This is a genomic window from Parapedobacter sp., assembly GCF_035556095.1.
Taxonomy (GTDB): domain Bacteria; phylum Bacteroidota; class Bacteroidia; order Sphingobacteriales; family Sphingobacteriaceae; genus Parapedobacter.
The window spans coordinates 1-57,671 of the sequence record NZ_DATMFT010000023.1; the positions used below are offsets into that span (position 1 = coordinate 1).

At 49.1% G+C, this 57,671-nt stretch carries 38 protein-coding genes and 1 pseudogene (1 of these 39 running past the window's edge); 18 read left to right on the plus strand and 21 right to left on the minus strand.

What is annotated here, in order from left to right:
• The 8 genes and pseudogenes from VNQ80_RS14830 to VNQ80_RS14865 all read right to left on the minus strand — a co-directional run.
• Positions 1-350 (minus strand): annotated as a pseudogene (locus VNQ80_RS14830) (hypothetical protein); the annotation flags it as partial.
• Between the two features lie 11 nt (positions 351-361).
• A complete protein-coding gene (locus VNQ80_RS14835; protein WP_325640005.1) occupies positions 362-3,478 on the minus strand; it encodes a TonB-dependent receptor in 3,117 nt (1,038 codons plus the stop codon).
• Positions 3,468-4,934 carry an IPT/TIG domain-containing protein gene (locus tag VNQ80_RS14840; RefSeq protein WP_325640007.1) on the minus strand — a complete coding sequence of 489 codons (1,467 nt, stop codon included), beginning with the start codon at positions 4,932-4,934 and terminating at the stop codon, positions 3,468-3,470. Before VNQ80_RS14840 ends, VNQ80_RS14835 begins: the two co-directional genes overlap by 11 nt.
• A gap of 410 nt (positions 4,935-5,344) precedes the next feature.
• Positions 5,345-6,553, minus strand: a complete 1,209-nt coding sequence (locus VNQ80_RS14845; RefSeq protein WP_325640009.1) for an enolase C-terminal domain-like protein — start codon at positions 6,551-6,553, stop codon at positions 5,345-5,347.
• 48 nt (positions 6,554-6,601) lie between these two features.
• Positions 6,602-7,456 (minus strand): sugar phosphate isomerase/epimerase family protein, encoded by an 855-nt coding sequence (locus tag VNQ80_RS14850; protein ID WP_325640011.1) that lies wholly within the window; start codon positions 7,454-7,456, stop codon positions 6,602-6,604.
• Between the two features lie 36 nt (positions 7,457-7,492).
• Positions 7,493-8,602: a Gfo/Idh/MocA family oxidoreductase gene (locus tag VNQ80_RS14855; protein WP_325640013.1), complete on the minus strand. Its 1,110-nt coding sequence runs from the start codon at positions 8,600-8,602 to the stop codon at positions 7,493-7,495.
• 35 nt (positions 8,603-8,637) lie between these two features.
• Positions 8,638-9,339, minus strand: coding sequence for a ThuA domain-containing protein (locus VNQ80_RS14860; RefSeq protein WP_325640015.1), 702 nt, complete (start codon positions 9,337-9,339; stop codon positions 8,638-8,640).
• A gap of 37 nt (positions 9,340-9,376) precedes the next feature.
• Entirely contained in the window at positions 9,377-12,727 is a 3,351-nt protein-coding gene (locus VNQ80_RS14865) for a PVC-type heme-binding CxxCH protein (protein WP_325640017.1), read from the minus strand.
• Positions 12,728-12,848: 121 nt separating this feature from the next.
• Here VNQ80_RS14865 and VNQ80_RS14870 point away from each other — a divergent pair, with 121 nt between their 5' ends.
• Positions 12,849-12,977 (plus strand): hypothetical protein, encoded by a 129-nt coding sequence (locus VNQ80_RS14870; RefSeq protein WP_325640019.1) that lies wholly within the window; start codon positions 12,849-12,851, stop codon positions 12,975-12,977.
• 14 nt (positions 12,978-12,991) lie between these two features.
• Entirely contained in the window at positions 12,992-13,894 is a 903-nt protein-coding gene (locus VNQ80_RS14875) for an AraC family transcriptional regulator (RefSeq protein WP_325640021.1), read from the plus strand.
• Here VNQ80_RS14875 and VNQ80_RS14880 read toward each other — a convergent pair.
• The 7 genes from VNQ80_RS14880 to VNQ80_RS14910 form a co-directional block, all read right to left on the minus strand.
• Positions 13,888-14,955 carry a family 43 glycosylhydrolase gene (locus VNQ80_RS14880; protein ID WP_325640023.1) on the minus strand — a complete coding sequence of 356 codons (1,068 nt, stop codon included), beginning with the start codon at positions 14,953-14,955 and terminating at the stop codon, positions 13,888-13,890. The two genes, VNQ80_RS14875 and VNQ80_RS14880, sit on opposite strands and share 7 nt — an antisense overlap.
• A 29-nt stretch (positions 14,956-14,984) precedes the next feature.
• On the minus strand, positions 14,985-15,944 hold the full coding sequence (locus VNQ80_RS14885; protein ID WP_325640025.1) for a glycoside hydrolase family 43 protein: 960 nt from the start codon (positions 15,942-15,944) through the stop codon (positions 14,985-14,987).
• A gap of 92 nt (positions 15,945-16,036) precedes the next feature.
• Entirely contained in the window at positions 16,037-17,224 is a 1,188-nt protein-coding gene (locus VNQ80_RS14890) for a sialidase family protein (RefSeq protein WP_325640027.1), read from the minus strand.
• A gap of 16 nt (positions 17,225-17,240) precedes the next feature.
• A complete protein-coding gene (locus tag VNQ80_RS14895; RefSeq protein ID WP_325640029.1) occupies positions 17,241-18,209 on the minus strand; it encodes a glycoside hydrolase family 43 protein in 969 nt (322 codons plus the stop codon).
• Positions 18,210-18,307: 98 nt separating this feature from the next.
• The gene (locus VNQ80_RS14900; RefSeq protein ID WP_325640031.1) at positions 18,308-20,110 is read right to left on the minus strand and encodes a RagB/SusD family nutrient uptake outer membrane protein; all 1,803 of its coding nucleotides are present in this window, start codon (positions 20,108-20,110) and stop codon (positions 18,308-18,310) included.
• A 7-nt stretch (positions 20,111-20,117) separates the two neighbouring features.
• On the minus strand, positions 20,118-23,249 hold the full coding sequence (locus VNQ80_RS14905) for a TonB-dependent receptor (protein WP_325640033.1): 3,132 nt from the start codon (positions 23,247-23,249) through the stop codon (positions 20,118-20,120).
• A gap of 41 nt (positions 23,250-23,290) precedes the next feature.
• Positions 23,291-24,451 (minus strand): cellulase family glycosylhydrolase, encoded by a 1,161-nt coding sequence (locus VNQ80_RS14910; RefSeq protein WP_325640035.1) that lies wholly within the window; start codon positions 24,449-24,451, stop codon positions 23,291-23,293.
• 419 nt (positions 24,452-24,870) lie between these two features.
• Between VNQ80_RS14910 and VNQ80_RS14915 the strand changes: the two genes are divergently transcribed.
• Together VNQ80_RS14915 and VNQ80_RS14920 are read left to right on the plus strand one after the other, a co-directional pair.
• Positions 24,871-28,053: a sensor histidine kinase gene (locus VNQ80_RS14915; protein WP_325640036.1), complete on the plus strand. Its 3,183-nt coding sequence runs from the start codon at positions 24,871-24,873 to the stop codon at positions 28,051-28,053.
• On the plus strand, positions 28,028-28,813 hold the full coding sequence (locus VNQ80_RS14920) for a response regulator transcription factor (RefSeq protein ID WP_325640038.1): 786 nt from the start codon (positions 28,028-28,030) through the stop codon (positions 28,811-28,813). The genes VNQ80_RS14915 and VNQ80_RS14920 overlap by 26 nt, the downstream gene beginning before the upstream one ends.
• 56 nt (positions 28,814-28,869) lie before the next feature.
• Here the strand turns inward: VNQ80_RS14920 and VNQ80_RS14925 are convergent, their stop codons facing one another.
• Entirely contained in the window at positions 28,870-30,723 is a 1,854-nt protein-coding gene (locus VNQ80_RS14925) for a glycoside hydrolase family 2 protein (RefSeq protein WP_325640040.1), read from the minus strand.
• 263 nt (positions 30,724-30,986) lie between these two features.
• Here VNQ80_RS14925 and VNQ80_RS14930 point away from each other — a divergent pair, with 263 nt between their 5' ends.
• From VNQ80_RS14930 to VNQ80_RS14940, 3 genes are all read left to right on the plus strand, one after another.
• A complete protein-coding gene (locus VNQ80_RS14930) occupies positions 30,987-31,331 on the plus strand; it encodes a hypothetical protein (RefSeq protein ID WP_325640042.1) in 345 nt (114 codons plus the stop codon).
• A gap of 158 nt (positions 31,332-31,489) precedes the next feature.
• Positions 31,490-33,130, plus strand: a complete 1,641-nt coding sequence (locus VNQ80_RS14935; protein WP_325640048.1) for a SulP family inorganic anion transporter — start codon at positions 31,490-31,492, stop codon at positions 33,128-33,130.
• A gap of 13 nt (positions 33,131-33,143) precedes the next feature.
• Positions 33,144-33,806 carry a carbonic anhydrase gene (locus VNQ80_RS14940; protein WP_325640049.1) on the plus strand — a complete coding sequence of 221 codons (663 nt, stop codon included), beginning with the start codon at positions 33,144-33,146 and terminating at the stop codon, positions 33,804-33,806.
• A 50-nt stretch (positions 33,807-33,856) separates the two neighbouring features.
• Here VNQ80_RS14940 and pruA read toward each other — a convergent pair whose 3' ends face one another.
• Positions 33,857-35,491 carry an L-glutamate gamma-semialdehyde dehydrogenase gene (pruA, locus tag VNQ80_RS14945; RefSeq protein WP_325640051.1) on the minus strand — a complete coding sequence of 545 codons (1,635 nt, stop codon included), beginning with the start codon at positions 35,489-35,491 and terminating at the stop codon, positions 33,857-33,859.
• 137 nt (positions 35,492-35,628) lie between these two features.
• On the opposite strand from pruA, the gene VNQ80_RS14950 reads away from it, so the two are divergent.
• Positions 35,629-37,047 carry a glycoside hydrolase family 140 protein gene (locus VNQ80_RS14950; RefSeq protein WP_325640053.1) on the plus strand — a complete coding sequence of 473 codons (1,419 nt, stop codon included), beginning with the start codon at positions 35,629-35,631 and terminating at the stop codon, positions 37,045-37,047.
• A gap of 22 nt (positions 37,048-37,069) precedes the next feature.
• On the opposite strand, the gene VNQ80_RS14955 is transcribed toward VNQ80_RS14950, so the two are convergent.
• From VNQ80_RS14955 to VNQ80_RS14965, 3 genes are all read right to left on the minus strand, one after another.
• Positions 37,070-38,536, minus strand: coding sequence for a sialate O-acetylesterase (locus tag VNQ80_RS14955; RefSeq protein WP_325640055.1), 1,467 nt, complete (start codon positions 38,534-38,536; stop codon positions 37,070-37,072).
• 24 nt (positions 38,537-38,560) lie between these two features.
• Entirely contained in the window at positions 38,561-39,454 is an 894-nt protein-coding gene (locus tag VNQ80_RS14960; RefSeq protein ID WP_325640057.1) for a carbohydrate kinase, read from the minus strand.
• Positions 39,455-39,539: 85 nt separating this feature from the next.
• A complete protein-coding gene (locus VNQ80_RS14965; RefSeq protein WP_325640059.1) occupies positions 39,540-40,394 on the minus strand; it encodes a glycerophosphodiester phosphodiesterase in 855 nt (284 codons plus the stop codon).
• Between the two features lie 161 nt (positions 40,395-40,555).
• On the opposite strand from VNQ80_RS14965, the gene VNQ80_RS14970 reads away from it, so the two are divergent.
• The 9 genes from VNQ80_RS14970 to VNQ80_RS15010 all read left to right on the plus strand — a co-directional run bounded on the left by VNQ80_RS14970 (position 40,556) and on the right by VNQ80_RS15010 (position 52,653).
• Positions 40,556-41,341 carry an SDR family oxidoreductase gene (locus tag VNQ80_RS14970; RefSeq protein WP_325640061.1) on the plus strand — a complete coding sequence of 262 codons (786 nt, stop codon included), beginning with the start codon at positions 40,556-40,558 and terminating at the stop codon, positions 41,339-41,341.
• A 66-nt stretch (positions 41,342-41,407) separates the two neighbouring features.
• The gene (locus tag VNQ80_RS14975; protein WP_325640063.1) at positions 41,408-42,301 is read left to right on the plus strand and encodes a ComEC/Rec2 family competence protein; all 894 of its coding nucleotides are present in this window, start codon (positions 41,408-41,410) and stop codon (positions 42,299-42,301) included.
• A gap of 34 nt (positions 42,302-42,335) precedes the next feature.
• Positions 42,336-42,926, plus strand: a complete 591-nt coding sequence (locus VNQ80_RS14980) for an RNA polymerase sigma factor (protein ID WP_325640065.1) — start codon at positions 42,336-42,338, stop codon at positions 42,924-42,926.
• 51 nt (positions 42,927-42,977) lie between these two features.
• The gene (locus VNQ80_RS14985; RefSeq protein WP_325640067.1) at positions 42,978-44,105 is read left to right on the plus strand and encodes a FecR family protein; all 1,128 of its coding nucleotides are present in this window, start codon (positions 42,978-42,980) and stop codon (positions 44,103-44,105) included.
• Positions 44,106-44,343: 238 nt separating this feature from the next.
• The gene (locus tag VNQ80_RS14990) at positions 44,344-47,703 is read left to right on the plus strand and encodes a TonB-dependent receptor (RefSeq protein ID WP_325640069.1); all 3,360 of its coding nucleotides are present in this window, start codon (positions 44,344-44,346) and stop codon (positions 47,701-47,703) included.
• Positions 47,704-47,724: 21 nt separating this feature from the next.
• Complete coding sequence (locus VNQ80_RS14995; RefSeq protein ID WP_325640071.1) at positions 47,725-49,482, plus strand: RagB/SusD family nutrient uptake outer membrane protein; 1,758 nt, start codon at positions 47,725-47,727, stop codon at positions 49,480-49,482.
• Between the two features lie 45 nt (positions 49,483-49,527).
• Positions 49,528-50,484 carry an IPT/TIG domain-containing protein gene (locus VNQ80_RS15000; protein ID WP_325640073.1) on the plus strand — a complete coding sequence of 319 codons (957 nt, stop codon included), beginning with the start codon at positions 49,528-49,530 and terminating at the stop codon, positions 50,482-50,484.
• 9 nt (positions 50,485-50,493) lie between these two features.
• Positions 50,494-51,483 (plus strand): hypothetical protein, encoded by a 990-nt coding sequence (locus VNQ80_RS15005; RefSeq protein WP_325640075.1) that lies wholly within the window; start codon positions 50,494-50,496, stop codon positions 51,481-51,483.
• A gap of 6 nt (positions 51,484-51,489) precedes the next feature.
• On the plus strand, positions 51,490-52,653 hold the full coding sequence (locus tag VNQ80_RS15010) for an SGNH/GDSL hydrolase family protein (RefSeq protein ID WP_325640077.1): 1,164 nt from the start codon (positions 51,490-51,492) through the stop codon (positions 52,651-52,653).
• 67 nt (positions 52,654-52,720) lie between these two features.
• On the opposite strand, the gene VNQ80_RS15015 is transcribed toward VNQ80_RS15010, so the two are convergent.
• Entirely contained in the window at positions 52,721-54,988 is a 2,268-nt protein-coding gene (locus VNQ80_RS15015) for a family 20 glycosylhydrolase (RefSeq protein WP_325640079.1), read from the minus strand.
• Positions 54,989-55,082: 94 nt separating this feature from the next.
• Here VNQ80_RS15015 and VNQ80_RS15020 point away from each other — a divergent pair, with 94 nt between their 5' ends.
• Positions 55,083-57,671, plus strand: partial view of a helix-turn-helix and ligand-binding sensor domain-containing protein gene (locus VNQ80_RS15020; protein WP_325640081.1) — the 5' portion only. It continues 303 nt past the right edge of the window; only the first 2,589 of its 2,892 coding nucleotides appear in the window; the start codon lies at positions 55,083-55,085; its stop codon lies beyond the right edge, outside the window.

Below are 57,671 nucleotides of genomic sequence, written 5' to 3' on the forward strand. Positions count from 1 at the left end.
TGTGTCCATGTACCTTGTTTATCGTTCTCGGTGTAAAGGCCCATCTTGAACATGTTGTATGACAATTCATTCTTCGATGGGTCGTAATCTTTGTCACGATCGCCGTAATACATGTCGTCGGCAAAACTGTGGGGTGTAACGCCCTTACTCGCCACATCCGCATTAATGCCCGTGAACTCAGCAAACACATGGGCTAGCCACTGTTCGGTATATACCTTGCTTGAAAACACTTTTTCGACCGTAAGGCGGTCTTTGAAATACTGGTCCGATTCGAGGTAATCCTTGTTACAGGAAGAAATGATGCTTGTGCCAAGCACCATCAATAACATACAATATATCTTCTTTTGCATCGCTTTTGAACTTAAAGGTTAACACTGATCCCGAGTGTAACGGATTTGGACGGCGGATAATCTTCTCCCCGCGGCGTAGCCAATTCAGGATCCCAAAGCTTGAATTTTGACCATGTCAATAGGTTGGTGCCTACTACAAAAACCCGGATGTTGTTGGTTTTTATCCGGTTTACCAGCTGCTTGGGAAGCGTGTAGCCAATATCAACCGTTTTGAGGCGGAGATACTGGCCGTTTCGTAGCCAGTATGTTGATTCCCTGAAGTTATTGGGATTGGCACCAAAACTCAAGCGCGGATAGGAAGCGTTCGGATCTTCGGTAGCGGGATCGCCGGAAATATCAGCGGATATCCACCGGTTGTCGCCCATCATCCCTTTCATCACTTGCCCCCACTCGCCTTCGCTGAATGCGTAAACGGTTTTGCCAAAAGTAGAGAAGGTTGATTTACCGGCACCTTGGAGATGCACGTTCACATCCAAGCCTTTCCAACTGGCAGATACGCCAAGTCCATAGATCAGGTTGGGCCGTCTCGTAGCGCCGATAGCCACGCGGTCGCCATCGTCAATCACCCCGTCGCCATTGATGTCCTTATACTTGATATCGCCAGGTTGATAGGGGCCAAACACTTGCGTAGGGCTATTGCGGATATCATCGTAGTCTTTAAACAAACCCAGGGCCACCAATCCCCTGGCTTGGTCTACACGGTAGCCTTCTGCATTCTGGTAGGCATACACGTTGTTCTCCTCATCCATTTCCAGAATCTCGTTTTTGCTATAGGTGATGTTACTCCGTGCCGTCAGGTTTACCTCGCCCACTTTCTGTTTGAATTCGAGACGCCCGTCAAAACCACGGGATTTTACGGCACCTACGTTGGCCCGCGGGTTACTTTCCAAACCTACCATTTCCGGCAAAAAGTTCCGTTGCATATAAATGCCTGTCCGCTCCTCGTCGAAGAAGTCGAGGTTGGCAATCACCTTGTCTCTGAAGAGGGCAATATCGAAGCCCAGGTTCTGTTTGACGGCCATTTCCCATGTCACGTAGGGGGAAGCGACCTGTGCGTACTTCATACCGATAAAAGATCGATCAAAACCATAATCGGCCCATTGGTAACCAGCCTCATTCACCCAGTCGCCATCATCATTGAAATGTCCGTCTGCGATGGTGTACAAATAAGGGAAGCGTTCACCGCCGCCCAACTGATCATTGCCCACCCTGCCCCATGAATAGCGGATCTTGAACATATCCAACCATGTTGCATTGTCTTTAATAAACGATTCTTCAGACACATTCCACGCCATAGAGAATGCTGGGAAGAAACCGTATTGTTCGCCTACAGCGAAGTTTTCCGAACCGTTATAACCGAAATTGAAATCGACGAAATACCGGTAGTTGTAGTTATAAGTAAGACGGCCTGCCAGTCCCTGGTTCCTTCGGGATATCCCATTCTTGATATCGCCACCGATACCTATCGTTTCTATATAAGCATCGCGGGTAAACCGGGCCACGGCCCCCACATTATGGTCGCTTGCAATATTCCGGTCGTAATTAATCATCACGTCAACGAACTCACGCCTGTTGCCGCTTGAATAGCTGTTCTGAAACATCTCGGCGGGATTAGAAACATGGCTGAACACCAGTTCGCCGTTTTCATTGCGGGCACGTTCGGCACGCCATTGCTCGGGCCACTTCCGGCGCTCAATGGTGCTTGAGTTGTTCGTATCAAACCCGATGATTCCCCGTGCACGAAGACCCTTCGTGATGAAGTCAAAATTCTGCTCGATGTCGATGTTGGTTTGTATGTTGTTTCCCCAATTCTCATTGAACCCAGTTTGCGTGGCAACCACCCAAGGATTCGTTTGATTACCGGTACCAACCGCCGGCACGTAGCCGTTAGAATACATCACCGGCGTGCGTATAGGCGAGTACCCGAAAAGAACACCCCAAAAATCCCCATCGCCCAGACCCGGGCTGTTACGCTTACTGAGCGCACCGGAAACACCGACTTTCAGCAGCGTCGACTTGGTGATATCAATATCCGCATTGAGCCGGTAATTCCACCGCCGGTAATTGGCATTGGTATTGTAATCGTTCCGCAACGTTTCGTCGATTTTGTACATACCACCTTCATCGACATAGCTACCCGAAGCAAAATAACGGGCCGTCGCCCCACCCCCGCTTACATTTACGTTGGCCCGGTAGGTCATGGCGCCATCTTTCAGCAGTAGGTCTTGCCAATTGACATTCGGATATAAATCGGGGTCCAGGCCCAACCGCAGGATTTCCAACTCTTCGGGCTGGTAAATCGGCTCGTGGTTGCGGGTAATGCGCGATTCATTAAGTAGGTTCGCGTACGTAAACCCGTCTTCGAACTCTGGGGTAATGGTACGCGTATTGTAAATGGTCTCGTCCTTAAAGCTGATGTTAATCTTGCCCTCTTTACCACGCTTCGTCGTAATCAGGATAACACCGTTTGCTCCCCGCGACCCATAAATCGCCGTAACCGCGGCATCTTTCAATACGGTAAAGGTCTCGATATCTTCAATATTGATTTCATTCAGGTCGCGTTCGATATTATCGACCAATACCAATGCGCCTGTGCCACCACCGAACGTGGATATCCCACGAATCCAGAATTCTGAAATATTCTTCCCGGGCTGGCCCGATTGCATCATGGCCAACACGCCCGGCACATTTCCGGCCAAGGCATTTGACAGGCTCGACGTGGGGTTCGATTTCATGTCATTCAGATCTGGGGTACTCACGGCCCCGGTCATCGTCAACCTTGTCTGCGGGCCGGTACCCGTTACGATGACTTCATCCAATACGCTCATCTCCGACTCTTGGAGCGTTATATCGATCACAAAATCATCTTTGATCAGTACTTCTTGTTTGTCGTAGCCGATATACGAGAAGGTCAACTTCTTATAGCGCTCAACCCGAATGCTATATTTACCGTCGTTATCGGTCACCGTTCCCAAGCCGGGGGCATCTGTTACAAAGACACTTACCCCGATTAATGGCGTCTTGTTTTCATCGACCACGACACCACTTACGTCGACTATTTCTTGAGCCAGTGTACGTAATGTTACACCGATAAGTAACATACTTATTAATAATAACCTAGTCATCATCTCCTTCATTAGTATTGTCTAATTGGTTGTCATCCATTTCTTCCAGGGCAATCTTGCGTATCCGGCGGTTATCCTTGTCGCCGATGTAAAAGGCGCCTTCCTCCTCGCTGTAGGCAATGCCCGTCGGCTGGTTAAACCGCGCTTCCTCTCTTAAATCCCCATCCACATAACCCCACGGGTCATTGTTGATGCTGGAACTTCCTCTTCCAGCAAACGTGGTGACACTCCCTTCGGGCGTCAGCGTACGGATCGCGTGGTTATGCTGCTCGGTGAAATAAAAATCATATTCGTCCGGCTTGCCAGCCTCCACGTAATCGGGATTTTTCACGAATACGCCCTGATAAGGGTTCCGGAGGCGGACCGACGAACCCACGCCATCTTCATAGCCCGCGGCTCTAAGCTGGCCGGCTACCAAATAGGGTTGGTTAAATTGTTCCTTCTCCCAGTTATAATCCACCCGGAGGATATAGTGCTGGTTAATCACCAGAATGTAAGCATAGTTGCCCGTCGGATGCATAAAAATCTTATATTCCCATTGCGGGTCGTGCACCACAAACAAGGTTTCATAATCCTTATCCCCGAGACCCTCTTCAAAATATTTATTCAGGTCGAAGCGGAAAAACTGCCCCTTTTCATAACTATTGAAATACATTTCGCCATTCACGGGATGTATGGAGGCACCATTACATTGCCGATACCTGGTCAGTATTTCCCTGTCTTGCCAATCTTTGTCACGCGACAACCGATAGGTTGCCCGGTCGTTTTCTCCCCCGCGGTCTTCCGCAATAATCATGTGCTGGCCATCAAGCGTAAAATCAATACTGCGGGGACGGTCAAAATCGGAACGTTTCTTTGTAACGGTGCTATCCTCGAAATTAATCAGGTAAAGCCCGTTATTAAAATCAAACGTCATCCATAAATGCTTCGGATTGAGCGGATCGAATTTCATGAAAGACGGCTCCCAAAATCCACTCGCCATTTTCGTCTCATCGGGATCTTTAAATTTCCCATCCTTCCACGGCTCGTCACCGCGATCGTTGCGATATCCGATAACCGTAGACACGACCATCTTACGCTGGTAGTCAAACGCCTGCGGGGATTTACCGATCACCTGCTTACTGTCATCCGACACACGCACTTCGATGTCGCCGCTGAATGCTTGCCGGGGAACCAAACAGTAGAGGGATTCGCCCCGCACATTGATTACTTTCGCTTGTTTCCCGCCGATAAATACCGACACCTTTTCCGGATCATCCCCGAAGTTCTCACCATAGATCACAAGGCGTTGCCCCATTCCCCCCGATTTGGGATTAAAATCGGATACGACCACCGGCTTGGATGGGTCGAACGGCTGAACGGCTTCGACGGTGGGATCATTATCCTTACAACCACCAAAGCTAAGTACGATAAAGGCCGCTATCATCACGCATAGTGGCTTTTTATCACGTGTTCTCATTTTCACTTTCATAGAATTAATTGTTGGTTAACATTCATTTTCAATAATTTACGATACCGTAAGTGGCTACAAAAAAGTCATGGCGACCGCTATACCATGGTGTATTGAATACATGGCATTCCTCCCGAGGGAGGCTCTGAACTACATCTTAATAAACGCGGTCGCTACGGATGCTGATAATTGGTATGACCTTGATGGTCATTAGTCTGGCGGAAGAACCCTCCTATGGTATTTCCGACCAACATGCCCTAACACTATTGCAAGGAAAGCTGTACTCATCGGTCTGTTACTTTATTTTACTGTTATAATTGTATCGATTAATTCTACACTCAACTGTTCGCTTATATTGATTTAGCTAAATCGGTTTATTAACTGGGTACAAGATAACCATCGGTACCCCGTTGCCGTGGCTACCTCAGCAATTCCAACCCAAATCCCGGGGCAGTTGGTGGGATTAGGTGCCCATCTTTGATCGTATATCCACTGAGGTCGATATCGTCCGAGGTACTGGTCACCCCTTCAATCGTCACCGTGTTTCCCAAGCCGCCGGCCATATGTGCAGTATAGTAGGTTTTGAGCAGCGAACCCCAGGCGTGCGGAGAAGCCTGGACCCCGTATTGCACCAGCTTCGGCATGAGCTTCCGCCAATTGGTGAACCCAAGGCCCTCGATATCGGAGATGTGCACATCCATCAGTTTCTGCTGCATCAGTTCGTCCAATAAGACGGGGTCAGGGTCAGCTTCGCCCTCTGCGAGCAGGCTCTGCACGTTGGCCTTTGCCATCCAGTCACGAAGTTTCCGGTAGTCGGCTATGGTTTCATGAAACGGTTCTTCGATCCAGAACAACGGTGTATCACCGATCCCTTCGAGATATGCGGTAAATTCATTCACCGTAAAACCGTTGTTGCCATCCACCAGTATCTCACAATCGGGAAAAGCTGCCGCGACTTGCTTAGTTACCGCTATATCCCGGGCCAGCCCCTCTTTTTGAGCCATCCAACGATGCCCCCGGCCGATCTTAAGCTTGAATTGCCGATAGCCGTATTCATAATCGTAACGGCAATTTGCAAGTACCTTATCGATACCGCCCGGCGCATGGGACGGTTCGAGGTCATCGAAATAAATCATGCCGCTGTAGTACTTTGTCGTAAACGGCTTTTCTCGGCCCAACAACGCATATACCGGTTTATTCAGCGCCACGCCCGCAAGGTCATGCAACGCGATATCGAAGGGGAGGTAGCGATCGTCCGTGATGCCCACATCGACGTGGAACACGTCTGATATTTTCTTACCTACCAATTCAGGAACCAAACGTTGGGCACCATCGCGGCCGCCCCGTAGGGAAGCCCAACCCTTAGCACCCTTATCGGTAGTGATGGTGCATATTCCGATACGTGGTCCATAGCCATGTACGTCCAGCCGCGCATTTTTCCCCACAAACCGCGGGTATTGCATGCGTACGTCATCAAATGTTACCGATTGTATGGTATGGTAGGCCAGTTCGTCTTGCATGCGTGATGCACGCGACACGCCGCGGAATACCCCGCCAAAAGCTGTCTGTGATAATACACCGGCTGCCACCCCCGTGTTTAACATGTAAATGAATTCCCTTCGTCTCATAATTTGGTGTGTTAAATGGTTATTTCTTTACATTGTATTTTCTATCAATCACTCATCATCAACAAAAGTCTTCTTTAAAAATGCAAACCCTTCCGCTGCCAATTCATCCGCGCTGTTGGCCAATGGCCGCCAAATGCTAGCTGCTCGGGCCAGTTCTTTGGAAGGGGCACCGAAAGTTTCAATCACCAGGCTTCCTCCGTAATCGATGCTGCGAAGCGCATCCCGTATACCCAGCCAATCCAGGTGTCCCGTTCCGGGTGTTCCGCGATCGTTCTCATTGGCTTGGATATGGACAAGCCGATCACCCAACTTGACAATACTTGCGGGGATATTTTTTTCCTCGATGTTACTATGGAACGTATCTAATAAAATCTTGAGGAACGGGCTATCCAGCTCGTCTACGATTGCTATGGCTTGGTCTACTGTATTAACCATATCGGTCTCAAAACGATTTAGCGGTTCCAGTGCCAACGTGACGCCAAGCCGCTCTGCCCTGCGGATAGCCTGATAGAGGTTTTCTTGGCACCACTCCCTTTCCTGAACCTTCTGCTCGGCAGAAACCAACCGGGTTTTACCCACTGCCGAATAAAGTGGCCCACCAAACACAGGACTTTCAAAATCGTTTGCAATTTCCAAACAGTCAATGATATAGGAAAGCCCGTTCGCCCGGATTTCTGACCGCTCACTGGAAATATCACGATCCATACCGAAGGCCCCACTTACTGTCACGTTCAAACCCAGCTCACGGCTGACCTTCTTCAAAGCTACCCAATCAATCAGATCGCGGTCTTCCACAGCGATTTCTATGACATCGTATCCGATGTCTTTTGCTTTATGCAAAATATCGAACGATGCCGTTGAAAACGGTGAAACCCAAACGAACGTGCTAATTCCTATATGCATTATTATAAACCAACCTAACTAAAAAACTCGCTTAACTTATTCAAAACTGGGGATTTCGACCCTGGCACCGCCCTTCATAGCCGATTCGTGGGCGCAGATACCTGCACATGTGTAGTTTGCTGCGAGCGCCGCATCTACCGCTGAATCCCGGCCTTCCACGATTGCAGCGACGAATTCCTGCACCAAGTGGGGATGAGAACCCCCGTGCCCCGCTCCCTGAAGGAACGACACGTGGTTAGGGTCGTCAATTCGTTCGCGTTTGGTAAAGTCAGCAATCTCAGGTATCAACAATTCATCGGTATCAGGCACGTCGATACGCCGTGCATTCTCGCCCCCGTCGAATATCACGTGTTCCTCGTCTTGCAGTTGTTCCCACTCAAAAGACATTTTCGTTCCGTATACATCATAACTTTCGCGATACTGCCTTACCACATCAAAGAGCGAACGGGTAGCCTCTGCAACCACATCGGAGTCTTTCAGTTTAAACGTAGCGGTCTCTACCGCATAGGGTGCATTGTAACGGCTCGCCAAATCGTCTGACAGCCGGCCCGAACCGTGGCAAACCACTGATTCGGCGATGGTGTTGTTGATGCGCAATAGTGGTGAAATGGCATGTGTACCGTTCAACATAGGTGGGTAACCCTTCCAATACTCAGCCCAGCCTTCCATGCTCATATCTTGGATGTGCGATCCCCGGACAAACTGGATTTTACCGAGTTTTCCGGTTTCGGCTAATTTCAAACCATAAAGGAACTCACGGGTGTATAGGGCGGTCTCCATCATCATATAAACCTTGCCCGATTTGCGCTTCGCAGCAACAATCGCTTCGCAGTCTTCCACCGTCATCGCCATGGGTATGGTACAGGCCGTATGCTTATTCGCATTTAACGAGGCCAATGTCATCCGGGCGTGCTCCGGTACCGGCGTTACTACGTGGATCGCATCGACATCATCGCGCTTCACAACTTCTTCGAAATCGGTGAAGACCAAATCATCATCGAGGTTGAATTTTGTTTTCAGCTCGTTAAGTGTATTTTCGTTGCGTGTGCAAATCCCGACAGCTTTGATATTCGGATGCTTTTGATAGATGGGTATGAATTCTTTCCCAAAACCCATTCCTACGATAACGACAGTGATTTGTGACATGTTCTGATCTTGTTTTTAGCTATTTATATCTTTATTTATTCGTTTGCAACCCAGTTGACGGCGTTAATCAACAATTTCTTGTATGCTTCATGCTGATGGCTATGCTCGTCGTGGCCCAATGTGATCCCGGCGATTTTCGCTTTGCGATGCTTTACCGTGAAAACGACGGGATAAACCGCGTCGGTTTCGATTGATTGGCCAATGACCAACACCTCAATGCCCTTGGCTGCCGGGTCTGGCACGTGGCGGTATAATTCGTCTTTGAACCCGAACTTTGCCGGTACGCCCTGCGTAATGGGGTGTGCGGGATTGACTACATAGTCTTTAAACTCCTGGAATGTTTCGTGGCTTCTGCTGCCCCCACCCACATAATTGAGGTTATATGCGGGCCAATCTTCCCAATTGTACCATACCGCGGCATGCAGCAGCAGCAACCCATGGCCTTTTTCGACAAATTTGGTGATTGCGGCCTGGCCTTGGGCATTGATTGGTTGGTTATTGGTAAGTACCAAAAGGTCTGTCTGTTTTAGATAAGCCGGTATCGAGTCGGTCTGCTCGGTGTAGGTAACGCTATATTTACCTGTTGACTCGATGGTCTTTTTGTCCTCTTGTCCATACCACCGGGCGAAATCATGGGAGCCGCCGCCGCCCACCATCAAAATCCGGATGGGCTTGTTCTGCCCGAGTGCGTGGCCCGCGGTAATGAGCAATAATGCCAATCCCGCTAACAGTTTCATCGTGTTGTCCATATGTTACTCTATTTTTGTTCTATCGTTACTTAACTACGCGCATAATACCGTTCATTCCACGCCAATGCCCCGGAAACGTGCACACATAAGGATAATCTCCCGGTTCGGCAGGCGCGGTAAATTCCAACGTATAGCTTTCTCCCGGACTTACCAAGGGCGTGTGATGCAATACTTCGGGAATATCGGGTATATATTGCTTTTCAAAGGCTTCCGACGACCGTAGCATGTCATCCGCCGCCTTCCCTACGATATCCAGTGTACCCGGTTGGATAATCAGCAGGTTATGCTGCATACCATCGGGATTCTCAAACACGAGGGTTATCCGCTTGCCGGCCGGAACGCTAATCAGCTTTTTATCGTATTGCATGATGTCTTTCACCGCTTTTAGCTCAATCCGTTCCGAAGGCACGCCAGCGGCAGGGTCGGTGTCAGCCTGTGCATCGCCGTGTGCTAAAGCGGCTGATCGGCTCGCTCTGGACAGTCTTACTGTGATATTGTTGGCGTTACCCGTGAATCCGGATGGGCCACCATAGTCGGCGAAGGCATGCGCCTCGTCGAAATCCTCTCCCGAACGCAAGTTGAGGCCAAGCGGCTCGGCAAACAGATGCATGGCCTTGGCGCTCCCTTGGCTCACTCCATTGATGAGCAATTCCATCGAGGCATCTGCAGAAAGGCGGGCATTGGCTACAAATTCGCTCGGCAGGTTACCACGTGACATTACCGTTGCGGTTTGGCCATGCTGATAAACGGCGAAAAATAGCTGGTTGTCTTTTGCATAGACAGCGTAGCCGGCGGCCTTATCGCCTTGCCCTACAATGAGCCCATTATAAGGTTGGTTATCGCGCCGCTGTACTTCCATTTGGATATCAATTTCCTTGTTTGAAACATCGGGCGAAAAGGCAAGCCGGCTCCGGCGACCTAACGTGTACTCCTCGTTGGTTAACGATTCGAGTATACGGGTGGCAAAGCTACTTGCATTCGGCGTTGATGCCAGTTTGAAGAATGCATCTTCATGGTGCGCGATCGCAGCAAACAACGCTTGGGAAAGCCACTTATCGCCTTCATTAACCGAATCGCTGGTCGCCTCAAGTAGCGCTCCCGCGACCGCTTCGGATGCCGGGTACTCCGTCAGCTTCACAAACGCCGCCAAGCGGGTATTCAGATTGGTATCGGCCAGTACGCCACTGCTCAGCAATGCATCGCGGAACTTGTCGGCTATCGGAAGTACTTGAGCCGCTGCTTTGCGTACACCTGCGGATGGATGCGCCAATGCTGCTATCACCGCTTCAGCCACGTCTTCCCGCTCACCAATCAGGTTCAACCCCTGGAGTGTCCACAAGGCATGGATTGCCGGTGCGTTCAGTCCGATTTTGTCTACCTTACGATCGCCCGCAATCTGCATCAGCCCCTTAGCCACGTCGTCTTGTTGACGTTCTACCAACAACCGCTGTGCGTGCGTACGCCAAAACTTATTATCGCTCTTCAGTGCTTTCAATAAGCCATCCGGATCGTCTTTAGAAAGCTTAAATACATTACGATGCTTGGCATCTTTATACACCAACCGGTATACACGGCCATACTTTTGGTCACGCAACTCGCTTTCGAATGCGTTGCCGGGCCCATGTGGTTGTTCCACAAACGGCAGCACTTTGTCGGATGGTGCCTGTGCCGGCACAAACACATTGTGTTGGATAATGAAATTATACCAGTCGAGTATCCACACCGCGCCGTCTGGGCCGACTTCCGTGTGGATCGGGCCAAACCATTCGTCCGAACTAGCGGCCAGGTTCCAGCCATCATGTTCTTTAAAACCGGCGCCATCCGGTTCGATAATCGCATTGTGCACCAAGCGTACGGTGGGTTCGGTAACAAAGGCCACTTTATTCCAATAGCTCTCCGGGTAATCCCGAGCGGTATAGAAGTGGTGTCCCGCGGCAGACGTGAATCCGCCGACTACATCCACCTGCCTGAGGTTGGGTGTCATGGCATGCACCTCATAGTGACCGTCGATCTTCTGCACCGCATTGACCGCTGGACGGCTATCGTCGTTCCGGAGCCGCCGCTGTACCAACTGTTCGGGCATGGAATAGTAAGCACTGTGGGTATTGTTTGCTGTAGAAATAAACACATTGTTATCTTCGGTCATCCCCAGTCCCCACGTGTTGTTGCTGGTCGTTGCCAGATATTCAAAGTCCGTTCCGTCGGGCTTAAAGTGATACACCCCTTGGCCAAAGGTCATCCGCCGGCCATTGACGGTGCCATTGAAACCGGCGTAACCTGTAACGCCCCAAATTTTGTTGTCAAACCCGTACTGAAGGTTAGACGGACCGGCATGCGTATCGTCCTTTTTCCAACCGGTCATTATGGTGTCGCGGAGGTCGGCCACATCGTCGCCATCGGTGTCCTTAAGGAAGACGAAATGGGGCGCCATAGACACAATAATGCCGTCGTTGGCAAATGTGAAGCTCGTGGCGATATTCAGCCCATCGGCAAATACCGTAAACTTATCGGCTACACCATCACCATCGGTATCTTCGCAAATTTTTATCTTGTCATTAGCTTCCCCTTTCAATTCCACGAAATTATTGGGGTAGTCCATCGCTTCGATAACCCACAAGCGCCCCTTTTCGTCCCAACCCATAGCCATGGGGTTGACAATATCGGGTTCTGATGCAAACAGCTTCAATTCGAAACCAATAGGAATCTGTGTAAGCTTAGCTGATTCCGAAGGCGACAGTGGGTCCTGCATTTTCGGCACGAAATGCCGGGCCGTGAAATCGGCGATGGTATCTTCGTAAATACTTACACTAGGAATCTCCAGCTTTGCCACCCATCCCATCACCTCATCGCCCAATGCCCATTGTGCGCCGCTATTGATTAACCGCAGGAAGTCCAAATGCTTCCAGGTAGCTTCTTCTCTACCGAGTGCCGTGTGGAATATACGGCCGTTTCCTTTCACCAAGTATTGTACCGAATCGCCCACAGCGTCGCCCTTCCCTTCCGCTGGTTCGGCGCCATCCATAACCAATGATTCCGTACCAAAAGACAAAAGCCCTCGCCCATCAGACACAAAATCTGCCAAGACCCGTTGCTGGTCGGGAGCAATAGCGTCGGAAACCGCGAACAGCACCACGCCATCGTATACGCGGAGGCCTTTCTTGTTCAGGTCGCCAAGATCTTCGGTGTATGTAAGGTTGATACCGCTTTGGAAAAGCTCAATAGCCAACCACGATGCATATTTGCTTGCCTCCACCTCTTCATCTGCGCTGCCAACGAACAGTACTTCTGCGCGCCGCGGATAATCGCGGTTTACTTGCGTGCACTGGGTCAGCAACAAACAGCAAACGGCAATACTCAAAAGGGAACGTAATTTCATATATACTAGTTCTATAATCGTCTACCACACAAAAGTAGGCTACCAAGCTACAAGAAAACCGCGGTATGTTATCCCTTTATAGTCAAATTATATCATAATATTATATTTTTATATATTTGTAATGACAAATCATGAAACCATCATGGTTTTTCAGCTCACTCAGGGGATGAATAAATATGATAGCTTCATTGCCATTAAAACCGCCGAAGGCAGCATGAACGCCTTTAGAAACAAAAAAAGCGATGAATAAACAAATTTAGATAGATGAAGAAAACACACGTTATCCCCAAGGCACTCATACCGGAAAACCGGACATTTGTGGTGCGTAAGCAAGTGGAGCCCTATTTTGACCCTACGTTCCATTTACATCCCGAGTTTCAATTATCGTACGTGATGGAAGGCGAAGGGAACCGGTTCGTGGGCGACAGTATCAAACCGTTCAAAGCGAATGATTTGGTCCTTATCGGTCCCAACTTACCCCATGTATGGCGCAGCCATAACAGTTATTTCGAAAAAGATAGCAACTTGAGCACTACAGTGATCGTGATTTATTTCCTCGATTATTTCCTCGGCGAGAATATTCACGAGAAGGAAGAGTTCGAAAGTATCAAACACCTTTTCCAACGCTCGCAATGCGGCATTGAGATTAGCGGCAAGACCAAGCTTGCCGTCATGCGCATGATGGTTGAGTTACTTGAGCTGAAAGGTGCCGACAGCATCATCCAACTTCTTAAAATACTGAATACCATTGCACTCTCTAACGAATGTCATCTCATTACTGATACACATTCCAAATCGTACAATACGGAGGCTGAAACGGATCGGATGAACAAAGTGTACGAGTTCATCATGAAAAACTTCCATCGGAAAATCCATTTGGAGGAAGTCGCTTCCATCGCTAGCATGACAAATACGTCATTCAGTCGGTACTTCAAGTCACGCGTCAATCAGTCATTTTCAGACTTCCTGAAAGAAATACGCATCGAGTATGCGTGTAAACTCCTCAAGGAAGACAAAATGAATATTGACCATATCGGTTTTGCGTGCGGTTTTCAGTCAATGACCAATTTCAACAAACAATTCAAGAAGGTCACCGGCAAGCAGCCCCACCAGTACCGCAACGAATACCAGAAGGTTGCACTCGACTCGTACCACCAGTATCACTGAAACACCGGTGCTTTCTGTGGGGTGGTGCTGGGTACGCGGCCTGCAATTTCCGGCCAGCCATCGCGCCAAGTGACTTTATCCAATAGCAGCATCCGCCGGCTTGCCCCGCTCGACACCTTGCCCTTTGCGCGGTCTATACCGTGATAAAGGAACCAGTCTGTTCCTTCATCGTCGGCGATTAGCCGTGCGTTGTGGCCTGGGCCGGCAATGCGTGCATTACCTTCTAAAAAAAGCGTTCCCCGCCCACGATCGGTGATCACGTATCCGTCCTTATCCAAATACGGTCCCATCAGGTTTTCCGACCGAGCGACCAATACATGGTATTTGCTGTCAGCCCCCTCGCAACAACTGCCTTTGGAGCCAAAGAAATAATAATAGGCGCCCCGTTTATGAATCATCACGGCTTCAAAGTCGCCTGCTGCTATTTTGACTTTTTGCGACAAATCGGGTACGGAAAGTCCGTCGGCTGCCAACTTCACGACATACGTACCTTGCGTGGGTGCGCTGCTGAAACTGCCCCAAAACAGGTATTTTCCCACTTCCTCCTCAAAATAAAAAGCATCGATGGAGTTGGGCACACCTACTTCTTCACTGCTGAATACTTTACCATGATCGACAAATGGCCCCGCCGGCTTTTCCGCTACGGCTACACCGATACCCGGATTAGTATCGCCCCACGTAGAATATGCATAGTAGAGGTGATATTTTCCATTCACGAGGTTTACATCCGGGGCCCATATCCCTCCGGCCGCTTTCCAGTCGGGCTTTTCTCCAAAGGCCTGCCCCACCACTTGCCAGTCTACCAGGTTGGCCGACCGCAGGATAGGCACTAGGCGACTGCCTTGCCCATCGCCCCAGTCATCTTGGGTTCCATACGCGTAAAAGTGTCCCGTTTGCGGATCACGAACAACCGTGGGGTCCGCAAGGATGGGCTCGAAGACCGGGTTAGTATAGGTTGCTACCGATGGATCCGGTTGCTGGGGGACATCGTCCGGTTGCTCATCGGTGCGCGCACATCCCGCCAGTAAAAGTAATACAACGAGAAAATTGTAAATCAACATTTCGTTTAAACTTGAATGAAAAAATAACGCTATTTTTTTAGCATCGGTTTAATTACTCCATCGCTGTCCACACGGAACGTATAGTGGTCGGCGGCTTCGTCCCACTTCCTAATGACAGGAACGATCCGCGTCCGCCGGGGCGTTACCTGCTGTTGATCGAAATGTATGTGGTACACGTAGTATAATTGACCATCCAACCCTTCAAATAAATCGCCGTGCCCAGACCCGTTTTCACCAACGATGGAGCGGTGGATAATCGGACTATCGCTTTGCTTGACCCAAGGCCCGTAGGGCGAATCGGAAACGGCATACCCGACGGCGTAGTCGATATTCATGAAGTGATTGGCCGAATAGAACAGGTAATATTTACCTTTTAACTTGATAACGGTGGGCCCTTCCATGATGGGTGCCGACTCATAGGCCGGCGTGGCTTCCCAAGGTTCGGTTTGATCAAAGCATTTCGTTAACGTTTCAGGCTTAATCTTCCCTTTTTCCAAGTCAAACTCGGCCACCCACAAATAGTTGCCATCCGAAAACCGAACGTGGTAGAGGTAATGCTTACCATCGTCATCTTTGAAGATGTATGAGTCGATATTCTTCTCGGTACCATCAATAGGGGCAACTTCCGTTTGCGTATAGGGGCCCAGCAAATCGGTTGATTGGGTCAATACGGTTTGCTCATTGGCCGTATACGTTAAATAATAGATACCGTTTTCCTTGAATAGTTGCGGTGCCCAGAAACCATGGGTACCGAAGGCCTGCCCGCCCTTCGAGAGGATCATGTGTGTAGGGCCTTGCATACCCGTGGGCACGGTCCAATTTTTCAAATCCGTCGATTCCAACGCCGCGAATCCTGCCGATGCCGACTTTCCACTTCCCCCCGTGCCGGTAAGGTAGTACTTTCCATTTTCAACATAAATCGTTGGGTCTGCAAAAAACAATTCTTGTTTTTCTTGTGCCGCGAGTTGCGTTTCGGGAATTGACAACATCGCAATTAAGACGATGCAATAGGAAAGGGATTTAAGAAAAAGAGTAAAAAAAGAGCGAATAAACATATCCAGTATCATCTAAAAAATTACTACTAATCGTCCACAACGACTCGTCCCAAAATCATCCAAGCGTTTATCGTACCACCATCAAAGTTGGTGGCGGATGTAGCTACGACCGTGTTTTCATCCCACAGCGCAATTGCGTTCCATTTGGCCTCCCTATCCGGGGGTACCGGAAAAGGGCGGGATATTTTCTGGAAGTTACGCCCCTCTTTGTCTCCTATCGCCACTTCCATAGTCGATTTCTCCCAATCAGTGCTCCTGCCCCTTGTGGTTTGGTAAGCTAACAGCACCTCCCCTGTGGCAAGCCGGGCGAGATAAGGCGCTCCCGCATAAACGTCCTCCGGCAACGGGTCGCGCAACGCATACTCGCGCATGGGCGACTCAGCGCCTACAGGCTCTTTCCAATTATCAGCAATCGATGTGCGGACGATGTAAGGCTTGAATTGCCCCACCTTGTTGTCTTCAATGGCGACCAAAATTTCGTCGCCGATCACCAATGGTACAGGCATACCATCGCGCCGGCCCGGCCGGAAGCTTACCGTCCGGGCAATGCTGCTCCAGGTATAGCCGTTGTCCATCGAAGCCAACATGGATATCTCCTGCTCATCTGTGGATGTATACGGCTTCTCGTTCGCAAAATAAACCTGCAACGTACCGTCGGGCAATTGCAGGAAAGCCGGCTCCCAACAGCCATCGCGAAAACGAGGTTCAGCCTCATAGATCACTTGGGGCTTATGCCACGTTTTTCCGCGATCATTGCTTCGCGCAACAGCAATAGCAAACGGTGCTACCTCCGGCTTTGTGGGCCTATGATTACATGCCACCAACCAATCACCGTTCCCTAACTCGATAAACTCGGGATTGGCCATATTTATCCTAACTTCATTTCCATGGGTATCCGAATGGGTATGTCCGTGGAACGTAATGGTCGGCTCACTCCATGTTTTCCCCGAGTCGCCGCTCCAGATTAACTCCGTATTGCCCTGCGCCTCATAAACGGCAATAACGGTGCCGTCGCTGAGCCGTTTTACGCGCGGATAACCCGCATAGCGTAGCTGGCGCTCATCCTGCGGGGCTAGGCGCTGAAGCGTATTTTGATCCCATTCGATGCGGATACCGCTAGGCACGAGGGTATCGTTGTGCATCGCAGGCTGTGCGATGCCCCATTGGAAAACCATCACACACATCGAAATCAATAGCCCCGCTTTTTTTTCCATAACGCGATTGTCCACGTTACTCCCGCCGTTTCGGAGTGAGGTAATTGCCGTCTATTTGCATAACGACCTCGCCATCTTTCGTTATGAAATTTACGGTGCTGATGTTCATGTACCGTGGGTGAATAGCCGTTGTGCTTCGATGCGAATGAAAAACAATGCGCAACTGGCCTTCCTTATCGGTAAACATCGCACTATGCCCCACTCCAACCAATTCACCGGGCTTTTGCAGGATGGGATTCCCTTCATATTTCGTCCACGGGCCCATAATCTCATCGGCCGTGGCATACCCGATTCCATAAAATGGACTCTCATAACTGTTTGCCGAATAGGTCATATAGTATCTACCTTCATACTTCAATACAAATGGTCCCTCATTCACGCGGGGCCATACCTCTTCCCACGGCTGGGAGACATTAATGCATTTTGTCATCGTCTCGACACGCATGGTCATGAGATCGTCTTCCAACTCGGCAACCCAGATATTGAGACCGTCATTGAATCGATCGAAAAACAGATATGGCTTGCCGTCATCATCAATGAACAGGGAATTATCAATACATTTCTCGCCTTCAAGCATCGGCTTTTTCTCCGTTTGTTTGAATGGCCCGAGGGGGCTATCACTGGTAGCCACGCAAATATGTTCGTCTGCCGAGTAATACATATAAAACTTCCCATCCACATGATAGACTTCGGGCGCCCAGAACCAGCGGTCACCCCAGGAATCTTTTTTATCCAATGCCAACCTATTGCCGGGCACAGCTTCCCACGTATGCAAATCCTGGGATGTGTAGACGGCAATACCATTTTCAGCATACGTACCGTAGGCATAGTAGGTTTCGTCGTGCAGCAGTATGAAAGGATCACCGAAAAACACGTTCTTTCCGACAGGTTCTTCTGGCAATTCCAGCAACTTATCGGTATTGCTCGATGAACGCGCCAGCACACTGAAACTAATAACAAGTATCGTTAAGAAAATCGTCCTCATATGCCTTTATACGCTTATACGTTACTTGTCATCAATTTCAAATTGTCCATCGTCTTGTCCTTTGTCGCTCCTGACCCTTTCATCAATATATTAATTACCTATATCCAACCCGGATTTTGGATAATCGTAGGCGTCTTATTGATTTCCGATTGGGGTATTGGCCAAATATAATGTTTCTTTTCGAACACCCTACGTTTCAGAAATGACCGCTCATAAAACTCATTGTCCTGTAAATGCGTTCCTTTATCCACCGTCATCCGGTAGAAATTTTTGTTATCAGTTTCCTCAGCAATAAGCCACCGGCGCGTATCGAAGTAGCGGTGGGTTTCGAAGGCAAGCTCAATTTGCCGTTCGTGCCGGATCTTTTCGCGCATTTCCTCTTGGGTCAGCCCCTCGGGCAACCCCGGCAGACCTGCCCGATTCCGTATCGCATTGACATAGGTGTAAACGTCAGTAACTGGTCCTTGTGCCTCGTTCAATGCTTCTGCATAATTAAGATACTGTTCGCCCAACCGGAAATAAATCCATGTTTTTTGGGTAAAGATATTCTGTGGGATGCGAACCGATTCTTCGGAAAATTTCTTCATGAGGTATCCGGTGACGGAATGGTCTACCGCACTCCTTGACCGCCCGTCTAGGCCACTGTTCCAAAACTCAATGCGCCGTTCCCGCCAGAAAGCACCGCTATAATTGATCGCGGCATAAAAGCGTGGCTCGCGGCCGACGTACATATTCCTGATTTGATCCAAGTGATACCCTTTGGGATGGGCTTCTTCGGCGTACCCCGTTTCTTGGTAGCCCGATTCGGGGTTGATGATTGGCTGCCCATCGGCCTCATACCCCAGAATAGGCGTTGACCCATCCGCCATCTCGTAGGCATCCACCAGCTCTTGGGTAGGGCAATAGCCGCTCCAACCGCCCATGCCATTGGGGCTCGTGCAGCGTTCTTGGTGATCCCAATTCCCCATATTCCGGGCAAAAAGCACTTCTTTGTTATGGCGCATATAAAACAACTCCTGGTAGCTCCGCATCGGATCATTGTTTGCCGCTGTATAAAGGCCGTAACCTGCTCCTTCAGCGGCGTCAATCACTGCCTTTGCCGCATCCGCAGCAACTTGCCACCGCTGCGCGTCATACCCCGCAAATAGTTCCAAACCGTCGCGATCGGCGAAACCGATGAACTCGGGATTGCCGTTCCACAGCGGGCTTGCAGCATATAGCAGCATCCGGGCTTTTAATGCCAGCGCCGATGCGCTTGTAGGCCGGCCAAGTTGAGTCCGGTCTTCCGTGGGACCATTGATATACGATGGCGGTAGCAGGGATGCCGCTCGATCGCATTCTGCAACGATAAAATCGACCACTTCAGTATAAGGTCTTCTTTTAATTGCCGTAAAATCATCATCCAGTGTGGCGGCGCGGTCCATAATCGGTATCGGCCCGTGCAGACGCACTTGGAAAAAATGGAAAAACGCCCTTAGAAAATGTGCCTCTCCTTTCCACCTGTTTTTTTCCGCTTCACTCATAAGCGTCTGATCGATCCGCTCCAAAAAGATATTAACCTTCCTCATACCTTCCCAGTCAAACCGCCAGATATTTTCCTCAATATTCTGTGGGCTCCACGCCCCGGATGTCATGACATGTGCAAAAGGGTATGTCCAGGTGATTTCCATCTCGTCAGAGGCTCCGACGAACGGGTTTCTACCCCACCAGTCGTTAAAGCTAATTTCTTCATGCAACGTAAAATAGGCCGACGTAAGAAACCGCTCGGCGTACTGCCGCTGTGCGAACACTTCGTCCAGCGTCATATCTTCATCGGGCATTTTGTTCAAAAAATCTTTTGTACACCCGCTAAAGGCTATAAGGAAAGCAATAACCGTTATATTTATGAATATTCGCTTCATGTTTTTCTTATTTAAAATTAACTTGTAACCCGAAGTTCAATGTGCGCTGCAACGGATAAAAATTCGTGCCGCTATCAGATTCGGGGTCCATTATTTTGACCTTATCCCATGTATGGAGGTTTACGCCGTTTACGAACAGCCGGATGCTGTTCATTCCCCAATTTGCAAGGCCGGGTTGTGTAAACGTGTAGGCTACTTCCGCATTTTTAAGCCGTAGGAAAGAAGCATCTACCTGCCAAAGGGTAGAAGCCCGGTTATTGTTGGGGTTGGCCACGGTGATGGCGCCGGGGTATGTACCATCGGGGTTATCCGGCGTCCAGCGGTTGTCGTAATACTCGCGTTGCACATTGAAGGTACCTACGCCATCCTGAAACGGATACATGGTCGATCCGTATAGGAAAATACTGGTCTTGCTCGCTCCAGTAAGGAATAAACTGACATCGAACCCCTTATAGGCGACTGTTCCACCGAATCCGTATACGATTTGCGGAGTCCGTGGAAAGCCGATTGCCGTCCGGTCGTTATCGTCGATGATATTGTCGTTGTTCAGATCCCGGTACCTGATGTCACCCGGCTGACTTGCGCGGCCGAGTCTTTGCTCCGGACTGTTGGCAATCTCTTCGGCACTTTGAAATATACCCTCGGCTATCCATCCAAACGGCTGATCGATAGATCGCCCTTTTGCCGACAGCCATGGATAACGTTGTTGGGGCTCGTCGTTTTCAATGATTTCATTTTTAGCGAACGTGAAGTTCCCCCGGAACGAATAGTACCAACCCGAAGATGTGGAATTCTTCACCTCCAGCATACCATCGATTCCGCGGTTCTTGGCCTTCCCCAGGTTTGCATATGGAATCACCCAAGGGTAAAAGCCCGTTACAAAGGGGATTTGTACCCGTTGGAGCAGGATATCCTCGCGGTCTTCCCAGAAGGCATCCACCTGGAGGACGACTTTGCTCCGGAACATTTCCAGATCGAGGCCGATGTTCGTTTTTGTAGCCACTTCCCACGTCACATTCTCATTGCCTGTCTGGTCTTCTTCGATACCGGGCATGAAACGCATGTTATCACCGAAATGATACGATTGAGCTCCTTGTGTCTTCATCGAGGTCAGGTATAAGAAGCGGATGTCTTGGTTCGCAAGGTTATCGTTTCCTACTTTTCCGACAGAGCCTCTTATCTTCAGCGAATTTACCGGATTGTTATCTCCCCAGAACGACTCATTGGACAAAATCCACCCTGCCGAGACCGAAGGGAAGAACCCGTAACGCTTTCCTTTCGGGAAATTTTCCGATCCGTTGTAGCCGGCGTTTACCTCCACCAAATACCGGCTGTCATAGCCATAGGTGAAACGCGTAGCCGCGCTCAGCCTCCGGTAGGGCAAATTCAGCATAGATTCCGGTGCCGTCAACCTGACCATGTCGCGCTGGTTATACATCACCATCCCGGACACCTCGTGTTTTTCAAACGATTGGGTATAGTTTGTCAGCAACTCGGTATAATATACCCGCTCCGCGGTGTTGCCCGTTCCATAGCCCAATGGGCTTGCTTCCCGGAGAATCTCACTATAAATGTCTTCCCCGGTATCCGGGTCTTTCCCTAAGTATTGTTTCACCTCAAAATCCTTTTGCCGCCGTACGTCCGACCGGTAATAATGGTCGTAAGCAAACTTGCCATTGAGTGAAAGCCCGGGGGTGACCAAATCGGAGAGGTCCCATTTTCCGCCGAACGTACCCTGTACCGTATTACGTGCCTCCACGAGGTATCCGGATTGCGTTACCATCCCCCAGGGATTGGAACCTAAAAACTGTGTAATGCCGGCCGGTGTCCCGTCAGGGTTTACCTTCGGGAAAGCGATGGGAGGTGTTTTACGCAGCGCATCGAAAATATCTGGGGCCGACCTAGCCGGATAATTCCCCTGCTGGATTATGCCGCCCAGTCCGAATTCAAATAACAGGTTCTTGGTGACGTTTACATCGATGTTTGACCGAAGGTTGTATCGGCGCATGTTGATATTTGTACTATATAGGTTGGTTTCATCGGTTTTCCAAAGACCGCTCTGTTCGGTATACCCTACATTTCCATAATAGCGTATAACTTCCGTACCCCCGTTTATACTCAGGTTATTAATGCTCTGGTACGTGTTTTTCTTCATGATTTCGTTGGTCCAGTCAACGTTGGGATAGAGGTAAGGATCTTCCCCATTTGCATACCGTTGAATCTCTTCTTCGGAAAAGAAGTCGTCTTGTCCCATATTACGGTATGCCTCATTCCACAAACTTGCGTATTCCACACCACCAATGTACTTGGGCATCCGTTGTGCGGTAAGCATTCCGGTTTCAGACCTGAGCGTCACCTTCGGCCGTCCTTGCACACCACGTTTTGTGGTAATCAAAATTACTCCATTTGCTCCGCGCACACCATAGACCGCCGTGGCCGAGGCATCCTTAAGTACAGAGAAACTCTCGATTTCCTGTGCGTTTATGGTATTTAATCCCGACATGCCACGCTCAACACCGTCGACGAGCACCAACGGCGCACGATTTTCCCAGGTTCCCAATCCGCGGATGTATACCTGAGCCTGATCGTAGCCGGGCTCACCGCTCGTCTGCCGAGTAATGATGCCGGGCATCCGGCCAGCAAGCGCATTCGAAAGCGATGGTGCAGTGGATTGCTCCAATTCCTTAACTGACACTGAAGCTACGGACCCGGTAACGGTCACCTTCTTCTGTGTACCGAAACCCACTACGACAACTTCATCAAGCCTACCCCGCTCCTCGTCAAATTCCATGACGAACGTCCGCTCCCGTTCAGCCCCCGCAACGACTTCTATCGGAAAGTAACCCTGATAGGTAATGACCACAATCGACTCAGAAGAAGGGATTTCCAAGATAAACTTTCCGTCAATATCGGTCTGTGTGCCTTGAGCTGTGTTTTTTACCATCACGGTAGCACCTGCAAGTGCTTCCCCCTGCTGATTCGTCACCCGACCGTGCAGCACGTGTGACGACTGTGCATCTACCCGAACTGAAAATGCCAGCAAAAACACAGTAAGCGCAATTCCCAAGCAACGAGCGGTTCGCATACCTATGCGGTGTCGCCATTGCATGAGAAAGATTTGGGTAATTTTCTCACTCATAATTCATTTATTTTATTTGGTTATTAAATCGATATGCAACTCTACTCTTCTTCGGTCTCACCGGTTAGTCGTTTAATGAGCTCCACTTCCTCTTGTTTATACGGCGTCCCGTCGCTCCGGAAAATGTCGTGGAACCACAGCGGTGGCTCGTCCGTATAGGTCTTCGTCCAGCTGTCCCACGGATAAATGGTCTGTGTCTTGCCGTCTACAAACCCCCAGTTAAACATAGCCACATTATATTTTTTGGCGATCGGCAGGAACCCGGCGAAGGTGCTGCCATTTGGCCGCGCCATATATTCGGTGCACCACAACGGCTTATCGTAACGTTGGAGTTGCTGTATGCGTTTCTCGAAATCCTCGGGGGTATCGTAGGTGTGGAAACTGATGATATCCGACTGCTCGACCTGCAATTTTTCAATTGGTTTCAGTCCTTCATGGGTAGACCAATCGCCGACCCAGATACCCGATGTAAGCGGCTGCGAGGGATTTGCTGACCGTGCCCATGCAAACGCTTGCTCCAACAAGGGCAACACATAAGCTACTTTGTCCTTGATTTCGACAGCCTCATAAGATGGGCCTGTCATGTTATCCGGTTCATTCCATACGTCCCATCCCAAAATCCGGTTGTCCTTGGCAAAATGGTTGATTACGCCTTTTACATAGCGTTCCAACCGTGGATATTGCGCACTGTCTTTCAGCACGTGCTGCCCTGGGCTCTGCACCCATCCCGAGTTGTGTACATGTGGTTTTGGGGCGCGCTGCTCTCCGGCTACCGGAAAAGGATCCCAGCAGGAATCAAAGAAGACAAACAATGGCCGGATGCCGTGTTTATCGGCCAAGCGCAGGAAATGTTCTATTCGAGAGATAAACCCGACGGAATCTTGCTCGTACGGCAAGTCATGCAGGTAAACACGGGCCGTGTTCATGCCCAAATCGGCTGCCCATCCCAGTTCTTTGTCAATGGTTTCCGGATCGAAGGTGTCTTCCTGCCACATCTCCAATTGATTGATGGCCGTTGCCGGTGTATAGTTGGGTCCTACGAGCCACTCTTGTTCGGCTTGCCATTCATTGGCCTCCTCGGCCGTCCAAATACCTCTCGGCGGCTCGTTATCAACACCGTTGCTGCTGCTGTTGCAGCCGGATAATAAAAAGATAATAAGGGTAAAAAAAGTCAAAAATGTGGTGGATATCCGTGTCGTCATTGGCGTATCGTTGGTTATAAAATTGGCTATATGCCTTCTTCACCACAAATGACGGCATTATGGGTGCCGGGTGTTATATCAATTTGTTTCATTTTTTCCTTATTTTGTCTCAAAAAGCACTTGCCTTTGTCGTATACGCCGTAAACCGTGCCGCTGATTCCACCAGACCATCCTCAACGCTTCGTATTTGCTCCGTAATCGATTAATACCTGCTTCGCTATGAACATATATTGACTGGATGGTGAATCCAGGGTGAGTCCAGGTACCTGTTTGGTTCCTCGACAAACCGGCGGGGGGCTCTAGGAAAAAAGAAAAATGAATAAAGGCATGTGATTGACAATCCAAAACTTCGACAATTTCCGCTATCTTCAAAATTTACCATTACCTTTGGCTACTAACCATGAGAGCCGGATGAACGGATGAAATCGTTGTTGTTGACATATATTGTATTGGTGTGGATATCGGTTGGCTGTGCCTATGGCCAGCCCTTTTATTTCACACATTATCAAGTAGAGAGCGGACTGTCGAACAACGCGGTATTATGCAGTGCCCAAGACCCGATGGGCTTCGTTTGGTTTGGCACTAAAGACGGGCTTAACCGTTTCGACGGCTATTCTTTCAAGGTTTTTCACAGCGATCCTGAAAATCCCAACGGACTGAGGAGCAATTTCGTCAGGGCATTGCACGTGGATGAAACGGGCTGCATATGGGTAGGCACCGACCAAGGCATCTACCTATTCGATCAGAAATCCGAAACTTTTTCGCTCTTCCATCCCTCCATTACAAATGAAATACTTGATATACAAAGCGACCACCGAGGCAACATCTGGTTTATCAATAACCTGATATTATTTCGCTATTCGACAGGCACCGATAGCTTGCTGTCCATCACAGATCCGTCGGTAGTTTCCGTAAGCGCATTCGGCATTAACGAGATGGGAGACACTTGGATAGGGACCCCCACTGGCGATTTACTACATTATCACCACACCAACGGCTTCCAGCACCGATACCCTATTTTTGAACATTCGCCAAAAGTCGTATCTCAATGGATTGAGCGGATATTTTGTACCAACAAGGGCTACCTGCTGGTAGGGACATCCAAACAGGGCGTCAAAGTCTTCGATACCACGGAGGGCACATATACCGACTTGCTTACGCAGGATGAAAAAGGGACGGACATGTTCATCCGGGATATTATTGAACATCGCCCTGACGAATATTGGTTGGCGACGGAATCGGGGATTTTTATCTACGATCATCGCACCGGAACATACCTCAACCTCAAAAAAGAACGCGGCAATCCTTGGTCGCTATCGGACAATGCTGTATATACGCTTTGTAAAGACAACGAAAACAACATCTGGGCAGGCACCTACTTCGGCGGCATCAACCATTATGCCCAAGCAAATACGTTCTTCGAAAAATTCTTCCCCTTAGGCGGAGGAAATACCATTTCGGGAAATGCCGTTAGGGAATTATGCTCGGACAATCATGGCAACCTTTGGATCGGAACGGAAGACGATGGCCTGAACAAGCTGGATATGCGTACCGGCCGCATGACGAACTACAGGCCTACGGGGGAACAGAACAGCCTGGCCCATTCCAACATCCACGGTTTGCTGATCACCGGTGACACGTTATGGATTGGGACATTCGAGCACGGTCTCGACTTGTTCGACATCCGCACGGGAAAGGTTATCCGCCACTACAATGCAGAAAACAAGGACGGAGCATTACACAACAATTTTATCTTCAATATCTACCGAACCAAAAGCGGGCGAATACTTATGGCAACAGGGGCCGGGCTATATGAATACATGGTGTCGACCAAGCACTTCCAACATGTAACGGGTTTCCCGCCATATATTTTTTACACCACGTTATATGAAGACAGTGACGGAACGATATGGGCTGGCAGCTGGCGCGATGGCTTGTATTATTCGAATCCCAAATCGGGGGAAAGCGGTTCCTTTTCGCACGATGCGCATGTCCCGGGCAGTATTGGCAGCAACCGGGTAAACCGCATATTTGAAGATAGCAACCGCAATATCTGGGTAGCTACGGAGGGCGGGTTGTGTAAGTTCAATCCAAACCGTGCCGATTTCCAACGGTACGGTACCACACAAGGGTTCCCCAGCAACCTCATCCTAGCACTACTGGAAGATGAGGACGGAAAGCTTTGGGTAACCACTTCCAAGGGGCTGGTACGGCTTGCACCTGAAACAGGTGATATCAAGGTTTTCACAAAAGCCAATGGCTTACTTAGCGATCAATTCAACTATAACTCGGCCTACCGCGCAGCGGATGGAACCCTATATTTCGGCAGTGTAAAGGGGCTGATTCGGTTCAATCCGGTAGAATACCCCGAAAGCACATTCCAACCTCCGGTTTATATTACCGGGCTGCAGGTTCACGACAGGGAGTTAGAAATTAACAAGAAGGGGTCGCCGCTAACCCAGTCGATTACATTCATGGATCGCTTGGAGCTCAACCATAACCAATCTTCCTTCAGTATCGATTTTGCGGCGCTGAGTTATATCTCGCCAGGCATGACCGAATATGCCTATAAAATGGAAGGACTGGATAAGGAGTGGACACACATCCAAACCAACCGCAAAGCTTATTTCACCAAGCTACCCCCGGGCGACTACGTATTCCGGGTAAACGTGGTAGACAGCAATGGCGACCTAAAGGGCAAAGAAACGACACTCCGTATCACCATCTTGCCGCCATTTTGGGCAAGCGCCCCTGCGTTTTTTCTCTATGTGTTGCTCGTCATCGCCATCGTTTGGTATACCATAAGAAGCTACCACCGCCGAATCAGGGAAAAAAACAAACGTAAACTGGAGCAACTGCGGCACCGGAAAGAAGAAGAACTCTACCAAGCAAAAATCGATTTTTTTACCAATGTAACGCACGAAATACGCACGCCGCTCACCCTCATCAAGGCGCCCTTGGAAAAGGTGATGAAAAAGGCAGAGGAGCTGCCCACTGTTCGTAAGCATCTGCAAACCATGGAACGGAATACACAGCGGCTGCTGGACCTAACGGATCAGCTGCTCGATTTCAGGAAAACCGAAGTGAACGGATATCGGTTGAATTTCGTGGACTTGGACATCGCCAAACTAGTGAAGGAAAATTATACTGCCTTTAAACTCGTGGCTGCACAGAAAGACATTAAGCTTACACTTACTTCGCCACCCCAACCATGCGTAGCGGCGGTGGATAAGGAAGCGTTTACCCAGATTATTGGCAACTTGCTCACCAATGCCCTGAAATATGCCGAGTGCACAATAGCGATTATCATACAGACCGAATCGGAAACGGGTACCGTTTCCGTCTTGGTCAAAAATGACGGATACCTTATTCCCCTATCGATGCGAGAAAAAATTTTCGAAACGTTTACCCGCTTGAAAATGACGGACAACCAACAGGGATCGGGCTTGGGTTTGGCACTGGCCCGCTCGCTCGCCCAGCTGCACAAAGGCCATCTCCGCTTAGCAAACCCAGAAGACGGGATGAATGTATTTGTATTGACATTGCCCCTTAAACAACGCCAACACAGACGACGCAATGGAGCCAAAATCGCCAACGATTGATAGATCGACCATACTAGTGGTAGACGACCACGTGGAAATCCTCGATTTCATCGTGGATGATCTTAGTGAGCATTACGAGGTACTGCAAGCCGAAAATGGAAAACGGGCGTTGGAAGTTCTTGCGGCCCATCCTGTACAACTGGTGGTGAGCGACGTGATGATGCCTGAAATGGATGGTTATGAATTGTGCCAGCGCATCAAATCTGACGTGGCGCATAGTCACATCCCTATTATCTTACTCACAGCCAAGAATACACTCAAATCTAAAATAGAAGGGTTGGAACAGGGTGCCGATGCGTATATCGAAAAGCCGTTTTCACCCGAGCACCTCCAGGCGCAAATCGGCAGCCTGTTGGCCAACCGGAATAAAATACGTGCTTATTTTGCCCATTCACCCTTGGCACACATCAACTCCATGGCACACACCAAGGCCGATGCGCTTTTCTTGGAAGAATTGAATGCGTTGATCCATGAACACATGGGTGAAGTGGGATTCGACGTAGAGCACCTCGCCGAAAAGATGCATATCAGCCGGCCCACCTTATACCGCAAAATCAAGGCGATATCCGATTTGACGCCCAATGACCTCATCAATGTGGCCCGCTTAAAGAAAGCGGCCGAGTTGCTCAGCGAAGGACGCTATAAAATCTACGAGGTCTCCTATCGTGTTGGCTATAGCTCACAGACCCATTTTGGCCGGAATTTCCAGAAGCAATTTGGCATGTCGCCTAGCGAATATATGGCGAAGCAAAAGCCGTGAAGCCCGCTGTTAGCTTTGATTAGCAAGCGTATTACACTTATTCGTTAATCTTTATATCAATCCGCCTTTATCTCGTACAATTGCTGATGCCATTCCTTCAACTCCGCTTCGGGCATTTTTACCACTTCACGGTCGTAAGTCATCAATCCATTGGTTTCTATTTCCACATCGGTGGTTTGGGTGTATACGGCGGCAGATAATCCCATGGGTATTAAGCGGGCCAAATCATTGACGAGCCCCCGGTACCGACGTTTCAGTTCGTCGGCATTCTTGAAGCTTTGGTATCCCCAGTTGTCTTTATTCTGCCAAGTATGTCCTTCTACAGGCAGTCCCAATCCGCCAAATTCGCCAAGTACAAGGATTTGCTTATCGCCGTACAACTCAGGGCGTGGCATCACTGCATCCGGATAGTTATGGATGTCCATGATGTGCCCGGTTGGGAAGAAATTGCCACCGCTCGCGCTGTTGACTAGTCGCGAGGGATCATAATCCATGGTCCACTCGGTGATTTCCTCCGTTTTAAACTGCCCCCAAGCTTCGTTGAAGGGCACCCATACCACAATACTGGGGAAGTTGTGCAGCGCATCCATAATCGCTTTCCATTCTTTACGATAGATCGCTTCCGATTCGCCGCTACGGTCCTTATCATGCTGGCGCCCTGATGTGATACCCGGACGCATATCCCAGTGATTACCACCCAGGTCACCACTCGGCATATCCTGCCAAACCAATAACCCTAGTTGATCGCAATGGTAATACCAGCGTGCCGGTTCAACCTTGATGTGCTTGCGAATCATGTTGAAGCCCATCGCCTTGGTCTTCTCCACGTCGAAACGTAAGGCTTCATCCGTAGGCGCTGTATATAAGCCGTCCGGCCACCATCCCTGGTCGAGCGGCCCATACTGGAATACAAATTCATTATTGAGCAACATCCGTTGGATGCCGTTTTCATCTTTGTCCATCGATATTTTGCGCATAGCAAAATAAGAGGCCACTTCGTCGACAACCTTTCCTTTACGCAAAACGGCAACCTTGAGGTCATATAGCGACGGTGATGTCGGTGACCAAAGTTCAGCATTGTCGATTTTCAGCGTGGCGTCTGTACCGGCAGTCACAGTCTCTTCGGTGAGCTTCGTTCCGTTTTTCCATGCGGAGATCTGAACCTGGTCGCCTTCCCGGGTCCCCTCAACGGTTGTTTGTACCAAGAGTATGCCCTTGTCGATATCCGGGGTATGCTTAGTGGCAACGATGTGGGTTTGGGGCACCCCTTCAATCCATACCGTTTGCCAGATGCCGGTAACTGGTGTATACCAAATACCATGGGGGCGCACCACCTGCTTACCATTAGGCTGTGGGCCTTCGTTCGTCGGGTCCCACACACCAACGACAATCTCCTGTTTGGCTCCTTTAGCCAGATATGGGGTAATATCAATGGAAAACGGGTCGTATCCACCTTCATGCGAGCCCGCCTTCGCGCCATTCACATAAACGTCGCATTGCCAATCGACCGCGCCGAAATGCAAGATTACCTGTTGCTTACGGATGCTCTTATCCAAAGTAACCGTCCGACGGTACCAAAGCGAGCTATCTTTACCTACCGTCCTTCCAACGCCCGAAAGCGCAGACTCTACGGCAAAGGGCACCAGCAGTTGACCATCATAGCTAGCAGGAGCTGTACCCAGTTTACCAGCCGCGATGGCATAGTCCCAAAGGCCATTTAGATTTTGCCACTGCTCGCGTACCAGCTGTGGCCGCGGATACTCAGGTAGCGGATTTGCTGCATCAATATGCTTAGCCCACGGCGATTTGATTTTGTCACCTACAGGTTGCCAAACCTGCGATTCTTGCGCACTCAACTGTCCGACCTGCAAACAGGATAAGAAAAGAATGGAATAAAGGGTTTTCATCATTGTATTCGCGCTTATGTCGATATATTTTTCCGAAAAAGACAATGCTACGCAAAACAATGCAAATTCGTATATTTTCGTTCAGATTTTTTTCTCGTTATTTCAACATATCGTCTTAACTGCTATGTGCTGACCAAGCTCCCCGCGTTATCGAACTAATAAACCGACTTCCACTTTGTGTTATTTTTTTGTAACTTTTTTGACTGTTCTATACAAAAAGCCCCATATTTTTCTTTTTTTTGCAATCAAACGGTACAATAACATAGATGTCGACCGCAATAACAAGGGAAATATACGCAAAATTGTTCTTTGCCATCTTTTTCGCAAAGATGGCCATCTCAACAGCCCCCATTTTTGTTCACGGTTTTGACAAGGAAGCATTATTGCAAGTCGTTTTGCAGCTCGAAATCGAAAATAACAATGGCAAGTCTGGATTAGGCGACCAAATGAAAGACATTTTCGCCAAGGGCTATTTCAAACTGGCAACTGCTGTCAGTCTCCAACCCCCAGCCGACTACACGATTGAAACAAATTTAATTACGGATGATGCCCGGCATATCCGTGCCTTTTATCCAACCGTACCTACCCCGCCTCCGAACGATCTGGTGTGACCCCGTTTTCCATCAATCCGATGGACTTTTTAGCGATTAACCATTTTACTGCATGTTGAGCGTATGCCAAGTAGCACAGTAATGTGCCGCTGGGCAGCACGTGCGGCATCCTGGTTACAAAATGATTAACTCACGTTTACACTACTTTACTTATTACTATGTTTGGTACACGTACGTCTGCGTTCTTGAAATTATCAAAGCGCGACTTAAAATACGACTTACCGGCGAGCATCGTGGTCTTCCTCGTTGCCTTGCCCTTATGCTTGGGAATAGCGTTGGCTTCCGGAGCCCCATTATTCTCCGGCTTATTAACCGGAATTATCGGCGGCATAATCGTCGCCTCAGTCAGCGGATCACAGCTCAGTGTAAGTGGGCCCGCGGCTGGGCTCACCGTCATTGTATTGGGCGCCATAGAGCAATTGGGCGCCTTCGAAACGTTCTTATTGGCCGTTTTGCTGGCTGGGCTTATTCAGCTCGCACTGGGCATCATCCGTGCGGGGATGATTGGGAACTATTTCCCGTCGTCGGTCATCATCGGCATGCTGGCAGCCATCGGCATTATCATCATATTGAAACAGTTGCCGCACGCCGTGGGATACGACTCCAGTTTCTTCGGCGAGGAGAGCTTTATCCAGCTGAACAACGAGAACACCTTTTCAGCGTTGCAGCAAGCTTTCAGCGCCATCAATTACGGTGCGTTCCTCATCTGTGCGGTATCATTGGTTATTCTGATTGTCTGGCCGCAGTTCAAGAAACTGCGTGTCGTGCCGGCACCGCTTGTTGTGGTCATCGTGGGTGTATTGATGAGTCTATCGTTTGCAGGAAGCACCCTTGCATTGGATGCCAACCACTTGGTCGTGATTCCAGTAGTCGATTCCTTTAGTGAATTTCTGGGCTTGTTCACCTTCCCCGATTTTACACAGATTGGCAACCAAGATGTGTGGATGGCAGCGATTACCATTGCGATTATCGCGAGTTTGGAAACCTTGCTCAGCTTAGAAGCTGTCGATAAGATTGACCCGTTTAAACGGGTCTCGCCGACCAACAGGGAGTTACTCGCCCAGGGTGTCGGCAACATGACCTCTGGATTGGTAGGTGGTCTGCCACTGACAGCCGTCATCGTCCGCTCGTCGGCTAACGTAAACGCAGGCGGCCGCTCTCGGCAAAGCGCCATACTTCATGGCGTGTGGCTTATACTGGCCGTGCTACTCATTCCAACCATCATCAACCTCATTCCGCTTGCATGTTTGGCGGCCATCCTGCTTCACACCGGTTATAAATTGGCACATGCATCTACTTTCAAACGCATGTGGCACAAAGGCCTGGACCAGTTTATCCCGTTCATGGTAACCATCATTGCGGTGGTGTTTACCGATCTGCTTACCGGCGTGGGTATCGGCTTGTTGGTGGCCATGTTTTACATCCTCCGGAATAATCTTTCCAATGTATTTGAATTTCTTGTGGAAGAAAATGAGGATGGAGCCAAAATAACCTTTACCTTAGCCGAAGAAGTGACATTCCTTAATAAGGCGGCAATACAGAAGGCACTATATGCTCTCCCCCGGCGTATAAATGAAATCATTATTGACGGATCGCAGAGCCGCTTTATCGACAAAGACGTAATAGAAGTGCTGAGCGATTTCGAACAGCATGCCGTCAGCAAAGGCAAGTCCATCGAGCTGGTGGGCATTGTAAACAAGAAGAATGTACCCAATATCAGGCGCTTCACACAAAGCATCCTACAAAACGACTCATTGAAACGCAGGTCGATAAAACGACCCACAAATACAATCCAATAAATAATAATACGCTATGTTTAAAAAACAATTAAATAATCCCGAATTAAAAGTAAGTTTCGAAAAAATCCTTGCCGGCAATGCCGAATGGGTTAAACAAGTGCAGGAAGACACTACTGGAAAGCTGAAACAACTGGCCGATGGCCAACAGCCGGAATTGCTTTGGATCGGATGCGCCGATAGCCGTGTTCCAGCAAACCAGATTACAAACACCCAACCGGGTGAAGTTTTTGTACACCGGAATATTGCCAATATGTGCGTCCATTCCGATATGAACATGCTCAGCGTGCTTGACTATGCGGTAAACGTGTTAAAAGTGAAGCACGTCGTTGTAGCAGGGCACTACGGCTGTGGCGGAGTGGCCGCTGCCTTAAGCCGCCAGCAATTCGGCATCATCGACAACTGGCTTTGCCACATTAAGGATGTATACCGTTTCCATAGCGATGAAATAGACGCCATTACCGACGAAAAGCAAAAGGTAAACCGGCTGGTCGAACTCAATGTGGCCGAACAGGTTTTTAACCTATGCACCACTTCGATCGTCCAGAATGCGTGGAAGGAACGGAATGACCTCGCCGTACATGGCATGGTTATCGATATTGCCACCGGCAAGTTGATCGACCTCGACATCACGTTTACCGACAGCGTGGGGTTGGGTAAGGTGTTTGCCTATAAATAGGCAAGAAGTAAATAAGAAGGGCGTCTGCCAGTTGACAGACGCCCTTCTTTTTATTCTACTCCTAAAAATGGATACCGGTAATCCGTTGGCGGGTCGAACGTTTCCTTGATGGTACGCGGTGACACCCACCGTAGCAGATTGATCATCGAGCCCGCCTTGTCATTGGTGCCCGAGCCTCTCGCGCCTCCGAACGGCTGCTGACCAACCACGGCTCCTGTACACTTGTCGTTGATATAGAAGTTGCCTGCCGCATTGCGGAGTGTGTGGGTCGCTTGGCTGATGGCGTAGCGGTCTTGCGCGATTACTGCACCTGTGAGCGCGTAAATAGACGTATTGTCTATCACTTCAAGCGTCTCTTCCCACTTGTCGTCGCTATATACATACATGGTCAATACAGGGCCGAACAGTTCTTCGCACATCGTTACGTAGTCGGGCCTACTGGCTTTGATCACCGTGGGGTGAACGTAATAACCCTCACTCTTGTCGTACGTACCACCAACGATGATTTCGGCATCGCTATCTTCTTTGGCCTGATCGATGAATTTGGCCAGTTTATCAAATGATTTCTCATCGATGACCGCATTGATGAAATTACTGAAATCGTCGATTGGGCCGATCTTGAATGACTTGACATCCGCAATGATTAATTCTTTCAGCTCGGGCCAGAGCGACTCGGGGATATACACGCGGGAAGCCGCGGAGCATTTCTGTCCCTGATACTCGAATGCTCCCCGCACAATGGCTGTTGCCGAGGCTTTGACATCGGCGGATGAATGTATCAATATAAAATCCTTTCCGCCGGTTTCGCCCACAATACGGGGGTACGAACGATAGCGGTGGATGTTCTCGCCGATTGTTTTCCAGATGTGCTGGAACACGGCGGTAGATCCGGTAAAATGTATCCCCGCAAAGTCGGGGTGGTTGAAGATCACGTCACCGGCTGACGGCCCATCTACGAAGACCAGGTTGATGACCCCATCGGGCACACCCGCTTCGCGAAATACCTCCATAAGCACGTTGGCTGAATAAACCTGTGTGTTGGCCGGTTTCCATACCACCACGTTGCCCATCATGGCCGCCGAAGTGGGTAGGTTACCCGCTATCGCGGTAAAGTTGAAGGGCGTGAGTGCAAAGACGAATCCTTCCAGCGGACGCTGCTCAACGCGGTTCCAACTGCCGCTCGGCGAAACCGGAGGCTGCTGCATGTATATCTCACTCATGTACTGCACATTGAAGCGAAGGAAGTCGACGATTTCACATGCGGAATCGATTTCCGCTTGGAACGCATTCTTTGACTGCCCCAGCATCGTCGCGGCGTTGATCTTGTATCGGTAAGGGCCGGCAATCAGGTCGGCTGCCTTCAAAAATATGGCTGCGCGTTGCTCCCAAGGTAGATTTTCCCAATCTTCCTTCGCCGCCAATGCAGCGTCGATAGCCGCCTGTACGTGTGTTTTATCGCCCTCCGAGTAGTGGCCCAGGGTATGTTTGTGCTGGTGGGGAGGATGGATGGAAACTTTCTGATCGGTCCGCACTTCCTTACCACCGATAAACATCGGGATATCCACTTCCTGAGCGAGTGCGGCCTGGATTGCCTGCTGCAGCAGCTTACGTTCTCTGCTTCCCACAGTATACGACAAAATTGGTTCATTCACCGGCGTGGGAACATTAAAAAATCCTTTTAACATAGTTCATTCATTTTGTGTGACGCTACAAAACTACCAAAACCCACAGGACTCTGCAATTTATTTACATTACATTCAGGCCCGATTGCACTACTTTCACTAATGTTCATTACTTTTATTTTTAAATAGCATAAAAGATTATGGTCAACTTCCAACGTTTTTTCTTCTCGGTATTCATTGTCTTATCCGTCGCGGCAGCAACCCAAGCGCAACCGAATTGGCCACATGGCCGGTTGACCGTAGCTCCCAATGGCCATTATTTGCAATATGAAGATGGTACGCCATTTTTTTGGCTTGGAGATACCGCTTGGGAGCTGTTCCATCGCCTTACCAGGGAAGAGATTGCGCAGTATCTTGATAACCGGCAGGAAAAAGGATTCAATGTGATCCAGGCCGTGGTGCTGGCGGAGATGGATGGGTTGCACAGGCCCAATCGATATGGCGACATCCCGTTAATTGACCAAGACCCCGCGAAACCGAATGAGCGCTATTTCCAACTGGTGGATGATGTACTGCAAATGGCACATGAAAGGCAACTTTTCATTGGGTTACTACCGACGTGGGGTGACAAGGTGACGCGCATGTGGGGTGGTGGCCCCGAGGTATTCACGACCGAAAATGCCTATCAGTACGGCCATTGGCTTGGTAAACGCTATAAGAAAAAGAAAAACATCATTTGGATACTGGGCGGCGACCGGCCTGCGATCCACGATTCCGTGGATACGCGTCCCATCTGGCGGGCCATGGCAAGGGGCATCCTTAAGGCCACGGCGGGCAAAGCCCTAATCTCCTACCATATTTCGGGCGGCTCGGCCACGTCGCAACAGATTCATGACGAACTTTGGCTGCACGTGAACATGATGCAATCCGGCCACGGGTCGGGCCATGATGTACCCGTGTGGGATTGGATAACGCGCGACCGGGCCATGGTGCCCACCAAGCCCACGTTGGATTCGGAGCCCAACTATGAGGACCATCCGGTAAACCCATGGCCGAAGTGGGATCCCAAAAATGGCTATTTCGATGATTACGATGTGCGCAAACAAACGTACCGTTCGGTTTTTGCCGGTGCTTGCGGCGTTACCTACGGCCATCATAGTATCTGGCAGTTTTGGAGTGAACGAGAGGAAAAGATCAACCATGCCGACCGGTATTGGACGGAAGCGCTGGACAGGCCCGGGGCCTTCCAGGTTGGCTACCTACGCCAGCTCATTGAAGCGCGCCCATTTGCCGATCGCATTCCAGACCAGTCCATCATCGCAAACGGACAGGGAGAAAAGGGGCAGCACATAAGGGCATTCAGGGACGGTGCGGGCAGTTACCTCATGGCCTACATACCCGAGGGAAAAACCATCACCGTGAATGTGTCTTCACTCCAAGCTGGTGCGTTACGGGGTTGGTGGTTCAACCCGGCTACGGCAGCAACTATCGACATGGGAGACTTAGACAGGACTAAGACATTCGAACTAACAACACCGACCCGAGGTCCCGGCAACGACTGGGTGCTGGTCATCGATCGGGTAGCAGCAGGTTATTCCATTCCCGTGTTTGGACGATGATGCGGGGCACAGAGTCTAAAGCCTAATTCTTCAGCTCATATACGACATCCTTCGTAACCGGTGCCCACTTATCCGTACGGAACGGGGCTGCGGGAAACCCGTTGCTATTGAAGAGGTTGCTTCTGCCGGGATCATCGGCCCACGCATAACGCACAGCCTTGGGTTTACTCACGGAGGGTGAACTCACCACAACCGTTCGGCCTTCAATCCGTGCCTCAGCAGGATAGAATTGCTGGTCGGCCCCCGCGATTTCAAATCCAATGACAGTTTCCGATCCCTTGGTGGTTAATCCGTTATGCACGTGATCGAATTGAATGGTAGCTTGTGCTCCCTTAATAGCAAGTTTTTTATATACAGGGCCACTATATACCACGTCTTGTCCGTAGCTATCGTACAACGCGATGGCTGCCAAACGCTTGCCGACATCCTGCTTATTCCGCGGATGGATATCATCCGTATCGCCGATGTCGATGGTAACGGCTTGGCCCGTATGCGGCAAGGACAGGGTTTTGTGCTGTGCTTCTCTCAGCTCGGCCCACGTGCTTCCACTGGCGCTGGTGCCACCGGATGCTTTGAAACTTGCTAACTGCACGAAATAAAATGGGAAATCGCCGAGCCCCCAACGTTTGCGCCAATCGGTGATCATCATGGGGAACGATTTCCGGTACTCATATGCCCTGCCCGCATTGCTCTCGCCTTGGTACCAAATGGCGCCTTTCACCGTATAGGGGATGAGTGGATTAATCATGGCATTGAACAATAACGTCGGGTACCGGTTTGGGTTGCCATTTTTATTTACGGTATCTGCCGGTGTCTGCTCAAAAACATGGATCGCTTTTTTCAGGCTCTTATCTTTTTCCATCGCTTCTTTACTGATCCAGGTTTCTACCATAGTACCACCCCATGAAGTATTGATAAGACCAATAGGAACATTCAATTCTCCATGAAGTTTACGCGCATAAAAATAGCCCACAGCGGTAAAATTACCGACATTTTTAGTGGTGGCCGTTTTCCATTCCAATGGTTCGCCGATATCATCCAAGGGTATACCGGACGTCTTCCGAGGGATTTCCACTTGCCTAATCTGTGGATAATTAGCATCGGCTATCTCCTTTTCGGCATTGTCGGAGTTAGCAACCGTCCATTGCATGTTTGATTGGCCCGAACAGATCCAGACCTCCCCGATGAGTACATCCGATAACGTCAATGTATTTTTGCCAGAAACCACCAATTGAAACGGCCCACCAGCTTCTTCGGGAGGTAGCGTTAGCTTCCACTTTCCATTGGCATCAGCGGTCGTTTCCCGGCTTTGATGGTTGAGTTGCACTTTTACCTGCTCATTGGGATCTGCCCAACCCCATACCGAAATGGGTTGATGTCGTTGGAGCACCATGCCATCGGCAAAAATCTGGGGCAGCCGCACGTCTGCCGTTAATGCATTGGCCGCCAGTATCAGCGCAAGGGTAAGGACTACTGCATATTTTTTCATGATCGTTTTATAATTTATGCAATGTTAGTTAATTTGTTGCTTTTCTGCAATCAAACCGGCATGGTAAACCGGGCATCCACCTTCTTGCGTAGCTACAAACGCACTTAGCAAAATGGCTTGGCGGAGGCAGTGGTTTATCGGTTTGCCGGCGAGTTTGTTTGCCATAAAAGCAGCCAGAAATGAATCTCCACAACCGACGGTGTCCACCACATTTACCGATAAGCCCTCGGACGAAATTGCCTGTTGTCGGGAGCAATACACGGCACCGTTGGCACCCCGTGTCAAGATGATTTCTGATATCTTTGGATAAACTTGAAGCAGATTTGCCAACGCTAGTTCTTCGGCCTGATGGCCTAACCCAAGCCAGTCGACAATGTATCGAAGTTCCTCATCATTGATCTTTAACACATGGCAGTGCTCCATCAATTCTAAAATCAATGCTTTGTTAAAAAAAGGTTGCCGAAGGTTGACATCAAAAATAGCACATTTTGAAAAAGGAAGATAAGCGAATAATGTATCCCTGGAAACAGCATTACGGACAGCTAGGCTGCCGTAAACCAATGCATCAGCCCCTTCAATAGCTGCAGCTACATCTAGGTCGAATAAAATATAATCCCAAGCTACATTTTCCAGTATCTCATATGCTATGCGGCCATCTGGCAGCAGGTTCACCACGACCTGAGAAGTAGGGTAATCACTTGTCTTTTTTAGAAAAGTGGTATCAACACCCAGGGAATGGATGGCCTGCAAAAGGTCTTCCCCTTCCGCATCTTTCCCAACTTGACTAACAATCTGACTTTTTATTCCATTTTTACTCAAATGGTAACAGACGTTTAGCGGTGCCCCTCCTACTCGTCGCCCATTGATGAGATTGTCCCAAAGGGTTTCGCCAAAACAAATAACATTATTTCTGATCATTATATTCACTTTCTATATGGTTAGGCAAATCTGCGACCTCCCCATCCTTGAACATTGCAATATGCGCGGCACATCCCCCTGCCAGTTATTTTAATGTAATCCAAGGGGCATTCGCGCCTACCCACTCGGTAACGGCAACCGGCACATCCGAACATAAATAGTCGCTGCCCAAGGAAACACCGAGCAGAAAATCCGCAACGGAGTGCCCCGGCCACAAACTCACTTTGAATCCCTGTTTTTTTGCTTCCTTGACCATGGCCCGGGAAGTGCCGTCGATATTACACCCTACCCGGTCTATGTTGAGTTCTTTTGCTTCATCAAGCACCGTTTGGCTCAGCGGCGCACCTTTGATAAACAGCAAATCGACGGAAGGGTATGTGGTCTTCAAGTAGTGAAGCGGGCGCTTATCGAAAGAAGTGAGCACATAATTCGACGTAGGGGGCATAGCAGTATATACTTTTTGATAAAGCACGTCACAATATGCTGTAAGTTTCTTCTCGTCGTACATGGGCTTATTGGTTTTCATCTCAAATTCAATATAAACCCCAGGTTTATCGCTAAAAAAGGCCAGCACTTCGTCAAGTGTCGGAATATCATTCCCTTTCTTTGTTTGCAGCTGCTTGATTTCTTCGAGCGTCAGGTCTTCGATGGTGCCTTCTTTTCCTACAATCCGTTTCAGGTCAGCGTCATGAAAGATGACCAGTTGACCATCTTTCGTTAGCCTGACATCTGTTTCATAACCCCTTAGTCCTTTATTGTAGGTTTCCCCGAAAGCGCTGATGGTATTTTCATCGTACTCGTGCGCACCACCGCGGTGCGCAAACAGCTTTACTTCGACTTGCTGTGCATAGACGTGGGCGCCGAGCAACGGGAAAGCAGCCAGCAAAATAGCAATTTGAAATGTGATTTCTCCTTTTAGCGCGTGTATAATAAATTTCATCGTCAGTTAATTTCGATCAATACCCTAATGTTTGCGTGGGCTTTTCGGCCATGAATTTAGTACTTCCCGATGAAATTAACGTTTATTTCATCATTTAATAGCTCGCCATTAGGGTCAAATATAATTAATCCTTTAACTTCGTATCATCAAATTACAACGCAATGAATCTGTCCTTACACGAAAAATGTGCGCTCATTGGCGGTGGTTCCGAAGGAATTGGTTTGGCCATTGCCTATGAGCTGGCATTGTTAGGTGCCTCGTGCATACTTGTAGCCCGACATGAAGACCGGCTTCGCCAGGCGGTGGTACAACTGGATACCGCCGTGGGGCAACAGCATACCTTTCTGGTGGTGGACTATCAGGATACGGAAAGCACCGACAGGGCAATAACCGCTCTCGTTGAAAAGCACCCTATACACATCGTAATCAACAACAGCGGGGGGCCTCCCCCGGGCCAGATAACCGAAGCTATAGCCTCCGACTTCCTTAAGGCCTTCGAGCAGCACCTTATTTCCAGTCAGGTAATAGCCCAAACCGTATTACCCAGCATGAAAGCCGCTGGTTATGGCCGTATCATCAACGTAGTTTCTACTTCGGTGAGGGTCCCATTAGCTGGGCTGGGCGTAAGTAACACCATACGGGGTGCTGTAGCCTCATGGGCAAAAACGTGGTCTAATGAGGTAGCAAAATACGGAATTACCGTAAACAATATCCTACCGGGTGCCACCAAAACCGGGAGGCTGAACGCTCTCATTGAAAAACGAGCCAAAGCTGCCAATACAACGGTGGAGCGGATTGTCGAAAGTATGACTGGGGAAATCCCGGCCCAGCGGTTTGCTAAACCCGAAGAAATAGCGGCGGTGGCCGCATTCTTGGCTTCGCCAGCTGCTGCCTACGTTAACGGTACAAGCATCCCGGTAGATGGCGGCAAAATAGGGGCAATATAATTACAGGATGTACCGGGATGGCATAGTCGGGTTTTATTCCTATTTTCGGCATTTAAGCTTAAAATTATGCATAATATAACCTTTCGTTATTTGTTGCTCTCGCTATTCGTGTGCGGCCTGTTTTTTAGTACAACCGCTTTTGGGGCAGAGAAACCCGGATTTACGCTGTGGCAGCTTCCCGCACAATCGCCCTCTCAGATGAACTCCTATGTGCTTGTAACCGACAACGGTAAACTATGTGTGATGGATGGCGGAACAGCCGCAGATGCTTCATACCTGAAAGGGTTTCTGGCCGCACTGGGAAATGAAGTGGAGGCTTGGTTCATCACCCATCCCCACAGCGATCACATCGGCGCGCTCAATGAACTATTGAAAGCACCCAATGACCTGACGATCCACACCATTTACCATTCGGAACTATCGACATCATTTGTGGAACAATATGAAAAAGGAAGTGAGGCGCTTACCAAAGAATTCTATGAAAGGCTGCGGAAATTTGAAGGAAAGGTCGTTAATATGACGGAACCGGGCCTCGTGATACCCATGGGCAATACGACCTTTAAAATCCTAGGCGTTAAGAATGAGGAAATCACGGCAAACCCCTATAACAACCAAAGTGTGGTCATCAAAGTATGGGACACCAAAAAATCGGTATTATTTCTTGCTGACTTGGGACTAGAAAGTGGTGATAAATTGTGGAACGGTCCGTATCGGGATGAACTCAACTGCGATTACCTACAAATGGCTCATCATGGCCAAAACGGGGTGAGCAAAGATTTTTACCGCAACATCTCCTTCCGGGCTTGCCTATGGCCTACCCCAAAGTGGCTGCATGACAATGATGCCGGAAACGGATACAATACACACAATTGGGAAACGATTGAAATCAGGAATCTGATGGATGAAATTGGAATCAAAGAACACTACTGGATGTTTGAGGGCCTCCATAAAATACAATAACAACAAGACGCCTTAGGCGTTTGCCTCCCAACCAATGGCTTCCCTTTATCAACATCACACCGACAAGGAATTGGTCGCCAAACTACGGCAGGGCGAGGAGGCCGCCCTTTCTGAAATCTATGAGCGGTACTGGGACCGGTTATTTACCGTTGCCGCTAACCGCTTGGGCAACGCACAGGAAGCCGAAGAATGTGTACAAGACGTATTGTATAAGCTGTGGCGCCTCAAGGACACCCTGTACGTGGAGAATGACGATCTGTCGGCATACCTAGCCGTCGGGATGCGTAACCAAATATTTAACCGTAGACTGAAACGCCATCGCGAGCGCCTGCGCGCAGCCGGATACGAAGTAAACGACACCAAACAACCTTCTCCCGAACAGCTGTTGATAGCTCAGGAATTGCAAGAACGCATTGACCAGACCATAAACGACCTCCCCAGCCAATGCCGAATTGTTTTTGAATTGAGCAAAAAGGAAGGAAAAACCATTAAACAGATGGCCGACCAACTGGGTATCTCGGAGAATACAGTGAAATATCATCTCAAGAAAGCCAATCGCGACATACGCGGGAACCTAGACTTGAGTGTATGGTTCGCCGTATTGTTCTATTTTTTTCAAAAGTAACCTACCCCCTCCCATCATTTCGGTGTCTATATTAATAACCAAAGACATGAAATGGAGCACGAGAACCGTATCGATAGCCTAATCGCCAAGTTAGCAGCTGGAACAATCACCGATGAGGAAATGGCGGACCTAGCCAAATGGTATAATGGTTTCGACGACACGCAGATAACGTTATCGACAAGAAATGAGGATAGTGCTGATCAATTGAAAGCACGTATGTACCGAGGTCTAATAAAACAAATAGGGCCAACCAACGATACGCCTCGGCGACTCAGCAGAACATGGATACCGTATGCGGCGGCAGCGATACTGGCTATAGCGGGTGTCTGGTATATCGTGGATGATGAAGCTCATGGCCCTAAGACCGCCCAAGTAACAGCGGCAGATATTGTGCCCGGGGGTAACCGGGCAATGCTAACGTTATCCGATGGTCATACAATAGCATTGAGCAAGGATCATACGGGCATTGCTGTGAACGATGCCCTTACATACCTCGATGGAACAATAATCGTCGATAACGAGCTCATGGAATACACTGAGCATGCCGACAAACCATTGGCACTTACTACACCGAGCGGAGGAACCTATCAAATAGCATTACCAGACGGAACGCTGGTATGGCTAAATGCAGCTTCTACACTGAGGTATCCGAAACGGTTTGATGGTTCCGAACGTGTCGTGGAATTAAATGGCGAGGCCTTCTTTGAAGTGAGTAAGCAACGAAAGCCATTTAAGGTGATCAGTGACGGTCAAGTGGTAGAAGTATTGGGCACCCAATTCAATGTATCTGCCTATCCCGATGAGTCGCATACCAAAACCACATTGGTAACGGGCCGTGTGCAAGTGTCGTCTACAGCCAATACCGGATCACCGGTATCTATAGCTCCCGGCCAGCAATCTAGCGTTGTCGGCAGCGATATCCGGGTAACAGCCGTAGACACCAATCAATACATTGCGTGGAAACAGGGAATATTCCATTTTGAATCTACCCCTCTGGAAGAAATGCTCAAGCAGATTGCTCGGTGGTATGATGTGGAAGTGGTCTATAAAAGCGGCGTACCTAAGGAAACATTCACGGGAAGATTTAGACGGGATGTGTCATTGAAAGGCGTAATAGATATCCTACAGTTGTCAATGATCAATGTGGCGTTCGAAAACGGAACACTGATTATAAACTGAAATGGAAATAACTAATCGATAACTTAAAAACGAAAATATGGAATAAACAAGGACCTGATATAATGAATAAGGGAAGTGCTGCGAACACTCCCCTCTTGTTCAGAAAAACCAGTGATAAAACGTGAATTAAAACTAGTTAGTTAACTTATCCAAACGAACAAACGTAATGATAAATTATGATTTTTCCCGATTCGGGAAGAAGAAGATGCCCCTTGGTATCGAACAATTACTTCGAATCATGAGATTGACCTCACTATTGCTTTTGACCGTTTGCCTGCACTTGAGTGCGGCAACGCGATCGCAAACCGTTTCTTTAAATGTGAAGAACCAACCGATCGGAAAGGTATTTCAGGCTATCGAAACGCAGACCAACCTGATGGTGATATCCAACGATCGGTTAGTAAACCGGTCTACTCCGGTCTCTATCCACGTAAACGACATGTCGCTGGCCCAGGCATTAGACATGTTATTAAAACCGGTTTCGTTGACCTACAAAATTACAGAAAACACCATCGTAGTCACCGAGCAGCCAGTTGCTTTACCAATTGAGACCATACGCGAGCCGACGGTACCGTTACAGCGCGTAATCCGTGGCCAAGTTACCGATAACGAAGGGGGACCGTTAGCGGGCGTAACCGTAAGTGTACAGGGGACGGCAACGGCCACAACGACCGATGAAACGGGACATTACCAAATCTCTCTCCCTCAAGACGGCACCATACTGATATTTTCGTTGGTGGGATATGAACGGACAGAAGTTGCAATTGGCAACGCCGACAATACCATAAATATTTCCATGACATCGACGATAAGCGATTTGGACGAAGTGGTTGTCGTGGCATTCGGGACACAGAAAAAAATCTCGGTAACAGGAGCTATTGCGTCGATACAAACCAAGGAAATCAAACAAAGCCCCGCGGCCAACCTTGCGGTAACATTGGCCGGCAGACTACCTGGCCTCACCGCCTTACAGCGTAGCGGTGAACCCGGGCGTGACCACACCGCCCTATTTTTGCGCGGGATGGGAACGTTGAACGCAACCGCACCCATTATTTTGGTGGATGGCGTAGAACGCGAAATGACATATATCGACCCCAATGAGGTAGAAAGTGTGTCTATTCTTAAAGACGCGTCTTCCACGGCCTTATTCGGCGTCCGTGGGGCGAATGGCGTGATCCTCGTAACCACCAAACGTGGCGATAGCGGCCGCCCAACCATCGGGCTGACTTATGAGCAGGGCCTGCAGGGCTTCACACGCACGCCATCGGTTTTAAGCGCTTATGAATGGGCGAGCCTCCGCAACCAAGCGTGGGCAAACGACAACCCCAATGCAAATCCCAACGATCCAGTAAACCAACCCCCGTACTCGGAATATGCGCTCGATCGATTCCTGTATCAAGATTATCCAGATGCATATCCGAATACCAACTGGCAGAAAATGTTGTTTAACGACTTCGTGGGCCAGCAACGGTATAATTTAAATATCAGTGGGGGCGGCGACTATGTGCAATATTTCGTCAACGTAGGCTTCCTTGACCAAGGTGGGCAATGGAAAATAAGCCCTGACGTAACAGAATACGACCCTGCCGGCTACCTGAAGCGGTATAACTTCCGGTCTAACATCGATGCCAAGCTGAACAAGTCTGGGAGGCTGAGCACCTTTTTGAATGCCGCAGGGTATTTTGAACAGGTTAATTCGCCCAATGCCAATACGGATGAGATTTTCAGGAGGACTTATAGCTACTTTCCGGTGGTATTGCCTGGACCGCTGACACCCGACGGGGAGGTGCTCATCGGACCCGGCAACTATAATGTATCACCATGGGCGCTGATAAACCGCTCGGGCTATCGGAAGGAAACTCGGAACAACATCACCGCATCCTGGGGGCTAAAGCAGGATCTTGACATGATAACCGATGGCTTGTCTGCCAAATTCATGGCGTCTTTTGACACACGAACGATTTACTCACTCACCGCATCCAAAGAATACCAGCGGTGGATACAGGTCATCGATCCGAACACTTCAAACCACTTGGGCATGGATAGCGTGGAATACCGGCGGATGTTTCTGGAATTAGAAAACACGCCTTTGAGTATCGGCAGCGGCTCCAACTTCCAATCGTTTTTCAACTTCCAATTTACGGCGGATTACCAACGTACATTTAATGAAAAACATGCGGTTACAGGTATGTTGTTGGCGCAACAGGAAATGCGGGTAATGCCAAATGACCGGCTGCCTTTCAATCTACGGGGGATTTCGTTGCGTGCTATGTATAGTTACGACAACACTTATTTTGCCGAATTCAACGCGGGTTACAACGGGTCTGAACAGTTCGCTGAAGGCCGCCGGTATGGATTCTTTCCAACGGTGTCTGGCGGATGGGTGGTATCAAACGAGCACTTCCTGAAAGACAACGATTACCTCACCCTGCTCAAATTGCGTGCTTCTTATGGCCGGGTAGGTAGTGACCGATTAGGAAGCCGACGCTTCCTCTACCTCGATGACATTCAGCGTCAAACTGGCGGCGGCTATAGTGGATCACTGGGTAGGGGCGGCAAAATTGCAGAAAATTACTTAGGCAATCCGCTTATCCAATGGGAGGTGGCCGAGAAAACCAACGTGGGTTTGGAACTCGGATTATGGAATGACATCACGCTGATGGTTGATTTATTCAAGGAAAACCGGAACAATATCTTGATCAACCGCCAAACAATACCGATGGTGTATGGTGTGGAAGCCTCTCGTATGAGCCCGGTTAATATGGGCGTGGTTGAAAACCACGGATATGAAATTGAACTCAACTATAACAAGCGGATCAACAACGACTGGTCCATCCTTTCCAAACTAAATTATAATTTCGCACGCAACAAAGTCGTCTTCTCGGACGAGCTGCAATACCCCGACGATTATGCTTACCGCTACCGCCAAACCGGTTACCGGATCGGGCAAGTCTTTGGCTATCCCTTACGCAGTGGATATTATACCAGCTACGAGGAAATTGAAGCCGAAGCCCTCAATTATGTAGGCTATACCGTAAGACCGGGCGATTTCAAATACAAAGACACCAATGATGACGGAATGATCGATGAACGCGATATGGTGCCCATCGGCTATTCCGGTATCCCGGAGTACACTTTCGGTGGAGCTTTCAGCATCAACTACCGTGATTTCGACATCTCGTTCCTATTTCAAGGGATTATGAATGTAACCCAACCGCTATCGGGTTATGGCACAATGAGTATGTATGACTTCCGGGATCGCCACCGTTATGCGTGGACGGCAGAACGCGCCGCCGCCGGCGAAGAAATACAGTACCCGCGACTAAGTTTAGGAAGCTCCGTAAGCGAGCGGGATGCGAATGCTTTCTTTATCGAAAACCGCAGTTTCGTACGCCTCAAAAATGCAGAAATAGGATATCGACTACCATCCTCCATATTCAGCCGCATCGGCGCTAAAGAGATTCGGTTTTACGTAAACGGACTTAACCTTATTACTTGGGATTGGATGCGTACGAATGATTTCGATCCGGAAGTAAATAACTCGCTAAGCTATCCGGTATACCGGGTGTTTAACGGGGGAGTTAATGTCACTTTTTAATTGTTTTTGGAAATAAAAAAGATGAAAACATTACAATATAAACTATGCGTAGTGCTTGCTCTGATAACCCTCGGCTGTCAAAAAGACCCCTTGGATATCATGCCTGACGGACGCCTCACATTGGAACAGATCTTTGCCGACGAAATGATGACGTCGGAATATGTGAATACCATCTATGATAACATCAACCCATATGGTACGGCATATGACTATTTTACGATGCTTGCCGGCTTCTCGGACGAAGCGCACGACAATGACTTCCCACAGGACATGCAACGTGCCCCATCCCGCTGGTACAATGGCGAGTTACGACCAAATTGGAACCCCTTGGACATTCAGTTTTCAACGGGTTCTTCAAGTACGGAGTCAAACGGCAACTATTACCGGAAAAACTGGGCGGGCATTCGCCAAACCAATGTCTTTTTAGCAAATATCAGCAGCACACCATTTGCCAATCCTCAGGTAAAAGCCCGCCTGATCGCCGAGGTGAAGGTATTACGGGCTTTTTTCTACTTAGAGCTGATTAAGATGTATGGGGGCATGCCCGTCGTTGACAAACCTTTTGGCGGTGATTTCCAATTTGAGTCACTACCGAGGCAGTCTTTCCAGGAATGCGTCGACTTTATCAAACAGAATTGCGATGAAGCCATCCTGGAGCGGCACCTGCCCTACCGTATTACAACAGAGCCGGAGCGTGGGCGCTTTACAAAAGCGGTAGCACATGCCATACGATCACAAGCGTTGCTATTCGCCGCAAGCCCGCTGTGGAACGAGACGGATGACCAAGCGCACTGGGCTGAGGCTGCGGAAGCAAGCAAAAACTCGCTAGACGAATTGTTGGCTAATAATTACGTTCTCCACAACGATTACGAAGCATATTTTATTAGCCGTACGGATATCAGTGCCAATCCGGCTGACAAGGAAACCATCTTCGAGGTCAAACCGTACCGCGCGCACGAATTCAGCCATCTGATGTTCCGTATGCATGCTATTCCTACTTTAGGCGGTGATAAAGCAGGCGTTAGTCCTTCGCAAGAGCTGGTAGATAGCTACGACATGGCAAATGGTGAGCCGGCCATTACGGGCTATTACGATGAAGATCACCTCTACCCCATCATCAATACCACTTCGGGCTATGACGAGTCAAAACCATATGAAAACCGTGACCCCCGATTTTATGCGACCGTGTGGTACAATAACGCATACTACGGCGAGATCAATGGCCAGCCCTACTACATCCAGTCCTATCTCGGCGGTGCTGACGGAATCTCCAACATCATGCAACGGACAGGTAACGGTTACTACCTCCGAAAATTCCGAGATCCAGACCAACTGGACCCGAATACGGGAACCTCGCGGTTTAAGAAGTACCGATTGGGCGAACTGTATCTGAATTATGCCGAAGCTGCGAACGAAGCTTTCGGCCCAACCGAAGATGTTTATGACGCCGTCAATGCGATCCGTGACCGTGTAGATATGCCCGCCCTTCCCGCCGGAATGAGTAAGGAAGAAATGCGCGAGCGCATCCGGCGTGAGCGCCGCGTCGAACTGGCATTTGAGGAGCATCGGTTTTGGGACGTAAGGCGTTGGAAAATATTGAGTAGCACCGATAAATTGACCACCGGCATAGAATGGACAAAATCCGGCAGCAGCTTCACCGGAAAGCGCATCGTAACCGGAAGACGTAAATCGTGGACCGACAATCACCTGGTTTTCCCTATCCCATTGAGTGAATTGACCCTAATGCGACTGTGGAATCAAAATCCGGGATGGGAATAATGTCACGGATGAAAGTGAATGAACAATTGAAAATATTCATGAAAAATGAAGACGAACAACTTTAGTATATATCTCTATGCCGCTGTACTACTGGCGAGCGGCTGTAAAGAAGAAGAATCTACACCGATAAATACGGCACCAATACCACGTATTCTCGCGTTAGCACCCGCGAATGCTGCAGAAGGCGATACATTATCCATCAACGGCCTCAATTTTTCGAACAATCCGGAGGAAAACGAAGTCAAATTCGGCCAATCAATCATCGAAGCACTTTCTGTTTCCGATACATTAATCCGGGTAGTTGTGCCCGTGATAGAAGGCAATATCATTGGTGTATCGGTACGCAGCCGGGGGAAAATTTCAAACAAGCGGAACCTTTCGCTCGTACGTTCAAAAGTATTCGAGGATGATTTTGACCGGGCTGATGTACCGTCGGTGGGCTCGGCTACCGTCCCTAATCCGCTTGGCGCGGACTGGCAGATTATAAATGGCAAATTTTCGTTAAGTGAAAACCGGCTTTTCAGTTCGGAAGGCGGATCGGAGTCTTACATGTTCTACCGAAATCCCGATTTAGACATGAAAGTAGGTGACGGCAGCTATTTTGAACTGACAGCAACAATGAGCAGCTCTCCCGAATCTTTCGCCGGTATTATTTTCAATGCGCAGAGCGACAACAAACGCTTTTACCTGCTCCGTACCACCAACAACATGTTACAACTCTTGAAGACGGGCGAAAATGGGCTTGGCCATTGGGTAAATATCATGGTGAATCAAACGTTTGAAGGGTTTGCGCCAAACACTCCCTACCAGGCGGTCATTTCCTCGTCTCAGCCCGGGAACTTCCGTATAAAGGTTACAAATGCGGATACCAACAATATACTCTTCGAGCAAAGCGTAGACGATGCCGACCCTTACCTGGGTGGATCGCCAGGCGTTTATTACTTTGGACTGGCCAATCCGGTAGCCATCGCATTTGACAATTTCCATTTAGAACTACTATAACATAAAGTCATGACTACAGTAAAAAATATGATCACATTTCTGGGAATAACTGGTTGCTGCTTGATCTCATCATGCTCGGCCGGTGGCGACACCGGGGCGCCGACCGGACCAACAAGCCAAACCCAATACGATACCGTATCGGTTCTTGGAGACCGGGCTTTCGAGCGGGGCCTGCTGTGCAAGCGCGCCGATACGCCATCACCCGGAAATATCTACCCTTTTGGTGCCGCAACTGCAGCACCAATATGGGAAATGGCCGAGTGGGGTACAAAATACGAGCTGGAAGAGACCGATAAGACAACGGATAATGATGGCCGTATCACTTACACCAATGCCGGTAAAGCGATTTCCTTCGCAAAGGATGAAGCAGACGTAAAAGTTGCTATGGATATATTCACATCAACAGAATACGATGCGCCACGCCAGCAAAACCAAGCATGGCCTCATCTGTTGATTGAGCAATCGTTTCCTGAAAAACCCCTTGTCAAAGATTTAGAAGGACTGGTCTTGAAATTTGAAGGTCGGCTAACCAAGGCAGAAATGAAAATGGACGCAACTGACTTCAACCCTGGTTTACATACCGCCCAATTCCAGCTCTTTATTACCGTACAGGATTTAAATCCGAACTCGGCATATTATGGCGACTATTTATGGTTTGGTATTCCATTCTATGACTACCGTTACGAGCAAATCCCACTGTACGCCGCTCAGGACGTAGGCAAGGGTGATGCGACGGGCAAGTTCATATACAGCGCCGGAAGTACGGATTTTATGGAAGGATCGTTTCAGTCGGGGAATTGGATAACCATCGAAAAAGATATCTATCCCCTCATTGTGGGTGCTTTAGAACTCGCAAAAGAAAGAGGATACCTAACCGGTTCGTTTTTTGACGATTTCGGGATTTCGGGAATGAACCTCGGATGGGAGGTGCCCGGCACATTTGACGCCGGTTTCGAATTCAAAGATTTTGATATCTTAGCCGTAACAGAACGTAAATAAAATCACATGTTGTCACAGAAACTTATTGTAGGTGGTGTATTGGCCACCGCGCTTAGTGCTTCGATTCATCGGGTAACGGCCCAAACCATTGACATTGATACATTGGATAGGCATTGGCCGGCATATATTGATCTTGACCAATATATGCAACCGTTTTTGACTGCCGACACCATCTACAATGAGTTAGTGATGCCACTAAAAGACGGACATGCTGCACCGAGCGGGGGTCTATTGTTTCCCGTACGGTCGGTCCTATCTGTCCGTGACACGTACCTGGGCATCGTATATGAAGAAGGGAAAGACTGGATATGGGAGGGCCAGCGAATTGTGTTGACAGACTCGTCAAACATCCCGTATTTAGATAACCATGACCTGGTTTACAGTGAGGTAAAAGAGGGAATTTCGCAACCGGGTTTTACTCCCGGAACCTATGTGTTATTCAGCGAAGGGGAACTTATACGTTCCAAGCAATTGGCGGTGACCTACGTCCCTGATCGTCGGGGAGGCGAAGCGGCCAAGCGCCTGCCGCCTGCCACAGACCGGCTACCCCATACTACTGGCAAACTCGGAGCCGGCGACAAGTTACACGTGGTTTTCTGGGGAAACAGCATCGAAACCGGCGCGAACAGCAGCGGCTTCCAGCATGTACCCCCGTTTATGCCCAACTGGGCGGAGCTATTTGTTCGCCAGCTTCGCAGGCATTTTGATGCACCAGTATCGTATAAAAATCTCGCTGTAGGCGGTAAAATGGCTGCATGGGGACTTGAAAACATCAACCAAGTGATCGCCGAACAACCAGATTTGTTGGTCATCGGTTTCGGCATGAACGACGGTTCGGCCGGCGTGCCGATCGATGATTTCACCAAACAGATCCAAGCAATTATAGACGCCGTGCGCCACCAGCAACCAACCTGCGAATTCATCGTTATCACCCCCATGTTGGCCAATCCGAAAGCTATCCAGAATAAGCTACAGGAAGCTTATCGGCCGGCCTTGTTAGCATTAGCGCATACAGGTGTGGCGATAGCCGATATGACGTACTGGCATAAATGGTTGCTCGTTCACAAATCTTATCAAGATATGACCGGCAACAACATCAACCATACCAACGACTACTTGTCCCGCTGGTATGCACAGGTGCTCACGGCATTGTTTATTGAAAACAATTAACATTGCGCCACGGTTGACTGCCGTCTCCAATTGGCCGGGTTGAAGGTGTTGACGTCACAAAATAAATTCAATACACAACCACTTCATCCGTCATCAACATGGCATTCTTTGCGTTCGTAGCCACCACCCGGACATACCGGGCCGTTTGCACCGTACCGAAGTTGAAGGTATAGGTCTCCGTTTTACGGACATTGCCGATTGCGGAGATCTCCGTTAAAATGGTCCCTGCCTCTCTGAAATTTTTGCCGTTGTCGGAAAGCAGTACAGTCACGTCGCTTGGAAAATAGGCATTGGCAGATGGGTCTTGCAAGAAATCAATTGCTACCGACTTGATCGCCTCTCGACGTTGAAAGTCGATGGTAACATCAACGTTGTTAACAAAACCCTGCCACTGCCCATCAGCGGCGAGCCCTCCCCCTTTTTGGCCATTCAGCAAAGTGCTATCCCGTTGCGCCGGATAGGATGCATCCCACGGAGTTTGATACGTGATACTTTTGCCAATCGCTTTATGGATGTCCGCCTTGGCTGTAGCAATTGGGCCCACACGTGCCGAATCGACGAAATATGCAGCCTTAATGGTGGCAGGTACCGCCAATTCGATGGGCTTGGTATACAGTGCTGATCCCGCATCCGGATCTTGCCCATCGGTCGTGTAACGGATCCCAGAGGTATATTGTTCCGTGGATAACGATATGGTGTTGGTCAGTGTATCGGGATTGAATTTCACGTCAATACCCACGCAATACGAGGGACGATAATAGTTTACGTTCCACCGTTGTAACAGCTGATAGTGCTGCTGCAGGCGCATATTGAAATCTTCCCACTCGCGGTGTGCCGGGTCCGACCATACGACCTCGGCCAATGCGAGTACACGGGGAAAGGCCATGTATTCGACCTGTTCGGTGGTAGGCATGTACGCTGTCCATATGGTTCCCTGTGCGCCTAATATGTGTTTGGCTTTATCGGCAGCAAGTCCGGCAGGCATTGGGTCGTAGGCATATACGGCAGTCAACGGTATATACCCTCCTGCAGCCTCCGGTTGGGTACTCGGATCACTTTGGTAGTGATCAAAATAGAGATGCGAATTGGGCGTCATGATCACATCATGTCCTGCAGTCGCCGCATTCAAACCGCGATCAGCACCACGCCAGCTCATTACAGTAGCGCCCGCTGGTGGCCCTCCGTCTAAGATTTCGTCCCAGCCGATGAGCTTCCTTCCGTGTACCCGCAAAAAGCTATCAATACGCGCCACGGCATAGTTTTGCAGTGCGTCTACACTATCAAGCCCCGCTTGCTCCATACGTGCTTGGCACTTTGCACACGTCTTCCAAGCTGTTTTATCAACTTCATTGCCGCCGATGTGAATGTACTCGGAAGGAAAAATAGCCATCACCTCTGTCAAGACATCTTCGAGAAAAGTAAAGGTGGCTTCATTACCGACGCAGAAAGTACTATGTCGGTAGGGTTCACCTGTACAGGAAAGCTCGGGATACACGGCTAATACTTCTTCAGAATGACCGGGCATCTCGATTTCAGGAATGATGGTAATACCTTTTCGGGCGGCGTAGGCAACCAATTGTCGTGCCTCTGCTTGCGTGTAGTAACCCCCACTCGCATTAGATTTTCCCATTTCAAGGTAACGCCGCCCATTATGCCACCAGTCTTTCCACACCGGATGGGTGCGCCAAGCGGCCCGTCGGGTGAGTTTGGGATACTTGTTGATTTCCAACCGCCAACCTGCCCCATCCGTGAGGTGCCAATGGAACGTGTTGAACTTATACAGCGCCATCAGGTCGATGAACTTCTGCAAAAACGGAAGCGGATAAAAGTGCCGGGAAACATCGAGATGGAGCCCCCGGTAACCGAACCGCGGCTTATCTTCAATCACCATAGCCGGTAGCCGCCGTCCATCGGGTTGGGTGTATGCCAGCTGAAGTACCGTTAATATACCGTTGAGCATTGCCGATGGCTGATGTGCCGTGATGATAATACCCGATGTATCAACCACCAAACGATAGGCGTCGTTGGCCAACCGGTCTGCATCTCGTGCTTGGACAAGGCGCACTCCTGTTTCAGGGATACGCTTGCGCGATTTGATGCGTTCGGCCGCCATAAAATTAACATTGGGGTGGTCGTACAATAACCCGGCTACTTCCATAAACGGATCGAATGCAGCCAGCGGCGTAGCTGAAGGGAACACATATTCCCCCTCGTGCATTTCTAGCAGAACGGGTTCCGGGATAAGGGACACTTGGCTTTGGGCATAGGCAGGCACCACCAATAGCAGCGGTAAAGCAAGCAATCCCAACAATAATGGGGATACTCTTTGAGCCATGCGAATCTGTTTGTTGTTACGTATCTGACACAAACTTACTCAAAACACCCAAATTATCCAATTATCGTTACCTTTGTATTTCTGACGATAACCCATGAAAAGAGCCGTACTCATTTGTTGTATTATTGCCGCGTCTTTCCATGGGTTTGCTCAACACCGCGTAGCCATTCCCCAAATCATCAATTATAACAACAATCAGTACAAGGGTGGCCTGCAGAATTGGGATATCGCTCAGGACTCACAAGGCATCATGTACTTCGGCAATAACGAAGGACTGCTCACCTTCAATGGCAGGTATTGGAATATTTTCCCGCTGCCAAATGCAACGGTCGTCCGTTCGGTGGCCATCGACAAAAACAACCGGATATTTGTAGGCGGGCAGGATGAGCTGGGTTACTTTGAAGCGGATACGATGGGGCGGCTCCGATACCATTCCATGGTTAACCTTATCCCCGAAGCAGAACACAAGTTTGCCGACGTGTGGAACATTGCCGTAAGGGGGAATGAAGTGTTCTTTAGAACCAATAACAAAATTTTCCATTACAAGGACGGACGTATAACCGTGGATGAGGCCGCTACCGAGTGGCAATTCCTCGGTATGGCCGAAGGGGCTTTGTATGCACAGGCGATGCATCAGGGCATCATGCGTTATGATGGGGAGTTTTGGAAGCCGCTGACCAATCATCCCGACTTGGAAACAACGGTAATAACGGGCATCATGCCCTACAGTCAAGACACACTATTGGTAACCACGCTAAAAAACGGGCTTTACTACCTTACCCACAATACACTCATCCGTAAAAAAACATCACTAGACGACCTATTTACAGCAGATCGTATTTATTGCGGATTACCGGTCAACGCAGACTGGTTTGTCTTTGGCACCACATCTGCCGGTGTGCTGATTATGGATCGCAAGAATACGCTCGTGCAACAATACGTCTATGGCGAGGGGCTCCAGAAAAACAATGTACGTAAGGTATTCATCGATCGCAACCAAAATCTCTGGTTGGCCCTCGATGATGGTATCGATTTCATTGCGGTCAATAGTGCAGTGAAATACATCCACCCCAACAAAACCAATCCAACGAGCAGCTATGCCATCCGACTGTTTAACAACAGGTTGTATATAGGTACTTCCAATGGACTATACGCATCGCCCATTGATGCCGCCCAATCAGATATCAGCCTTTCCAATGCGAATTTCACCGAAGTGCACCATACAGATGGACAGGTGTGGGGGCTCAATGAAATAAACAACCGGTTGCTGATGGGACATGAAGACGGTGCGTTTGAAATCGCAGGCGGAGTAGCACGCGACATTTACAGTGTACCGGGCACATGGTTATTCCAACCAGTGTCTCGGGTCTTCCCTACCTCCCTCGCCATCGCGGGCACTTACCTGGGCCTTCAGCTTCTTACGTTCAGTGGCGAGCAAGGTTTCGTGAATGCCGGGCGTGTAGATGGGCCATATGAATCGCTGCGCTTTGTCCATTATGACGAAAGCCAACACGCAATCTGGGCTTCACACCCTTATCGGGGTATTTTCAAACTACAACTAGCCGAAGATTATACCGCAGTAAATGACTCGAAAACGTATACGGAGGCAGACGGGCTGCCTTCCACATTGTATAATTACCTTTTCCTCATCAAAAATAAAATCACCGTAGCCACAAACGATGGTATCTATGAATACGACGCGGCTACGGACAGCTTTATTCCCTCGCCGCTGTTTTATGAACGATTCAAGGGTATCGAGCTGCAATATCTGAAAGAAGACAGCAATGGCGATGTATGGTTTGTAAACCATAAAAAACTGGGGGTAGCCGACTTCAGCGAGCCGAACGGAGACACACCGTTTACCATTACTTATTTTCCGGAACTGAACGGCAAGGTACTTGGTGGCTACGAAACCATTTACACACTGAACGAGGAAAACATTTTTATCGGCGCCAACAAAGGGGCTATCCATCTCAATTACAAGCGATATAAGACGGCAATCAACCAACCCGACATATTGCTCAGCCGGATAACAGTAATCGATGGCAAAAAGCAAGAACAAACCCTCTTTGGTGGGCACCAAACAAACGATATCGCCTCTCCCACGGTAAACTATCAGTCCAACTCTTTCCACTTCTCATTTTCTACCACGTTATACGACCAGCAAGACAATGTAGAGTTCAGCTATATGCTGGACGGATTCGATAACGGGTGGTCTACATGGAACAACCGCAGCGAAAAGGAATATACCAACCTGCCTCCCGGCCGCTATATTTTTAAAGTGAAATCGAGAAATACCAAAGGGAACGAATCAACCGTGAGCAACTATCCGTTCTCCATAACGCCACCTTGGTATGCCAATGCGGTAAGTTATACCATCTATGCCACATTAATTTGCCTACTGATTTTCCTGTTGTTCAAGTGGCAGAAACGGAAGCTGCAACAGAAACATGAGCGCGAATTATACCTCAACCAGTTGGAGCTGGACCGGCGCGAAAAAGAAGTTGTGCGGTTGAAAAATGAAAAACTGGAAACCGAGATAGACTTTAAGAACAAAGAACTGGCAAACGTGACCATGCATTTGGTTCAGCGCGGCGAGGTGCTTGCAAAAATCAAAGAAACCATTCTATCCGTTGTCAAAAAACACGACTTCAGCGACAGGTCCATCAACTTCAGGCAGCTC

Coding starts and splice junctions, on each gene's coding strand:
- VNQ80_RS14835 (WP_325640005.1), bottom strand. CDS start 3,478: ATGATGACTAGGTTATTATTAATAAGTATGTTACTTATCGGTGTAACA.
- VNQ80_RS14840 (WP_325640007.1), bottom strand. CDS start 4,934: ATGAGAACACGTGATAAAAAGCCACTATGCGTGATGATAGCGGCCTTT.
- VNQ80_RS14845 (WP_325640009.1), bottom strand. CDS start 6,553: ATGAGACGAAGGGAATTCATTTACATGTTAAACACGGGGGTGGCAGCC.
- VNQ80_RS14850 (WP_325640011.1), bottom strand. CDS start 7,456: ATGCATATAGGAATTAGCACGTTCGTTTGGGTTTCACCGTTTTCAACG.
- VNQ80_RS14855 (WP_325640013.1), bottom strand. CDS start 8,602: ATGTCACAAATCACTGTCGTTATCGTAGGAATGGGTTTTGGGAAAGAA.
- VNQ80_RS14860 (WP_325640015.1), bottom strand. CDS start 9,339: ATGAAACTGTTAGCGGGATTGGCATTATTGCTCATTACCGCGGGCCAC.
- VNQ80_RS14865 (WP_325640017.1), bottom strand. CDS start 12,727: ATGAAATTACGTTCCCTTTTGAGTATTGCCGTTTGCTGTTTGTTGCTG.
- VNQ80_RS14870 (WP_325640019.1), top strand. CDS start 12,849: ATGACAAATCATGAAACCATCATGGTTTTTCAGCTCACTCAGGGGATG.
- VNQ80_RS14875 (WP_325640021.1), top strand. CDS start 12,992: ATGAAGAAAACACACGTTATCCCCAAGGCACTCATACCGGAAAACCGG.
- VNQ80_RS14880 (WP_325640023.1), bottom strand. CDS start 14,955: ATGTTGATTTACAATTTTCTCGTTGTATTACTTTTACTGGCGGGATGT.
- VNQ80_RS14885 (WP_325640025.1), bottom strand. CDS start 15,944: ATGTTGTCAATTCCCGAAACGCAACTCGCGGCACAAGAAAAACAAGAA.
- VNQ80_RS14890 (WP_325640027.1), bottom strand. CDS start 17,224: ATGGAAAAAAAAGCGGGGCTATTGATTTCGATGTGTGTGATGGTTTTC.
- VNQ80_RS14895 (WP_325640029.1), bottom strand. CDS start 18,209: ATGAGGACGATTTTCTTAACGATACTTGTTATTAGTTTCAGTGTGCTG.
- VNQ80_RS14900 (WP_325640031.1), bottom strand. CDS start 20,110: ATGAAGCGAATATTCATAAATATAACGGTTATTGCTTTCCTTATAGCC.
- VNQ80_RS14905 (WP_325640033.1), bottom strand. CDS start 23,249: ATGAGTGAGAAAATTACCCAAATCTTTCTCATGCAATGGCGACACCGC.
- VNQ80_RS14910 (WP_325640035.1), bottom strand. CDS start 24,451: ATGACGACACGGATATCCACCACATTTTTGACTTTTTTTACCCTTATT.
- VNQ80_RS14915 (WP_325640036.1), top strand. CDS start 24,871: ATGAAATCGTTGTTGTTGACATATATTGTATTGGTGTGGATATCGGTT.
- VNQ80_RS14920 (WP_325640038.1), top strand. CDS start 28,028: ATGGAGCCAAAATCGCCAACGATTGATAGATCGACCATACTAGTGGTA.
- VNQ80_RS14925 (WP_325640040.1), bottom strand. CDS start 30,723: ATGATGAAAACCCTTTATTCCATTCTTTTCTTATCCTGTTTGCAGGTC.
- VNQ80_RS14930 (WP_325640042.1), top strand. CDS start 30,987: ATGTCGACCGCAATAACAAGGGAAATATACGCAAAATTGTTCTTTGCC.
- VNQ80_RS14935 (WP_325640048.1), top strand. CDS start 31,490: ATGTTTGGTACACGTACGTCTGCGTTCTTGAAATTATCAAAGCGCGAC.
- VNQ80_RS14940 (WP_325640049.1), top strand. CDS start 33,144: ATGTTTAAAAAACAATTAAATAATCCCGAATTAAAAGTAAGTTTCGAA.
- pruA (WP_325640051.1), bottom strand. CDS start 35,491: ATGTTAAAAGGATTTTTTAATGTTCCCACGCCGGTGAATGAACCAATT.
- VNQ80_RS14950 (WP_325640053.1), top strand. CDS start 35,629: ATGGTCAACTTCCAACGTTTTTTCTTCTCGGTATTCATTGTCTTATCC.
- VNQ80_RS14955 (WP_325640055.1), bottom strand. CDS start 38,536: ATGAAAAAATATGCAGTAGTCCTTACCCTTGCGCTGATACTGGCGGCC.
- VNQ80_RS14960 (WP_325640057.1), bottom strand. CDS start 39,454: ATGATCAGAAATAATGTTATTTGTTTTGGCGAAACCCTTTGGGACAAT.
- VNQ80_RS14965 (WP_325640059.1), bottom strand. CDS start 40,394: ATGAAATTTATTATACACGCGCTAAAAGGAGAAATCACATTTCAAATT.
- VNQ80_RS14970 (WP_325640061.1), top strand. CDS start 40,556: ATGAATCTGTCCTTACACGAAAAATGTGCGCTCATTGGCGGTGGTTCC.
- VNQ80_RS14975 (WP_325640063.1), top strand. CDS start 41,408: ATGCATAATATAACCTTTCGTTATTTGTTGCTCTCGCTATTCGTGTGC.
- VNQ80_RS14980 (WP_325640065.1), top strand. CDS start 42,336: ATGGCTTCCCTTTATCAACATCACACCGACAAGGAATTGGTCGCCAAA.
- VNQ80_RS14985 (WP_325640067.1), top strand. CDS start 42,978: ATGGAGCACGAGAACCGTATCGATAGCCTAATCGCCAAGTTAGCAGCT.
- VNQ80_RS14990 (WP_325640069.1), top strand. CDS start 44,344: ATGAGATTGACCTCACTATTGCTTTTGACCGTTTGCCTGCACTTGAGT.
- VNQ80_RS14995 (WP_325640071.1), top strand. CDS start 47,725: ATGAAAACATTACAATATAAACTATGCGTAGTGCTTGCTCTGATAACC.
- VNQ80_RS15000 (WP_325640073.1), top strand. CDS start 49,528: ATGAAGACGAACAACTTTAGTATATATCTCTATGCCGCTGTACTACTG.
- VNQ80_RS15005 (WP_325640075.1), top strand. CDS start 50,494: ATGACTACAGTAAAAAATATGATCACATTTCTGGGAATAACTGGTTGC.
- VNQ80_RS15010 (WP_325640077.1), top strand. CDS start 51,490: ATGTTGTCACAGAAACTTATTGTAGGTGGTGTATTGGCCACCGCGCTT.
- VNQ80_RS15015 (WP_325640079.1), bottom strand. CDS start 54,988: ATGGCTCAAAGAGTATCCCCATTATTGTTGGGATTGCTTGCTTTACCG.